This window comes from Aminobacter sp. NyZ550, from assembly GCF_025628925.2.
Classification (GTDB): Bacteria; Pseudomonadota; Alphaproteobacteria; order Rhizobiales; family Rhizobiaceae; genus Aminobacter; species Aminobacter ciceronei.
In genome coordinates, this window is the sequence record NZ_CP114190.1 from 959265 (window position 1) to 1012605 (window position 53341).

64 protein-coding genes (2 of these 64 only partly in view) are annotated in these 53341 nt (G+C 64.6%); 38 read left to right on the forward strand and 26 right to left on the reverse strand.

Annotated features, from left to right (window positions below; genetic code table 11):
• Positions 1 to 148: the final stretch of a GNAT family N-acetyltransferase gene (locus N7E70_RS04710; RefSeq protein ID WP_185910257.1), read on the forward strand. Its footprint begins 371 nt before the window's first position; 148 of the gene's 519 nt are visible here — the last part of the coding sequence; the start codon falls outside the window, past its left edge; its stop codon occupies positions 146 to 148.
• A gap of 157 nt (positions 149 to 305) precedes the next feature.
• On the forward strand, positions 306 to 1103 hold the full coding sequence (locus N7E70_RS04715) for a basic amino acid ABC transporter substrate-binding protein (protein WP_067956101.1): 798 nt from the start codon (positions 306 to 308) through the stop codon (positions 1101 to 1103).
• A gap of 51 nt (positions 1104 to 1154) precedes the next feature.
• Here N7E70_RS04715 and N7E70_RS04720 read toward each other — a convergent pair whose 3' ends face one another.
• A complete protein-coding gene (locus N7E70_RS04720) occupies positions 1155 to 1538 on the reverse strand; it encodes a YybH family protein (RefSeq protein WP_246340653.1) in 384 nt (127 codons plus the stop codon).
• Between the two features lie 76 nt (positions 1539 to 1614).
• Between N7E70_RS04720 and N7E70_RS04725 the strand changes: the two genes are divergently transcribed.
• From N7E70_RS04725 to N7E70_RS04750, 6 genes are all read left to right on the forward strand, one after another.
• Complete coding sequence (locus tag N7E70_RS04725) at positions 1615 to 1974, forward strand: winged helix-turn-helix transcriptional regulator (RefSeq protein ID WP_246340652.1); 360 nt, start codon at positions 1615 to 1617, stop codon at positions 1972 to 1974.
• The gene (locus tag N7E70_RS04730; protein WP_154386737.1) at positions 1971 to 2780 is read left to right on the forward strand and encodes an amino acid ABC transporter permease; all 810 of its coding nucleotides are present in this window, start codon (positions 1971 to 1973) and stop codon (positions 2778 to 2780) included. Before N7E70_RS04725 ends, N7E70_RS04730 begins: the two co-directional genes overlap by 4 nt.
• Positions 2777 to 3412: a class I SAM-dependent DNA methyltransferase gene (locus tag N7E70_RS04735; RefSeq protein WP_154386736.1), complete on the forward strand. Its 636-nt coding sequence runs from the start codon at positions 2777 to 2779 to the stop codon at positions 3410 to 3412. The genes N7E70_RS04730 and N7E70_RS04735 overlap by 4 nt, the downstream gene beginning before the upstream one ends.
• A gap of 75 nt (positions 3413 to 3487) precedes the next feature.
• Positions 3488 to 3817: a DUF3817 domain-containing protein gene (locus tag N7E70_RS04740; RefSeq protein ID WP_263005665.1), complete on the forward strand. Its 330-nt coding sequence runs from the start codon at positions 3488 to 3490 to the stop codon at positions 3815 to 3817.
• The gene (locus N7E70_RS04745) at positions 3814 to 4230 is read left to right on the forward strand and encodes a CopD family protein (RefSeq protein ID WP_067956108.1); all 417 of its coding nucleotides are present in this window, start codon (positions 3814 to 3816) and stop codon (positions 4228 to 4230) included. The genes N7E70_RS04740 and N7E70_RS04745 overlap by 4 nt, the downstream gene beginning before the upstream one ends.
• Before the next feature lie 75 nt (positions 4231 to 4305).
• Positions 4306 to 4851: an MgtC/SapB family protein gene (locus N7E70_RS04750; RefSeq protein ID WP_067956109.1), complete on the forward strand. Its 546-nt coding sequence runs from the start codon at positions 4306 to 4308 to the stop codon at positions 4849 to 4851.
• Here N7E70_RS04750 and N7E70_RS04755 read toward each other — a convergent pair.
• Positions 4848 to 5327 (reverse strand): MarR family winged helix-turn-helix transcriptional regulator, encoded by a 480-nt coding sequence (locus tag N7E70_RS04755; RefSeq protein ID WP_154386734.1) that lies wholly within the window; start codon positions 5325 to 5327, stop codon positions 4848 to 4850. The genes N7E70_RS04750 and N7E70_RS04755 overlap by 4 nt on opposite strands.
• A 71-nt stretch (positions 5328 to 5398) precedes the next feature.
• Here N7E70_RS04755 and N7E70_RS04760 point away from each other — a divergent pair, with 71 nt between their 5' ends.
• The 3 genes from N7E70_RS04760 (at position 5399) to N7E70_RS04770 (ending at position 9375) form a co-directional block, all read left to right on the forward strand.
• Complete coding sequence (locus N7E70_RS04760; RefSeq protein WP_067965941.1) at positions 5399 to 6292, forward strand: haloalkane dehalogenase; 894 nt, start codon at positions 5399 to 5401, stop codon at positions 6290 to 6292.
• Between the two features lie 290 nt (positions 6293 to 6582).
• Positions 6583 to 7992, forward strand: coding sequence for a 3-isopropylmalate dehydratase large subunit (leuC, locus tag N7E70_RS04765; protein WP_067956110.1), 1410 nt, complete (start codon positions 6583 to 6585; stop codon positions 7990 to 7992).
• A gap of 165 nt (positions 7993 to 8157) precedes the next feature.
• Positions 8158 to 9375, forward strand: coding sequence for a GGDEF domain-containing protein (locus tag N7E70_RS04770; RefSeq protein ID WP_154386773.1), 1218 nt, complete (start codon positions 8158 to 8160; stop codon positions 9373 to 9375).
• 10 nt (positions 9376 to 9385) lie between these two features.
• On the opposite strand, the gene N7E70_RS04775 is transcribed toward N7E70_RS04770, so the two are convergent.
• The gene (locus tag N7E70_RS04775; protein WP_067956114.1) at positions 9386 to 9736 is read right to left on the reverse strand and encodes a hypothetical protein; all 351 of its coding nucleotides are present in this window, start codon (positions 9734 to 9736) and stop codon (positions 9386 to 9388) included.
• A 413-nt stretch (positions 9737 to 10149) separates the two neighbouring features.
• Between N7E70_RS04775 and sdhC the strand changes: the two genes are divergently transcribed.
• From sdhC to N7E70_RS04810, 7 genes are all read left to right on the forward strand, one after another.
• Positions 10150 to 10566 (forward strand): succinate dehydrogenase, cytochrome b556 subunit, encoded by a 417-nt coding sequence (sdhC, locus tag N7E70_RS04780; RefSeq protein ID WP_067956116.1) that lies wholly within the window; start codon positions 10150 to 10152, stop codon positions 10564 to 10566.
• 1 nt (position 10567) lies between these two features.
• Positions 10568 to 10963: a succinate dehydrogenase, hydrophobic membrane anchor protein gene (sdhD, locus tag N7E70_RS04785; protein ID WP_067956118.1), complete on the forward strand. Its 396-nt coding sequence runs from the start codon at positions 10568 to 10570 to the stop codon at positions 10961 to 10963.
• Between the two features lie 4 nt (positions 10964 to 10967).
• The gene (gene sdhA, locus N7E70_RS04790; RefSeq protein WP_115733587.1) at positions 10968 to 12803 is read left to right on the forward strand and encodes a succinate dehydrogenase flavoprotein subunit; all 1836 of its coding nucleotides are present in this window, start codon (positions 10968 to 10970) and stop codon (positions 12801 to 12803) included.
• Positions 12804 to 12946: 143 nt separating this feature from the next.
• Positions 12947 to 13801 carry a glycosyltransferase family 25 protein gene (locus N7E70_RS04795; RefSeq protein ID WP_263005666.1) on the forward strand — a complete coding sequence of 285 codons (855 nt, stop codon included), beginning with the start codon at positions 12947 to 12949 and terminating at the stop codon, positions 13799 to 13801.
• Positions 13801 to 14250 carry a DUF3052 family protein gene (locus tag N7E70_RS04800; RefSeq protein ID WP_067956121.1) on the forward strand — a complete coding sequence of 150 codons (450 nt, stop codon included), beginning with the start codon at positions 13801 to 13803 and terminating at the stop codon, positions 14248 to 14250. The genes N7E70_RS04795 and N7E70_RS04800 overlap by 1 nt, the downstream gene beginning before the upstream one ends.
• Before the next feature lie 10 nt (positions 14251 to 14260).
• Positions 14261 to 15040 carry a succinate dehydrogenase iron-sulfur subunit gene (locus N7E70_RS04805; protein WP_067956123.1) on the forward strand — a complete coding sequence of 260 codons (780 nt, stop codon included), beginning with the start codon at positions 14261 to 14263 and terminating at the stop codon, positions 15038 to 15040.
• A 3-nt stretch (positions 15041 to 15043) separates the two neighbouring features.
• On the forward strand, positions 15044 to 15682 hold the full coding sequence (locus N7E70_RS04810; protein WP_263005667.1) for a YceH family protein: 639 nt from the start codon (positions 15044 to 15046) through the stop codon (positions 15680 to 15682).
• Positions 15683 to 15792: 110 nt separating this feature from the next.
• Here the strand turns inward: N7E70_RS04810 and N7E70_RS04815 are convergent, their stop codons facing one another.
• Together N7E70_RS04815 and N7E70_RS04820 are read right to left on the reverse strand one after the other, a co-directional pair.
• On the reverse strand, positions 15793 to 16911 hold the full coding sequence (locus N7E70_RS04815) for a Glu/Leu/Phe/Val family dehydrogenase (protein WP_263005668.1): 1119 nt from the start codon (positions 16909 to 16911) through the stop codon (positions 15793 to 15795).
• 282 nt (positions 16912 to 17193) lie between these two features.
• Complete coding sequence (locus N7E70_RS04820) at positions 17194 to 17346, reverse strand: hypothetical protein (protein WP_263005669.1); 153 nt, start codon at positions 17344 to 17346, stop codon at positions 17194 to 17196.
• A 185-nt stretch (positions 17347 to 17531) separates the two neighbouring features.
• On the opposite strand from N7E70_RS04820, the gene N7E70_RS04825 reads away from it, so the two are divergent.
• Positions 17532 to 18506, forward strand: coding sequence for an AraC family transcriptional regulator (locus N7E70_RS04825; RefSeq protein WP_263005670.1), 975 nt, complete (start codon positions 17532 to 17534; stop codon positions 18504 to 18506).
• Between the two features lie 42 nt (positions 18507 to 18548).
• On the opposite strand, the gene N7E70_RS04830 is transcribed toward N7E70_RS04825, so the two are convergent.
• Positions 18549 to 18974, reverse strand: coding sequence for an OsmC family protein (locus N7E70_RS04830; protein ID WP_067965946.1), 426 nt, complete (start codon positions 18972 to 18974; stop codon positions 18549 to 18551).
• 189 nt (positions 18975 to 19163) lie between these two features.
• Here N7E70_RS04830 and N7E70_RS04835 point away from each other — a divergent pair, with 189 nt between their 5' ends.
• Positions 19164 to 19520, forward strand: coding sequence for a YciI family protein (locus N7E70_RS04835; RefSeq protein ID WP_263005671.1), 357 nt, complete (start codon positions 19164 to 19166; stop codon positions 19518 to 19520).
• A gap of 33 nt (positions 19521 to 19553) precedes the next feature.
• On the opposite strand, the gene N7E70_RS04840 is transcribed toward N7E70_RS04835, so the two are convergent.
• Entirely contained in the window at positions 19554 to 20816 is a 1263-nt protein-coding gene (locus N7E70_RS04840) for a ubiquinone biosynthesis hydroxylase (RefSeq protein WP_263005672.1), read from the reverse strand.
• A 93-nt stretch (positions 20817 to 20909) separates the two neighbouring features.
• Here N7E70_RS04840 and tesB point away from each other — a divergent pair, with 93 nt between their 5' ends.
• The 3 genes from tesB (at position 20910) to N7E70_RS04855 (ending at position 23755) form a co-directional block, all read left to right on the forward strand.
• Complete coding sequence (tesB, locus tag N7E70_RS04845) at positions 20910 to 21782, forward strand: acyl-CoA thioesterase II (RefSeq protein WP_263005673.1); 873 nt, start codon at positions 20910 to 20912, stop codon at positions 21780 to 21782.
• Positions 21783 to 22003: 221 nt separating this feature from the next.
• Positions 22004 to 22342, forward strand: a complete 339-nt coding sequence (locus tag N7E70_RS04850) for a P-II family nitrogen regulator (protein ID WP_055975214.1) — start codon at positions 22004 to 22006, stop codon at positions 22340 to 22342.
• A gap of 30 nt (positions 22343 to 22372) precedes the next feature.
• Positions 22373 to 23755 carry an ammonium transporter gene (locus N7E70_RS04855; RefSeq protein ID WP_263005674.1) on the forward strand — a complete coding sequence of 461 codons (1383 nt, stop codon included), beginning with the start codon at positions 22373 to 22375 and terminating at the stop codon, positions 23753 to 23755.
• Positions 23756 to 23918: 163 nt separating this feature from the next.
• On the opposite strand, the gene N7E70_RS04860 is transcribed toward N7E70_RS04855, so the two are convergent.
• The 3 genes from N7E70_RS04860 to N7E70_RS04870 all read right to left on the reverse strand — a co-directional run bounded on the left by N7E70_RS04860 (position 23919) and on the right by N7E70_RS04870 (position 25717).
• A complete protein-coding gene (locus N7E70_RS04860) occupies positions 23919 to 24725 on the reverse strand; it encodes a sulfotransferase family protein (RefSeq protein ID WP_263005675.1) in 807 nt (268 codons plus the stop codon).
• 188 nt (positions 24726 to 24913) lie between these two features.
• Complete coding sequence (locus tag N7E70_RS04865) at positions 24914 to 25333, reverse strand: hypothetical protein (RefSeq protein WP_263005676.1); 420 nt, start codon at positions 25331 to 25333, stop codon at positions 24914 to 24916.
• 132 nt (positions 25334 to 25465) lie between these two features.
• Positions 25466 to 25717 carry a DUF1344 domain-containing protein gene (locus tag N7E70_RS04870; RefSeq protein WP_083948380.1) on the reverse strand — a complete coding sequence of 84 codons (252 nt, stop codon included), beginning with the start codon at positions 25715 to 25717 and terminating at the stop codon, positions 25466 to 25468.
• A gap of 253 nt (positions 25718 to 25970) precedes the next feature.
• Here N7E70_RS04870 and N7E70_RS04875 point away from each other — a divergent pair, with 253 nt between their 5' ends.
• The 3 genes from N7E70_RS04875 (at position 25971) to N7E70_RS04885 (ending at position 30398) form a co-directional block, all read left to right on the forward strand.
• The gene (locus N7E70_RS04875; RefSeq protein ID WP_263005677.1) at positions 25971 to 28631 is read left to right on the forward strand and encodes a DNA translocase FtsK; all 2661 of its coding nucleotides are present in this window, start codon (positions 25971 to 25973) and stop codon (positions 28629 to 28631) included.
• 118 nt (positions 28632 to 28749) lie between these two features.
• On the forward strand, positions 28750 to 29406 hold the full coding sequence (locus N7E70_RS04880) for an outer membrane lipoprotein carrier protein LolA (protein WP_263005678.1): 657 nt from the start codon (positions 28750 to 28752) through the stop codon (positions 29404 to 29406).
• Between the two features lie 185 nt (positions 29407 to 29591).
• On the forward strand, positions 29592 to 30398 hold the full coding sequence (locus tag N7E70_RS04885) for an exodeoxyribonuclease III (protein WP_263005679.1): 807 nt from the start codon (positions 29592 to 29594) through the stop codon (positions 30396 to 30398).
• A gap of 164 nt (positions 30399 to 30562) precedes the next feature.
• On the opposite strand, the gene N7E70_RS04890 is transcribed toward N7E70_RS04885, so the two are convergent.
• Both N7E70_RS04890 and N7E70_RS04895 read right to left on the reverse strand, forming a co-directional pair.
• A complete protein-coding gene (locus N7E70_RS04890; RefSeq protein WP_067956143.1) occupies positions 30563 to 31018 on the reverse strand; it encodes a cyclic nucleotide-binding domain-containing protein in 456 nt (151 codons plus the stop codon).
• 126 nt (positions 31019 to 31144) lie between these two features.
• Entirely contained in the window at positions 31145 to 31828 is a 684-nt protein-coding gene (locus N7E70_RS04895) for a response regulator transcription factor (RefSeq protein ID WP_067956144.1), read from the reverse strand.
• Between the two features lie 211 nt (positions 31829 to 32039).
• On the opposite strand from N7E70_RS04895, the gene N7E70_RS04900 reads away from it, so the two are divergent.
• Entirely contained in the window at positions 32040 to 32507 is a 468-nt protein-coding gene (locus tag N7E70_RS04900) for a L,D-transpeptidase family protein (protein WP_067965955.1), read from the forward strand.
• Between the two features lie 84 nt (positions 32508 to 32591).
• On the opposite strand, the gene N7E70_RS04905 is transcribed toward N7E70_RS04900, so the two are convergent.
• The gene (locus N7E70_RS04905) at positions 32592 to 32843 is read right to left on the reverse strand and encodes a hypothetical protein (protein ID WP_246670868.1); all 252 of its coding nucleotides are present in this window, start codon (positions 32841 to 32843) and stop codon (positions 32592 to 32594) included.
• Between the two features lie 134 nt (positions 32844 to 32977).
• Between N7E70_RS04905 and gcvA the strand changes: the two genes are divergently transcribed.
• Positions 32978 to 33895: a transcriptional regulator GcvA gene (gene gcvA / locus N7E70_RS04910; RefSeq protein ID WP_067956146.1), complete on the forward strand. Its 918-nt coding sequence runs from the start codon at positions 32978 to 32980 to the stop codon at positions 33893 to 33895.
• Positions 33896 to 33986: 91 nt separating this feature from the next.
• Here gcvA and N7E70_RS04915 read toward each other — a convergent pair whose 3' ends face one another.
• The 5 genes from N7E70_RS04915 to tsaD are packed head-to-tail and all read right to left on the reverse strand — an operon-like array spanning position 33987 to position 37497.
• Positions 33987 to 34700 carry a class I SAM-dependent methyltransferase gene (locus N7E70_RS04915; protein WP_442866494.1) on the reverse strand — a complete coding sequence of 238 codons (714 nt, stop codon included), beginning with the start codon at positions 34698 to 34700 and terminating at the stop codon, positions 33987 to 33989.
• Positions 34655 to 35089: an EVE domain-containing protein gene (locus tag N7E70_RS04920; RefSeq protein WP_067956147.1), complete on the reverse strand. Its 435-nt coding sequence runs from the start codon at positions 35087 to 35089 to the stop codon at positions 34655 to 34657. Before N7E70_RS04920 ends, N7E70_RS04915 begins: the two co-directional genes overlap by 46 nt.
• A gap of 22 nt (positions 35090 to 35111) precedes the next feature.
• Positions 35112 to 35408: a YciI-like protein gene (locus tag N7E70_RS04925; RefSeq protein WP_067956152.1), complete on the reverse strand. Its 297-nt coding sequence runs from the start codon at positions 35406 to 35408 to the stop codon at positions 35112 to 35114.
• Positions 35409 to 35431: 23 nt separating this feature from the next.
• Complete coding sequence (locus N7E70_RS04930; protein WP_154386723.1) at positions 35432 to 36415, reverse strand: NAD(P)H-dependent glycerol-3-phosphate dehydrogenase; 984 nt, start codon at positions 36413 to 36415, stop codon at positions 35432 to 35434.
• On the reverse strand, positions 36412 to 37497 hold the full coding sequence (tsaD, locus tag N7E70_RS04935; protein ID WP_263005732.1) for a tRNA (adenosine(37)-N6)-threonylcarbamoyltransferase complex transferase subunit TsaD: 1086 nt from the start codon (positions 37495 to 37497) through the stop codon (positions 36412 to 36414). The genes N7E70_RS04930 and tsaD overlap by 4 nt, the downstream gene beginning before the upstream one ends.
• A gap of 98 nt (positions 37498 to 37595) precedes the next feature.
• Between tsaD and hemC the strand changes: the two genes are divergently transcribed.
• The 6 genes from hemC (at position 37596) to N7E70_RS04965 (ending at position 43569) form a co-directional block, all read left to right on the forward strand.
• Positions 37596 to 38525: a hydroxymethylbilane synthase gene (gene hemC / locus N7E70_RS04940; protein WP_067956162.1), complete on the forward strand. Its 930-nt coding sequence runs from the start codon at positions 37596 to 37598 to the stop codon at positions 38523 to 38525.
• Entirely contained in the window at positions 38526 to 39242 is a 717-nt protein-coding gene (locus tag N7E70_RS04945; RefSeq protein WP_263005680.1) for a uroporphyrinogen-III synthase, read from the forward strand.
• A 121-nt stretch (positions 39243 to 39363) separates the two neighbouring features.
• Positions 39364 to 40734, forward strand: a complete 1371-nt coding sequence (locus N7E70_RS04950) for a COG4223 family protein (protein ID WP_067956166.1) — start codon at positions 39364 to 39366, stop codon at positions 40732 to 40734.
• Between the two features lie 10 nt (positions 40735 to 40744).
• The gene (locus N7E70_RS04955; protein WP_263005681.1) at positions 40745 to 42325 is read left to right on the forward strand and encodes a heme biosynthesis protein HemY; all 1581 of its coding nucleotides are present in this window, start codon (positions 40745 to 40747) and stop codon (positions 42323 to 42325) included.
• A 47-nt stretch (positions 42326 to 42372) separates the two neighbouring features.
• Positions 42373 to 42852, forward strand: coding sequence for a tellurite resistance TerB family protein (locus N7E70_RS04960; RefSeq protein WP_263005682.1), 480 nt, complete (start codon positions 42373 to 42375; stop codon positions 42850 to 42852).
• Positions 42853 to 42858: 6 nt separating this feature from the next.
• Positions 42859 to 43569 (forward strand): glutamine amidotransferase, encoded by a 711-nt coding sequence (locus N7E70_RS04965; protein WP_067956171.1) that lies wholly within the window; start codon positions 42859 to 42861, stop codon positions 43567 to 43569.
• A 3-nt stretch (positions 43570 to 43572) separates the two neighbouring features.
• On the opposite strand, the gene N7E70_RS04970 is transcribed toward N7E70_RS04965, so the two are convergent.
• From N7E70_RS04970 to N7E70_RS05005, 8 genes are all read right to left on the reverse strand, one after another.
• Positions 43573 to 44028 carry an SgcJ/EcaC family oxidoreductase gene (locus N7E70_RS04970; protein WP_210252529.1) on the reverse strand — a complete coding sequence of 152 codons (456 nt, stop codon included), beginning with the start codon at positions 44026 to 44028 and terminating at the stop codon, positions 43573 to 43575.
• A gap of 151 nt (positions 44029 to 44179) precedes the next feature.
• On the reverse strand, positions 44180 to 45421 hold the full coding sequence (locus tag N7E70_RS04975) for an MFS transporter (RefSeq protein ID WP_263005683.1): 1242 nt from the start codon (positions 45419 to 45421) through the stop codon (positions 44180 to 44182).
• 188 nt (positions 45422 to 45609) lie between these two features.
• A complete protein-coding gene (locus N7E70_RS04980) occupies positions 45610 to 46041 on the reverse strand; it encodes a hypothetical protein (protein WP_263005684.1) in 432 nt (143 codons plus the stop codon).
• 347 nt (positions 46042 to 46388) lie between these two features.
• Positions 46389 to 46595 carry a hypothetical protein gene (locus tag N7E70_RS04985; protein WP_067956179.1) on the reverse strand — a complete coding sequence of 69 codons (207 nt, stop codon included), beginning with the start codon at positions 46593 to 46595 and terminating at the stop codon, positions 46389 to 46391.
• A 45-nt stretch (positions 46596 to 46640) separates the two neighbouring features.
• A complete protein-coding gene (locus N7E70_RS04990) occupies positions 46641 to 47936 on the reverse strand; it encodes an O-antigen ligase family protein (protein ID WP_263005685.1) in 1296 nt (431 codons plus the stop codon).
• Positions 47937 to 47954: 18 nt separating this feature from the next.
• Complete coding sequence (locus tag N7E70_RS04995; RefSeq protein ID WP_331461883.1) at positions 47955 to 49205, reverse strand: polysaccharide biosynthesis/export family protein; 1251 nt, start codon at positions 49203 to 49205, stop codon at positions 47955 to 47957.
• A gap of 89 nt (positions 49206 to 49294) precedes the next feature.
• A complete protein-coding gene (locus N7E70_RS05000) occupies positions 49295 to 49969 on the reverse strand; it encodes a sugar transferase (protein WP_154386714.1) in 675 nt (224 codons plus the stop codon).
• A 180-nt stretch (positions 49970 to 50149) separates the two neighbouring features.
• Positions 50150 to 50362, reverse strand: a complete 213-nt coding sequence (locus N7E70_RS05005; RefSeq protein ID WP_263005686.1) for a hypothetical protein — start codon at positions 50360 to 50362, stop codon at positions 50150 to 50152.
• Between the two features lie 220 nt (positions 50363 to 50582).
• On the opposite strand from N7E70_RS05005, the gene N7E70_RS05010 reads away from it, so the two are divergent.
• The 4 genes from N7E70_RS05010 to N7E70_RS05025 form a co-directional block, all read left to right on the forward strand.
• The gene (locus N7E70_RS05010; protein ID WP_067956186.1) at positions 50583 to 50852 is read left to right on the forward strand and encodes an exopolysaccharide production repressor protein; all 270 of its coding nucleotides are present in this window, start codon (positions 50583 to 50585) and stop codon (positions 50850 to 50852) included.
• A 301-nt stretch (positions 50853 to 51153) separates the two neighbouring features.
• A complete protein-coding gene (locus N7E70_RS05015; RefSeq protein ID WP_269441443.1) occupies positions 51154 to 52164 on the forward strand; it encodes a glycosyltransferase family 2 protein in 1011 nt (336 codons plus the stop codon).
• 5 nt (positions 52165 to 52169) lie between these two features.
• A complete protein-coding gene (locus N7E70_RS05020) occupies positions 52170 to 52571 on the forward strand; it encodes a hypothetical protein (protein WP_263005687.1) in 402 nt (133 codons plus the stop codon).
• Between the two features lie 214 nt (positions 52572 to 52785).
• Positions 52786 to 53341: the 5' portion of a glycoside hydrolase family 16 protein gene (locus tag N7E70_RS05025; RefSeq protein WP_269441462.1), read on the forward strand. 173 nt of this gene lie beyond the right edge of the window; only the first 556 of its 729 coding nucleotides appear in the window; it begins with the start codon at positions 52786 to 52788; its stop codon lies off the right edge, out of view.

Consider the following 53341-nt stretch of genomic DNA (forward strand, 5'->3'; position numbering starts at 1 on the left):
GCATGCCCATGTGATCGCCGACAATCTGCCGGCACTCAGGCTCTATCTCGGTCTTGGATTCGTCAGCTACGGCGTCGAGCCGAGGGCGCTTCTCGTCGACGGCGTGTTTCATGACGAGCATCTGCTGATTTACCAGCCGGGTGGCTGAGGCCGGGGGTTGTTTCGCAAACGGGCCAAAAGCGAAACAGATACAGTGCATTCGGCTGTGCCAGCGCATCGTCCATGCTTGCAAGCACGCTTGGGACGGCTAAAGTCTGGCGCAAATCGACCGGCGCCGCCGGTCTTCTCGTTTCGGGGAACGCATCATGTCTAATTTCAAACTGTCGCTGGCCGGCGCGCTGGCTGTCGTGCTTCTGCCCTTGGCCGCCATGGCCCAGAGCCTGCCGGATCTTGGCGGCAAGTCGGTCGTCGTGGTGACCGAAAATGCCTATCCGCCGCTGCAGTTCATCGACCCCAAGACCGGCAAGCAGATCGGCTGGGAGTACGACGCCATGGACGAGATCGCCAAGCGTCTGAACGTCAAGATCGAGTACCAGAACACCTCGTGGGACGCCATGATCCAGGCGGTCTCGGACGGCCAGTACCAGATCGGCATGACCGGCATCACCATCAAGGACGAGCGCAAGGAGAAGGTCGACTTCTCCGACCCCTATATGCGGTCACAGCAGTTCATGCTGGTGCGATCAGACGAGAGCCGCTTCACCGACGCCAAGAGCTTCGGTGCGCTCAAGGACGGCCTGATCGCGGCGCAGCCGGGCACCTCGCCTTTCTACACCGCCGTCTACGAGATCCTCGACGGCAACGAGCAGAACCCGCGCATCAAGCTGTTCGAGACCTTCGGCGCTACCGTGCAGGCGCTCAAGGCCGGCGACGTCGACCTCGTGCTGACCGACAGCGTCGCCGCCCAGGGTTATGTCGACGCCTCGGAAGGCAAGCTCAAGGTGGTGGGCGAGCCGCTGGGCAGCGAGGATTTCGGCTTCATCTTCAAGAAGGGCTCGGACCTCGTCGCTCCGATCAACCAGGCGATCGCGGCGCTGAAGGCTGACGGCACCTTCGACAAGCTGAACAAGAAGTGGTTCCTCGACTACAAGATGGGGCAGTGATTGCGCTGCCGTCTCCTCCATCTGGCGGAGACGGCAAACTGTTGGTCGAGCCTAGGCTCGGTAGCGGCTGGCGCCGGCGTGGTCGACGACATAGAGCCACGTGCCGTCGGCCTGCCTGCGCACGATCTCGGCAGTGAAGCCGAAATAGAGGGGGCGGCCTTCGTCATCGACGATCGCGAAATCGGCGCGCAGCAGCGCCAGGTCGCCATGCTCGACGCAGAAGGTGTTTTGCGACCTCATCGTGCCGGGCATGCGCACGAGCCGCTCAAGTTCTTCGGCGATGGCGGCCTTGCCGGCAAAGCCCTCGCCGCCGGCATCGACCAGCAGGCGGGCATCTTCCTCGTAGAGCCCAAGCAGAGCCTCGACATCGCCGCTGTTGCGGATGGCGGCAAAAGTTTCGTTCATGTCGGCCGGCCGGTAGACTTTTGATGACATTGGCTTTCTCCTGTTTCGGCGACCAGAACACGCCCTTGCAGAGCTATCCAAACGGGTACCCCGAATGAGTGCAGAGATGACCGCGACCAGCGAGCGCGAGGTGCCGATGCCGCGACGGCCGGAGCTATGTCCGGTAGAAGACTGGCTCTCTTTTCTCGGCCATCGCTGGAACGCGCTGGTGTTGTGGCAGCTGTCGGTGGGCGCGAAGCGGCATGGCGACCTGATGGCACGGCTGCCCGGGGTCACCGCCAAGGTGCTGTCGGAGCGGTTGGACGGCCTGTTGAGACGCGGCCTTGTCGAGCGCGACGCAGTTTCAGCTTTCCCGCGCGGCGTCGTCTATTCGTTGACGGCGGGCGGTCGCCGGGTGGTCGCCTTGCTCGACCAGTTCGAGACGCTGCCGCATTCTTTTGCCGGGCCGCGGCAGGACGCAGCATGAGCCAGTACCGGGTCAAGAAGGACGATTTCCCGTGGTGGCTGGTGGCTGCCGTGGCGATCGGTGTGGTTTCGGCGGTGACCATCGCGGCCAGCGACGTCTACGGCCAGATCCTGTCGACCCTCGTCAAAGGGCTTTGGGTAACACTTTTCGTCACCATCGTCGCCTTCGCCATGGCCTCGGCGCTCGGGCTGCTCATCGCCCTGCTCGGGCTGTCGAATTCCAAGCTGCTGCGTCAGGTTTCGCGTTTCTATGTCGAGATCATTCGCGGCCTGCCGATCCTGGTGCTGCTGTTCTGGATCGCTTTCGTCGGCGCGCCGGCCTTCGTCGTGGCGTGGAACTGGGTGACGCTACCGCTGCAATCGGCGGGGCTGGTCGAGCCGATGCAGGTGCGCGACTTCTCGCTGCTGTGGCGGGCGATCATTGCACTCACGATCGCCTATTCGTCCTTCATCGCCGAAATTTTCCGCGCCGGCATCCAGGCCGTCGATGTCGGCCAGATCGAGGCGGCGAAGGCGCTGGGATTGTCGCGCACCCAGCGCTTTCGGCTGATTGTCTGGCCGCAGGCATTCAGGACCATCCTGCCGCCCTATGGCAACGACTTTATCGCCATGGTGAAGGATTCCTCGCTGGTGTCGGTGCTTGGCGTCGCCGACATCACCCAGATGGCCAAGGTCTATGCCTCGGGGTCATTCCGCTTCTTCGAGACCTACTCTATCGTAGCCTATGTCTACCTGCTCCTGACCGTCGGGCTGTCGCTCAGCCTGCGGGCGCTGGAGCGGCGGATGCGCAGGGATTTCACGCCATGACCGGAGGTGCCGACAAGACTGCGCTCGACATGGTCTATGCGGCAGAGACAGAAATGCAGTTGGCGGCGGCCTATGCGGCCTGGGCGAACGGCTACGACACCGAGACAGCGGCGCTGGGATACTGCCTGCCCTTCGTGATCGCGGCGTGGGTGGCGCGGCACGTGCCCAAGGGCGAAGGACCGCTGCTCGATGCCGGTTGCGGCACCGGACTGTCGGGGCCGTATCTCCAGGCGCTTGGATATGACGACATCGAAGGGCTCGACTTCTCCGAGGAAATGCTCGAACTGGCGCGGGCACGCGGCGGCCACAGCGCGCTGACGCAGGCCGCACTCGGCGGTCCGTTGCCTTGGGCCGACCGGCATTTCGCCGCCGTCTTCTCGACCGGCGTGTTCACGGCGGGCCATGCGCCGGCATCGAGCCTGGACGAATTGGTCCGGATCACGCGGCCGGGTGGCTTCGTCATCTTCACCGTCCGCGACGTGGTCCTGGAAGCGGGCGGTTTCCAGGATAAGTTCACTGAACTTGTGGCGACCGGAAGATGGCAGGCGGTCGAGGAGAGCCCTGCTTTCCGGGCCTTTGCCGTGGCCGAACCGGATGTGCTGGTCAAGGCGTATATATTCAGGGTTGTCTGAAATGTCGCGCGTCATTCGGCCTCTGCGACCGGATGGACGATTGCGAGCGGCACGGCCGCGGACAAATCTCGCGGCATGGAAACCATTCGCAAGATCCTCTCCAATCCACTCTCCCGCCTGCGCTTCGCGGGCCTGTTCGAGGGAAGCACGCTGCTTTTCCTCGTGCTGTTTGCTGTCCCGATGAAACATCTGGCCGGCTATCCCGCAATCGTCAGCGCGGCCGGGCCGGTCCACGGCCTCGCCTTCGTCTTCTACGTCGTGTGCCTGGTCGACAATTTCTCCGGCGGTGGTTGGTCGCCCAGGGAGATGCTGCGCACCGGCCTCGCCTGCCTCGTGCTCTTCGGCACCTTCATCAATGATCGCTTCCTCGCCGCCAGGGCGGCCAACCAGACGGCAGGGCAATGAGCTATCTCGTCATCAAGTCTCTGCATGTCGTGGCGATGGTGGTCTGGCTGTCAGGCATGATATCAGTGCCGCTGGCATTGTCGCACATGGCCCGGAATGGCGGCATCGATTCGCGGCAGGCGGCGCAGTTGCGCGCCGGCTTCTCGATGCTGTCGACGCCGGCGATGATGATCGTCTGGGCGCTGGGGCTCTATCTCGCTTATGACCTCGGCTCTTTCGGCGACGCCTGGCTGCACGCCAAGCTGGCGCTTGTCGTGGCGATGTCGGGCCTGCATGGCGTGCTGTCGGGTCAGTTGCGGCAGCTCGCAGGCGCCAGGCTGGCGAAGCCTGCCGGCATCGTGCTGAAGCTGCATTGGCTGGTCGGCCTGCTGTTGCTCGGCATTGTCGGGCTGGTGATCATCAAGCCGTTCTGAGCGAAGCGGGCTGTTCCGGGCGAGGAACCACCCTTGCCATGGCGCGTTGGGAGCCGAACCAATCATGAGGCCCCCATGGAACAGCTCGTCGAAGAATTCGGCCATCCGACCTACACCTCGTTTCCCGTCATCGTCGCGCGCATGCTGCTGGCTGCCGTCTTCGGCGCGGCCATCGGCTTCGAGCGTGAATGGCGCAACCGGCCGGCGGGTCTGAGGACACATATCCTCGTCTGTGTGGCGGCGGCAACCTTCGCGCTGCTGACCATCGAGATCGTGCATGCGCCGATGTTCGGACCGGAGGTGCTGAAGGACGGCGCCAAGGTCGATCCGATCCGCGTCGTCGAGGCGGTGACCGCCGGCGTCGCCTTCCTTGCCGCGGGCGTGGTGTTTTTCAGCAGGGGCGAGGTGCAGGGGCTGACGACGGGTGCCGGTATGTGGCTGGCGGGCGCCATCGGCCTCGCCGCAGGCCTTGGGCTCTGGCAGATCGCGGCCTTCGTCACCCTGCTCGCACTGTGCGTTCTCGGCTTGCTGCACCGCTTCGAGGTCAAGTTCGACCTCAGCGAGGACAAACGCGACGAAAAGCCGGGTGCGCATAGCCCGGGCAAGGGCAAGGCCGGCTAGTCAGCCTTCGTCTCATCGCCTGGGCGGGTCGTCACGTCGTCGCGCACCTTTTCGAACAGCAGCCGCAGCGCCTGCCGCAACGCCTCCATCTCTTGCGGGCTGGTCAGTTCGGCCCAGCGCTCGTCAACCTTGCGCCCTGTGGCGGCGGCGATGGGGCGCACGGCCTTGCCGCGTTCCGTGAGGAAGACCAGCCGGCCGCGGCGGTCGTTGGGATCGGGTCGGCGCTCGACATAACCAAGCTTCTCCAGCTCCTCCACCGCCTGGGCCATCGTCTGCTTGCGGACATGGGCGAGCTTGGTCAGTTCGCTGACCTGGATGCCTTGCGATGGGGTGAAGGTGAAGACGTTGGCGTGCGGCGGACGAATGTCGCCGAATCCGGCAGCGTCGAGGGCGGTGTCGACGGCCTGGGTCCAATGCTGGTGGACCAGGCGCAGCAACAGGCCGAGCGGCGGATTTTCCGGGATCGTCTCTTTCAAGATGGACAGGTGCCTGACTAATTGATATTAGACAGGCACCTTACTACTTGAGCGACGGGAAGGAAAGCCAGATGCCTGCAATCAGCGTACTCGACTCGACAATCTCCTATGTGGATGTGGGGCACGGCGTGCCGTTCGTGTTCCTGCACGGCAACCCGACATCGTCCTATCTGTGGCGCAACGTGCTTCCCGGCATGGGCGACGGCGTGCGCCGGCTTGCGCCCGACCTGATCGGCATGGGCGGTTCAGGCAAACCTGACATTGCCTACAGCTTCGACGATCACGCCCGCTATCTCGACGCCTGGTTCGAGGCGATGGGGCTGGAGGAGGTGGTGCTTGTCGGTCACGACTGGGGCGGGGCGCTGGCCTTCGACTGGGCCGCGCGCCATCCCGGGCGGGTGCGCGGCATCGCCGTGATGGAGACGATCGTGCGTCCGATGAGCTGGGCCGACTTCGCCGAAAGCGCCCGGCCACGCTATGAGGCACTTCGCGGCGCGGGCACCGGCGAGGCCAAGGTGCTGGACGAGAACTTCTTCATAGAGTTCGCCCTGCGCGCCACCGTGCTCAATGGGCTGAGCGACGGGGATCTCGACGTCTATCGCAAGCCCTATCCGACCCGCGAAAGCCGGCGGCCACTGCTCGCCTGGCCACGCGCCATGCCGATCGACGGCGAGCCAGCCGATGTGATTGCCCGCATCGAGGCCTATGACCGCTGGCTGGCGGCGAGCGGCGGCGTGCCGAAGCTGCTCTTAACCTTCGAAGGTTCGATGGAGACGTTGATGATCGGGGAGGAGATGATCCGGTGGTGCGCCGACAACATTGCCAGCCTCGAGATCGAGAACTGCGGTCCAGCCCGGCATGCGGCGCCGGAAGACCAGCCGGAAGCGATTGCTGCCGCTGTTTCAGGCTGGGCCGACCGGCATGGGCTGCGCCGCGGCGAGGCTGCGCTGGCGCGCATCGTATAGCTGCTTGCGGGCATCCGTGGACGCTCCGCCATCTTGCCGCTTGGGCCAGGCGGAGCTTGCGATTGCCGGAACGTCAAAAGATTGGTATTGAGCCGCTTATGGAAGCACTCTTTGGAGATCCGGCCTACAAGGGTTTCGTGCTGCAGGACCACAAGCGCCTGCCGTCGCGATTCTTTGCCCGGATTTCAGGCGCGTTGACCAGCCGACTTATCTAGTCGCCTGCGCCGAGCCGACGGGCCTTTGGCGCGCCCTTTAGCCTTCCCAAGTTTCATATCGACGGATCCAAAGCCATGAGCGCACCGCGTACCCTCTACGACAAGATCTTTGACGACCACGTCGTCGACCGCCAGGAAGACGGCACCTGCCTGCTCTACATCGACCGTCACCTCGTGCACGAAGTGACGAGCCCGCAGGCCTTCGAAGGCCTGCGCATGACCGGCCGCAAGGTCCGTCATCCCGAGAAGACGCTCGCCGTGGTCGACCACAACGTGCCGACCTCGCCGGACCGCAAGAACGGCATCAAGAACGAGGAAAGCCGCATCCAGGTCGAGGCGCTGGCCAAGAACTCGGCCGATTTCGGCGTCGAGTATTACTCCGAGAACGACAAGCGCCAGGGTATCGTCCATATCGTCGGTCCCGAGCAGGGCTTCACCCTGCCGGGCATGACCATCGTCTGCGGCGACAGCCACACCTCGACGCATGGTGCTTTTGGTGCATTGGCGCACGGCATCGGCACCTCGGAAGTGGAACACGTCCTGGCGACCCAGACGCTGATCCAGAAGAAGGCCAAGAACATGCTGGTACGTGTCGACGGCCAACTGCCGGAAGGCGTGACCGCCAAGGACATCGTGCTTGCCATCATCGGCGAAATCGGCACCGCCGGCGGCACCGGCTACGTCATCGAATATGCTGGCGAGGCGATCCGTGCCCTGTCGATGGAAGGCCGCATGACGATCTGCAACATGTCGATCGAAGGCGGCGCCCGCGCCGGCCTGATCGCGCCTGACGAGAAGACCTACGCCTACGTCAAGGACAAGCCGCGCGCGCCGAAGGGCAAGGCCTTCGAGATGGCGCTCGACTACTGGAAGACGCTGCATTCGGACGAAGGTGCGCATTTCGACAAGGTCATCGTGCTCGACGCAGCCAAGCTGCCGCCGATCGTTACCTGGGGCTCGTCGCCCGAGGACGTGGTCGCCGTAACCGGCGTGGTGCCGGATGCCGAGGCGATCGAGGACGAGACCAAGCGCAACTCCAAGAAGCGCGCGCTCGACTATATGGGCCTGACCGCCGGCACCAAGATCACCGACATTTCGGTCGACCGCGTCTTCATCGGCTCGTGCACCAATGGCCGCATCGAGGACCTGCGCGCCGTCGCCAAGGTCGTCGAAGGCCGCAAGGTCGCCTCGACGGTGAGCGCGATGATCGTGCCGGGCTCGGGCCTGGTCAAGGAACAGGCGGAAGCCGAAGGCCTCGACAAGATCTTCGTGGCGGCTGGCTTCGACTGGCGCGAGCCGGGCTGCTCGATGTGCCTCGCCATGAATGACGACCGCCTCAAGCCGCATGAGCGCTGCGCCTCGACCTCGAACCGCAACTTCGAGGGCCGCCAGGGCTTCAAGGGCCGCACCCATCTGGTGTCGCCGGCCATGGCTGCGGCCGCTGCCATCGCCGGCCACTTCGTCGACATCCGCGACTGGCACTGACGACGGCGGCCTCAGGGCCGCAGCAGAAACAGACAAGGCGGCGGAGCACATGCTTCGCCGCTTTTTTGTCTCAAGCCTCTGGGATGACCGGTATTTCGGCCCTTGCGTTAACGTCTTTTTCGCCGGGCTGTGGTGTCATCCGCGCGAAGGAGATTGCAGTCGACGATGACCGGCGCCGAGTTCATACTTGCGATCAACGTGTTTGTTGCCGGCCTCCTGGCCGGCGCTTTCATGTCGATCGCCATCTATGACGGGCGTCGCAACTCGGCGCGCTGGTTCGCGCTCTGTTACCTCGCCGGCATCGTCTATATCGGGACCGAGTTCGCGATCCCTATGTTCGAAGACACGCGGTTCATCGTCACCGCCAACTTCGTCGCCTTCCTGGCCACGCTGATGGTCATGAATGTCGGGCTGGCGACCCGCTACGAGTCGCAGCCTGCATGGGGCCCGATGGCGGCGTTTCTCGTCGTGACGACCTTGGCGGTGTTTGCCACGCAGGGCTTCGCCCGCGATTCGCTGCTGCGGATGATGACCTACCAGACGCCTTATGCGATCGCTCAAGCCGTCGGTGCCGCTACAATACTGCGCTCGCGCCGGCAGCTCAGCCAGTTCGACTACGTGCTGGCGGGCGTGCTCTTCGCCAGCGCGCTGCAGTTCTTCTCCAAGCCTTATCTAGCGCTCGCCGTCGGCGGCCCGGGCGCCGATCCGCATCACTATCTGCAGAGCACCTATGCGATGATCTCGCAGGCGCTGGGCACGGTGTTCGCGCTGTCGATCGCGCTGATGCTGCTGGTGATTTTGGTGCGCGACATCCTGCTCGACGCGACGCAGAAGTCGGAGACCGACGCGTTGTCGGGCCTGCTCAACCGCGGCGGCTTCCAGCGCCGAGCGGCCAGCGCGATGCGCGACGCGGTGCGCCAGGGCCTGCCGATCACGCTTGTCATCTCCGACCTCGATCACTTCAAGTCGATCAACGACAGTTACGGCCACGCCTCGGGCGATCGTGTCATCGAAGCATTTGCCCAGTTCATCCGCGAATCGATGGCCGGTCATCACGTCGCCGGCCGGATCGGCGGCGAGGAATTCGCGATCATCCTGCCGGGCGCGCATCTGGCCTCGGCGCGGCTGTTCGCCGAAGGCGCGCGCTCGGCATTCTCCGGCATGCCGATCGATGGCCTGCCGGACGACTGCCGCTTTACCGCAAGCTTCGGTGTCGCCGAACTGGTGGCCGGCGAAAGCATCGACCAGTTGATGGTGCGGGCCGACTCAGCGCTTTACGAAGCCAAGAAGGACGGGCGCGACTGCGTTCGGGTGTGGGGCGCGGTGCAGCTGTTTTCGGACTCGACCGTGGTGCCGTTCGGCCTCAAACCGCCGAGCCGGTAGCCGCGCAGTTTCAGCGGCAGACCAGGCCGGGCTGCGGGATTTCACCTTCGGAGAAACCATACATGTAGCTGCGGCCCTTGAGCAGCATGGGCGGGCGGTAGCAGTGGCGCTGCGCGCTGGGGCCGTCGAGATAGACGACCTTCGGTCCGGTCGAACCGGTGTAGGCTGCGAGCTTGCGGGCCGAAGCGCCCTCGCCGACGATGATGCGCTTGTAGCCGGTGGTGCTCTCGACGATCAGGTTGCCGAACGAATCGGCATAGACGCGGTCGTGGCTGCCTCCTGCGGCGGCCGGAGAGGTCAGCGCGACGCCGGCGGCAAGCATGAAAGACGCAAATGTGGTCAAAGCCAGTGCGGGACGCATCGGGCAAATCTCCCTGTTCGATCGAACCGGAGATTAACCGTTTCTTAATCATTGTTAAGGCTTGGCGTCTGCTTGGACGGAAAAGATTAACAAACATGGTTAATTTTCTGTTGCGCTGATATGCCTGCAGCATGTCCAAGCCAACGAACGGGTAGCCTGATATCGTCCCGATGGGGGATGCCGTCATTGCCTGTTTCATCGGCACGTCTGGTGACGACTCACCCACTGGGGTAGTGGCGGCATTTGTTCAATCGATTGAAGCCGTGATGCGACTAAATAGGTGCGCCAGAACGGTTTTCTGACTTTGACGCGGTGCAAAAAGAGCTTTAGAAAGCGCGCAGTCCGACGTCGCAAAACGGTGCGACGGCGCCGTATTCAAACATAGCCACGCTCGGATGCAGACCGGGGGAGCCATGAGCAAATCACAAGCCACCCAAGCCACATCGCGTGCGCGGCCTTTGTCGCCGCACCTGAGCATCTATCGTCCGCCGGTGACGATGACGACCTCGATCCTGCACCGCATCACCGGCTGCGCGCTCTATTTCGGCACGCTGCTGGTCGCCTGGTGGCTGATCGCGGCGGCGACGTCGCAGGAGTATTTCGACTTCGTCAGTTGGGTCTATGGCAGCTGGATCGGCCAGCTGGTGCTGCTCGGCTACACCTGGGCCCTGATGCTGCACATGCTGGGCGGCATCCGCCACCTGGTCTGGGACACCGGTGCCGCGCTCGAAAAGGAAACCGCCTCCAGGTTCGCCTGGGCGACGCTCGTCGGTTCGGTGGTGCTGACGGCGGCGGTCTGGATCGTCGGCTACATGGTGCGGGGAGCGTAGGATGAGCGGCTCGAACAACGACATGCGCACCGCGCTTGGCAAGGTCCGCGGCCTGGGTTCGGCCCGCGAGGGTACCGAACATTTCTGGCGCCAGCGCCTGACGGCGGTCGCCAACATTCCGTTGATGCTGTTCTTCGTCGGCCTCTTGATCGCGCTCAACGGTGCCGATTTCGCCACCGTGCGCGCCTCGTTCGCCAATCCTCTGGTGTCGCTTGTGCTGGCGCTGGTGCTGGTCTCGGGCCTCTACCACATGCGCCTCGGCATGCAGGTGGTGATCGAGGACTACGTGCATGGCGAACTGCTCAAGGTGACGCTCATCATGCTCAACACTTTCTTTACCGTAGCTGTCGGCGTCGCTTCGCTCTTCGCCCTGCTCAAACTTGCATTTGGAGGCTGAAACGGTGGCCAAGGACGGCAAGACCAGCGGAGCTTCCGCCTATACCTATGTCGATCACAAGTTCGACGTCGTCGTCGTCGGTGCCGGCGGTGCCGGCCTGCGTGCCACGCTCGGCATGGCTGAGCAGGGGCTGAAGACCGCCTGCATCACCAAGGTGTTCCCGACCCGCTCGCACACGGTTGCGGCTCAGGGCGGTATCGCCGCCTCGCTGCAGAACATGGGCCCCGACTCCTGGCAGTGGCACATGTACGACACCGTCAAGGGTTCCGACTGGCTCGGCGATGTCGACGCGATGGAGTATCTGGTGCGCGAAGCGCCGGCTGCGGTCTATGAGCTCGAGCACTATGGCGTGCCGTTCTCGCGTACTGAAGAGGGCAAGATCTACCAGCGGCCGTTCGGCGGCCACATGATGAATTATGGCGACGGCCCGCCCGTGCAGCGCACCTGCGCTGCCGCCGACCGCACCGGCCACGCCATCCTGCACACGCTCTACGGCCAGTCGCTGAAGAACAACGCGCAGTTCTTCATCGAGTATTTCGCCCTTGACCTGATCATGGAGCCGGATGGCACCTGCACCGGTGTCGTGGCCTGGAATCTCGACGACGGCACAATCCACCGCTTCTCGGCCAAGATGGTGGTGCTGGCGACCGGAGGCTACGGCCGCGCCTATTTCTCGGCGACCTCGGCCCATACCTGCACCGGCGACGGCGGCGGCATGGCCGCGCGTGCCGGCCTGCCTTTGCAGGACATGGAGTTCGTTCAGTTCCACCCGACCGGCATTTACGGCTCGGGCTGCCTGATCACCGAAGGCGCGCGCGGCGAAGGCGGTTATCTCGTCAACTCCGAAGGCGAGCGCTTCATGGAGCGCTACGCCCCGTCGGCCAAGGACCTGGCATCGCGCGACGTGGTTTCGCGCTGCATGACGCTGGAGATCCGCGACGGTCGCGGCGTCGGCAAGAACAAGGACCACATCTTCCTGCATCTCGACCACCTCGATCCGGCGGTCCTGCATGAACGCCTGCCCGGCATTTCCGAGTCGGCGAAGATCTTCGCCGGTGTCGACGTGACCCGCGAGCCGATCCCGGTGCTGCCGACGGTGCACTACAACATGGGCGGCATCCCGACCAACTATTGGGGCGAGGTGCTGAATCCGACCAAGGCGAACCCGGACCGCGTGTCGCCCGGCCTGATGGCCGTCGGCGAGGCCGGTTGTGCTTCGGTGCATGGCGCCAACCGTCTCGGCTCCAACTCGCTGATCGACCTCGTGGTGTTCGGTCGCGCCGCCGCCATCCGCGCCGGCCAGGTCGTCGACCGCAACGCGCCGATCCCGTCGCCCAACGCCGCTTCGGTCGAGAAGATCATGGATCGTTTCGACCGCCTGCGCCACGCCAATGGCGGCACGCCGACGGCAGTGCTGCGCGAGAAGATGCAGAAGGCGATGCAGGAGGACGCTGCCGTGTTCCGCACCCAGGAATCGCTGGAGCAGGGCTGCAAGCGCATCTCCGAGATCTGGGGCGAGATGAAGGACATCAAGGTCTTCGACCGCTCGATGATCTGGAACTCGGACTTGGTGGAGACGCTGGAGCTCGAAAACCTGATGTCGAACGCCATCGCCACCGTCTATGGCGCGGAAGCACGCAAGGAAAGCCGTGGCGCGCATGCCCGCGAGGACTTCTCGGCCCGTGACGACGAGAACTGGCGTCAGCACACGCTGGCCCACGTCGCCGAGGACGGCAAGGTGACGCTGACCTACCGGCCGGTGCACACCGAGCCGCTGCTCAAGGAAGAAGACGGCGGCATCTCCCTGGCCAAGATCGCACCCAAGGCGCGGGTGTACTGAGCCATGGTCGAGACGCGGCGCTGCGCAAGACAAGCTGGAGGGCCTGAAACGGCCGTCCTCGCTTGCGCGCGCGCCGACAAGCGCTTGGAGAATTGGCGCTGGGAGAACTGGCGCTGGGAGAACTGGCGCCGGGAGTGCCGGCGATGAGCGAACTCGCTTTCTTCGCCATCAATCTCGACCGATCGCCGCATCGCTGGGCGGAAATCCAGCGGCTGTTCGGCGCGATGCCTTGGCCGCTCGAACGTGTCGCCGCAGTCGATGTGCGCAACCCCGACGAGGTGCTGGCGGTGCGCGGCCAGAAGCTTGATATGCCGCCCAACGGCATCGGCTGGAATCCGCTGCGCAACCGCATGTTTGCGCTGGTCGAGGAAGCATGTTTTGCCAGCCACATGCTGGCGCTGAAGGCGTTCTTGGAATCCGGCCACGACCACGCGGTGATCCTGGAAGACGACGCGGTACCGCTCGACGGTTTCGCCGAGACGATGCGCCGGCTCCTTGCCAGCGGCATCGCCTTCGACATCGTCAAGATGGAAGGCATCGTCCGCAGCGGCGGCAGGCTGTCCGTGCCGGTGTCCGACCTGGGGGCTGCGAAGCTGGTGCGTTCGCTGCGCCCGTCTTCGGGTGGCGCCGGTTATATGGTGACGCGCAAGGCTGCCGGGCAACTGCTTGCCAGGGCCGGCAAGCTGGCCGTGCCGGTCGACGATTTCATTTCCAATGCCGGGCTGCATGGCTGCGACGTGATGCACACTTCGCCTTGGCTGATCGCACAGGCCGGTGCCGACACGACGATGGGCGAGCTCAGGACGCCGCACCGCCACGTCAAACGGCGTGACCCGTTCCATTTCCTTCAGCAGGGGCTGGTGCGAGGGAGGCTCAGGATCCAGCTCTGGCTCAACGCCATGCATGGTTCGCCGCTGTCGCTGTTCGGGCTCTACATGGCGCCATGGTCGCCCGTCGATGTCGGCCAGCAGATGCGTCGGCTGGCGGTGCAGGCATGATGGCCGCGACCTTGCCCGATGCAGGTTATTCGGCTGTGCCGCTTGCGGCCAAGCTCGGCCTCAAGGACGGCCAGAGCGTGGTCTTCGTGAACCTGCCTGGCGATCTCCGGGGGCTGGCAACTGCCTGCGACTTCGCGGCTGTGGCGCAGACCGACTGGGCAGCCCTTGGCGCAACGGGCGAGCGGCACGACATCGTTCATGCCTTCACCGGCAAGCGCGCCGATCTCGAAGGTCATGTCGAGACATTCAAGAAGATGATCGCGCCCGACGGCGCTGTCTGGATCTCCTGGCCCAAGAAGGCAGCGAAGATCGCCACCGACATCACCGAGGATGTCATTCGCGACGTCGTGCTGCCGACTGGGCTGGTGGACGTAAAGGTCTGTGCCGTGGATGCCGTGTGGAGCGGGCTCAAGCTCGTCATCCGCAAGGAACTGCGTGCCAAGCTGTGAGGAACCGATCGTGGTCGAACTAACACTCCCCAAGAACTCGCAGATCAAGCAGGGCAAGACCTGGCCGAAGCCGGAGGGTGCGACCAATCTGCGCGAGTACCGGATCTACCGCTGGTCGCCCGACGACGGCGAGAACCCGAGCATCGATACCTATTTCGTCGATGTCGACGATTGCGGCCCGATGGTGCTGGACGCGCTGCTTTACATCAAGAACAAGATCGACCCGACGCTGACGCTGCGCCGTTCCTGCCGCGAAGGCATTTGCGGCTCCTGCGCGATGAACATCGACGGTTCGAACACGCTGGCCTGCACCAAGGGCTGCGACGACATTTCGGGCGCGGTGAAGATCTACCCGCTGCCGCACATGCCTGTGGTCAAGGATCTTGTGCCCGACCTCACCAATTTCTACGCCCAGCACCGCTCGATCGAGCCGTGGCTGAAGACGGTGTCGCCGGAGCCGGCCAAGGAATGGCTGCAGAGCCATGAGGATCGCCAGAAGCTCGACGGCCTCTATGAATGCATCCTGTGTGCCTGCTGCTCGACCTCGTGCCCGAGCTACTGGTGGAACGGCGACCGCTATCTCGGCCCGGCCGTGCTGCTGCAAGCCTATCGCTGGCTGATCGACTCCAGAGACGAAGCCAAGGGCGAGCGCCTCGACAATCTCGAGGATCCGTTCCGGCTCTATCGCTGCCACACGATCATGAACTGCGCCCAGACCTGCCCGAAAGGCTTGAATCCGGCAAAGGCGATCGCCGAAATCAAGAAGATGATGGTGGAGCGGCGGGTCTAAGTCGTGACGGATACGGAGCTTCCTCATCTCACGCCGGTCGAAGCACGCGTGCTCGGCTGCCTGATCGAGAAGAAGGAACTGACGCCTGACGTCTATCCAATGACGTCGAATGCGCTGGTTGCCGCTGCCAACCAGAAGACGTCGCGCGAGCCGGTCATGGCCCTGGAGATGGTCGACATCACCAGGGCGCTAGCGTCGCTGCAGGCGAAGGGGCTGGCGAAGCAGCAATTCGCCTCGCGCGTCGAGCGCTACGAACACCAAATGGCGCAGAAATTCTCGCTGACGCGCAACCAGAGCGCGCTGATCGGCCTGCTTCTGCTGCGCGGACCGCAGACCGTCTACGAATTGCAGGCCCGCGCCGAGCGCATGGCGAACTTCGCCGATGCCGACGCGGTGCGCAGCGAGCTCGACATGCTGATCGGCCGCCGACCGGCGCTGGTCAAGGAGATCGGCCGCGCCCCCGGTCAGCGCGAAGATCGTTTTGCGCATCTTCTGTCAGGCGATGTCGACATTGCCGCTGCCACGACAAGCAGGGCACCGAGCGCTGCCTCCTCGGCTGTTTCGGAGCTAGAGGAACGCGTCCGCCTGCTGGAAGAGGAAGTCGCTGCGCTGAAGGCGCGGCTCGACGCGGTCGGCGGATAGGTGATCGCAGAGCAACTGAAAACGGCCCGGTTGCAGACGCAGCCGGGCCGTTTTGTGTCAGGTGGTTACCCCCGGAGAACGCTGCGCTGCCTCCATCCGGCTGCTGGGCCTTACTTCCTTGCCGCCTCGATGATCTCGCGGGCCATGGTCTCGGCAACCGCATCGGTGGTGCGGCCTTCGTGGTCGGCGCGCTGGAAGATGGCGGCAAGCGTGTCGGCGATGCGGGCGACGCGCGGGGTGACGGCTGCGACGTCGTAGCCGCAGTCGGCCATCTCGGCGGCGACGTTGATGACGCCGCCGGCATTGATGACGTAGTCGGGGGCGTAGAGGATGCCGCGTTCGACGAGGCGCTGGCCGTCTTCGGCCGTCGCCAACTGGTTGTTGGCGGCGCCGGCAACGATTTTGGCCTTGAGCAGTGGAATGGTCTCTGTGGAGAGCATGCCGCCCAGCGCGCAGGGCGCGAAGATGTCGACATCGGCGGCGATGATCGCATCGCCTGACACGACGGTGGCGCCGAAGGTCTCGACGGCACGATCGGTGCGGGCAGCGTCGAGATCGCAGACGGTCAGCACGGCACCTTCGGCATGGAGCTTCTGGCACAGCGACCAGCCGACGGAGCCGAGGCCCTGGACGGCGACACGGACACCTTTGAGATCGTCGCTGCCGGTGCGGTGGCGCAGGGCTGCCTTGAGGCCGACGAAGGTGCCTTCGGCAGTGAAGGGCGAGGGATTGCCGCTGCCGCCCTTGGTGGTGCCGCTGACGTTCGAAGCGCGCTCGGCGAGGAAATCGGCGTCCGCCAGCGTCATGCCGACGTCTTCGGCGGTGATGTACTGGCCCTTGAGCGTGTTGAGCGTCTCGGCATAGGCCTCGAGCATGGCGGGCGTCTTTTCGGTCTTCGCGTCAGCGATGATGACCGCCTTGCCGCCGCCAAGCGGCAGGCCGGCGATGGCCGACTTGAAGGTCATGCCGCGCGACAGGCGCAGTGCGTCGATGACGCCGGCTTCGAAGCTTGTGTGCGGCCAGATGCGCGTGCCGCCGAGGGCGGGTCCGAGAACGGTGGTGTGCACCGAGACGATTGCGGTGAGCCCGCGCGCCGTGTCGCGGCCGAGCCAGACCTGCTCGTGATTGTCGAAGCCCTGGAGATGGCGGACGTCCGACGTGATGTCGGTGACTTCGAGCGTCGTCGCGGCCGAAACTTGCGGATGACGCGGTTCAAGGACGTTCAGCATGAGGGTTCCTCCCGGGTGCGCTGGTCCCCTCGAAAGCTAAACATTTCCGGCGATTTTTGGTTTCGAAGTCGGGGCGCAGCGCGACCACGCATTGCGCCCTGCTGCTTCGTTGCGCAACAAACGCAAAAATGGAGGGCGAGCCAGGGGTGGCCGGACGCGGGTCTGCCCCCACGCGCCCGGCCTGCCGGCTGGTCGGAATGCCACTGCCCTGGCACTCCTTGCAGCCAGACTCCGTCAGCCGCCGGCGTTGAGCGCCGGCGTTTCAGGACCTGTCCTTGCGGATCAGGCCTCCGGTTCGCTGTTCTCCTTCGGCTGCCGCTTGTCAGCCGCTTCGGGGAGCTTGCCGCCGAGCGCCATGGGGGCGAGGAAAGCGCGCGGGTTGAAGCCGGCCGCGGCAAGAGCCGCGAGCGTCTTCCAGACTTGCAGGCGGTACATGTCCGTTACCTCGTTCGCTGGACTGACCACTTCGATTCGCGAGCGCAAACTAGACGGGCGAGCAGTGCCGTTCTTGGACTGCGCGGCCCATTCTCAGGGTTTCGGCGGTACGGGCTTGACCTATTCATCCGCGCGAAATAGAAAGAGCATCTGCCCGCCTTGGTTGTGTATCGTTGAGTAGACCAATGACGAATCCTGACGGGCAGAATGCCTCCTTTCGCGTGCTGACAGACGACCTCCCCGCGCCGGAGCGGCTTGCCGTTCTGCGCGAGGTCTATGGCCGCACCATCCTCAATGCCGATCTCGAGCCGTTGGAAGGTGCGCCCGTCCACATGGACATGCGGGTGCGGCTGCTGCCGGGCGTCGGCATCGCCACCGGCTCGGCGTCGCCGATCAAGGTCGGCATCGGCAAGGAGATGATCGACAATGACGATGTGATCCTGCTCGCCGCTCTGTCGGGCGGCAGCCACATGCAGGTCGGCGGCCAGGACGAGAGCATCCGTCCGGGTTGCGCGATGTTCGTGCCCGGTGGGCGGGTCGGCGCCAATATCACGCGGCCGGGCTTTACCTATGTCAACCTGCGCTTCGACAGGAAGGCACTGCAGCCGCTGCTCGGCGACGTCTCCGCAATGATGATGCGGCCGATTCCGATCAGCCAAGGGCCGATGCAGTTGTTGATCACCTATGCCACGGCGCTGCAGAAGCTGGACGAGCCGCTGCCGGGCAACATGGCGCGCATGGTGGCGAGCCATCTGCTCGACCTGACCGCGCTGACGCTTGGAGCCGAGCGCGACGCCGAACAGGTGGCGCTGGGGCGTGGGCTGCGAGCCGCCAGGCTGGCGGCAATCAAGTCGGACATTTCGGCGCGCGGCGACCTGCGCGGACTGTCGGCCGAGGCGATCGCGGCCGAGCACAAGCTGTCGCCGCGCTATGTCAGGAAGCTGTTCGAGAGCGAGGGGCTGTCCTTCACCGAATTCGCGCTCGGCCAGAAGCTGAAGCGAGCGCACCGCATGCTGGCCGACCCGCTGTGGGCGCAGCGCAGCATCACCGACATCGCCTATGAGGCGGGCTTCAACGATTTGTCGTACTTCAACCGGGTGTTTCGCCGCCGCTTCGACGCGACGCCGTCCGAGGTGCGGGCGGATGGACTGGCCGCCTGAGGCGGCGAGGGCGCCGATGCCTGACCGGCGCCCAGAGTGCCGTTAGGCGAGGCTGGCGGTCAGCGAAACCTTGATCGCACCGAGCGCCTTGGAAACTGGGCAGTTCTCCTTGGCCTTGGTGGCAAGTTCCTGGAACTTGGCATTGTCGATGCCGGGCACGGTGCCGACAAGCGTCAGCGCGCTTTCGGTAATGCCGGTGCCGGGGATCAGTGTCACCACCGCCTTGGCGTCGAGCCTGTCGGCGGGCGTGCCGTTTTCGGCGAGGAAGTGCGACAGCTGCATGGCGAAGCAGCCGGCGTGGGCGGCGGCGATCAGCTCCTCGGGGTTGGTACCGGACTTGCCGGTTTCGTCCTCGAAGCGGGCCTTGAACGAATAGGGTTGGCCCTTGATCGCGCCGCTCTGGGTGTCGAGCGTTCCCGAGCCTTCCTTCAGATTGCCTTTCCAGACGGCGTTGGCGCTGTGGTTCATGACGTTCTCCATGATTTCTGACGGGGCCAGATGCGGCAACCAGGTGAGACTATAGCGCCGGCTGGCGCGCCCGCCAGCGTCCCATTGCCGGGAAAGCCGCACCTTGCGAAAAAAGTCTTGCGCTAAAATGTCTGCTTGTCGTCGGTAACCGCGTCCTTGTGGCGTAGGGTCAACCCAAGGAGATCATCCGTGAAATATGTCTGCCTGGTCTATCTCGAGGAAGGCCTGTTCGGCACGCTGTCGCCCGAACAGAAAGAGAAGCTCGACACAGACTCGCTGGCCTATGACCGGCAGTTGGAAGCCAAAGGCAAGCTGATCGCCGCCGAGGCGCTGCAGTCGGTGAGGGCGGCGAAGACGGTCACGCGACGCGCCGGCAAGCGGCTGGTGACCGACGGGCCGTTCGCAGAGACCAAGGAACAGCTGATCGGCTTCGTGATGATCGAGGCGACCGACCAGGACGAGGCCCTGGAGATCGCCTCGAACATCCCGCTGGCGGCGATGGGCAAGGTCGAGGTCAGGCCGATCTACGACATTCCCGGTGCTTGATGCTGTAGCTGGCTGGATGGCGAACTGCCGCCGTCAGATCGCCTCGCCCTTGAGCAGGCGCGGGGTTTCGCCTGTCAGGCCTGAGGCCTGGCGGATGAAATAGTCCTTGAGCCGGGGCACGCGGTCGACGAGGCCGAGGCCGATGTCGCGGATGGCACGGACGGGCGCGATGTCATTGGAGAACAGCCGGTTGAGCACGTCGGTGGTGATGCCCATGCGCACGGTGTCGAAGCGGCGCCATTGCTCGTAGCGCTCGAGCACGTCGATGGCGCCGATGTCCTGTCCCAGGCGATCGGCCTCGACGATGGTTTCGGCAAGCGCTGCGGCATCCTTGAAGCCGAGATTGAGGCCTTGGCCGGCGATCGGGTGGATTCCGTGGGCGGCGTCGCCGGCAAGCGCGAAGCGGGAAGCGACGAAGGCGCGCGCCAGGGTCAGGCCGAGCGGCCAGGCACGCGGCTTGCCCTCGACGCGGATCTCGCCGAGCTTCAGGCCGAAACGCTGTTCGAGCTCTATCTCGAAGACGAACGGGTCGCCCGCAACCAGCTTGTCGGCGTCCTCGGTGCGTTCGGTCCAGACGATGGAGGAGCGGTTGGTGCCGTCCTTGGTCGGCTTGAGCGGCAGCGTGGCGAAGGGGCCGGCCGGCAGGAAATGCTCCTCGGCGCGGCCGCCATGCGGGCGCTCGTGGATTACGGTGCAGACGATGCCGGACTGGCCGTATTCCCAGCGCACGGTCTTGATGCCGGCCATGTCGCGCAGCCTGGAGTTGACGCCGTCGGCAGCGATGAGAAGGCGCGTGTCGATGCTGATACCGTCGGCGAGATGGACCTTGGCCCCGGCGGTGCCGGCCTCGAAGGCCTGGACGGCGACGCCTTCGATGATGTCGATACCGAGCTCGGCGGCGCGGCGGCGCAGGGCGCCGTTGAGCAGCCGGTTCTCGATCATGTGGGCGAAGGGCTCGCCGGCGCCGATCTCGCCGTCGAAGGTGAGGAGCACCGGGCGGACCGGATCGGCACTCTTCGAATCGGTGATGATCATGTCGGTGATCGCCTGTGCCTCGGGTGCGATCTCTTCCCAGCAGCCGAGCTGGTCGAGCATGCGGCAGGCAGCAGCCGCGATGGCCGAGGCGCGGCCGTCCTTGCGCCAGACCTCGGCGGGAGCCGCGTCGACGATGGCGATGTGCAGATTGGGTCGTGCCTGCTTGATCGAGACGGCGGTGGCGAGGCCGACATAACCGGCGCCGGCGACGAGCACGTCGAGCTGTGTCGATTTCTTGTCGTCAGATTCGCGCGTGACCATGGCGGCATCCTTTACGGCTAGGCTTCCCGCCTTGACTCGACGGGGGCTTCCTGCTGGAAACCGGAAATACTTCGTCCCGAAAAGGGGAAAAGCATGCCGGCCGGAATACAAGAGCTTCTCAGCATTCTCAATCTCGAGAAGCTGGAACACAACCTGTTCCGTGGTCGCAGCCCGCAGGTTCAGTGGCAGCGCGTGTTTGGCGGCCAGACCATCGCCCAGGCGCTGGTGGCGGCACAGCGCACCGTCGAGCCGGACCGGCACGTGCATTCGCTGCACGGCTACTTCATGCGCCCCGGCGACATCACGGTGCCGATCATCTACGAGGTCGACCGCATCCGCGACGGCTCAAGCTTCACCACGCGGCGCGTGGTGGCGATCCAGCATGGCCACGCGATCTTTTCGCTCGAAGCGTCGTTCCAGGTCGAGGAGCAGGGCCTGGAGTACCAGATGCCGATGCCGCTCGACGTGCCGCCGCCGGAAGAGCTCAAGTCGCAGCGCGAGCTGCTGGCCGAGGCCACCCATGTGCCCGAGCAGATCAGGCTGTTCTGGGCCAAGGAACGGCCGCTGGAGCTGAGGCCGGTCTATGCCGAGCATTATTCCAGCCGTGACAAGCTGCCGCCGCTGCAGAAGGTGTGGATCCGCCTGACCGGCCCGGTGCCGAACGACCGGGCACTGCGCTGTGCGGTGCTTGCCTATCTTTCCGACATGACGCTGCTCGATACGGCAACCTTTGCCCATGGCCGTGGCATCTTCGATCCCGACATCCAGGCGGCGAGTATCGACCACGCGATGTGGTTCCATCGCGAGCATGCGCTCGACGGCTGGCTGCTTTACACCCAGGACAGCCCCTCGACCTCGGGTTCGCGCGGCTTCACGCGCGGCGCGCTCTATGCCCAGGACGGCACGCTGGTCGCTTCGGTGGCACAAGAGGGGCTGATCCGCCTGCGGACAAAGCCTACGAAATAGGCATTTTGGCTATTTTGCACATTTTGTGAGCAGGTGCTTTGCTGCACCTGCGAAGGATGTTGTCTGCGCGCAGCGCATTTTCATTAAATTTCAAATGGTTGGCTTGTGCTGGGGCAAACTGGCACGGAGCTTGAATAGCCTTGGTCACTCACCGGTGGTCTTCGGGTCCGCTGGCGACGTCTGCAACGCGGGGGACCCGCATCAGAAAGGGGTGAAACCTGATGAAAATCGTGATGGCCATCATCAAGCCGTTCAAGCTCGACGAGGTGCGCGAAGCGCTCACCAATGTCGGCATCCAGGGCCTGACCGTCACCGAAGTAAAAGGCTATGGGCGGCAAAAGGGACATACCGAGATCTACCGCGGCGCCGAATATGCCGTGAGCTTCCTGCCCAAGATCAAGATCGAAGTCGCCGTCTCGACCGACCTCGTCGACAAGGCCGTGGAGGCGATCACCGGGGCCGCCAAGACCGGCCAGATCGGCGACGGCAAGATTTTCGTCTTCGGCATCGACCAGGCCGTGCGCATCCGTACCGGCGAAACCGACACCGACGCGCTCTGAGCAGGCCAACCAATTCTCATGGAGACCTCAATGCAAATTCCAACCTCATTGAAGACGGGGGCGCGGACGGCCCTTGTCGGCACGCTCGCACTGACCGCCCTGGGAACGGTCGCAGCCTTCGCCCAGGAAGCCGCACCTGCGGCGGCAGATGCCGCGGCGGCCGCGCCGGCGCCCGCCGACGTCATGGAAAAGGGCGACGTCGCCTGGATGCTGACCTCGTCACTCTTGGTGCTGTTCATGGCACTGCCGGGCCTGGCGCTGTTCTATGGCGGCCTGGTGCGCGCCAAGAACATGCTGTCGGTGCTGATGCAGTGCACGATGATCGTGGCGCTGGTGATCGTGATCTGGACGTTCTGGGGCTACTCGATGGCCTTCGGCGACGCGCCGAGCCCGTATTGGGGCGGCCTCGGCAAGGCATTTTTGGCCGGCGTGACGCCCGAGAGCATGGCGGCGACCTTCACCAAGGGCATCGTCATCCCCGAATATGTCTTCATCGTCTTCCAGATGACCTTTGCCTGCATCACGCCGGCGCTGATCGTCGGCGCCTTTGCCGAACGCATCAAGTTCTCGGCGGTGCTGCTGTTCGTCGCGCTGTGGGTGACGGTCGTCTATTTCCCGATCGCCCACATGGTCTGGGATTCGGATGGCCTGATCTATGGCTGGGGCGCACTTGATTTCGCCGGCGGTACCGTCGTGCACATCAATGCGGGCATCGCGGCCCTGGTCGGCGCCCTGGTGATCGGCAAGCGCACCGGCTACGGCAAGGACAACATGGCGCCGCACTCGATGACGCTGACCATGGTCGGCGCCTCGATCCTGTGGGTCGGCTGGTTCGGCTTCAATGCCGGCTCCAACCTTGAAGCCAATGGCGGCGCAGCCCTTGCGATGATCAACACCTTCACCGCCACCGCCGGCGCCATCCTCGCCTGGGTGATCATCGAAGTCGTTGCCCGCGGCAAGGCGTCGATGCTGGGTGCGGCTTCCGGCATGGTCGCCGGCCTCGTCGCGGTGACGCCTGCCGCCGGCTTCGTCGGTCCGGTCGGCGCCATCGCACTCGGCGCCATCGCCTCGGTGATCTGCTACTTCTTCGTGGCGGTGGTGAAGATCAAGCTTGGCTATGACGACTCGCTCGACGTGTTCGGCATCCACGGCGTCGGCGGCATCGTTGGCGCCATCGGCACCGGCATCTTCAATGCCAAGGCGCTCGGCGGCATCGGCTACGGCGAAATGTCGATCAGCGGCCAGGTCTGGACGCAGTTCCTCGCCGTCTCGGTGACCGTCATCTGGTGCGGCATCGGCTCGCTGGTGCTCTACAAGCTGGTCGACCTGCTCGTCGGCCTGCGCCCAACCGTCGAAGCCGAACGCCAGGGCCTCGACCTGACCTCGCACGGCGAAGTGGCTTACCACTCGTAATCCCTGTTGGAGCGTGGTCCTTCCCCTAGGGATCGCGGTCCGGCGCCGCGCGGCCGCTGCCCTGGCCGCGCAACATCCTCCCAAATCCCGTCGTGGCCGCCCGCAAGGCAGCTGCGCTTTGAGGCCCGGAGCAATCCGGGCCTCCTTTTTGTCTGGAATAGCGTCAGTCCGTCTTGGGCAATGCCGGATCGAGCGGGCGTTTGCTCAGGAAGTTGCGCAGGTTGCGCGGCGTTCGCGGATAGCTGTCGCCCTCATATTTCGCTGGATCGCGATAGACGCTCAGTGTCGATGGATCGCGGCGCGTGCCGCGCGGAATGGCGCCCCAGCGGCCGGCGTCATAGAGGTCGACGAGGAAGGCGTAGTCGTAGCGGCAGAAGCGCAGTGCCTTGGCGAGTGCTGTCGGCGACAGGTCGGATGGGCTGGCCTGGCCGCTGGAGACGTGGATGTGCGGCATCGACACGTCCTGACCGACGATCTCGCTGATATAGGCCGCGACCTGGTCGACCTTCTCCAGCTTGAACACCCTGTCGAACAGGAAAAGGTTGCTGCCGAGAAAGTAGCGCGGCGAGGCAACATGAAAGCGGACGTCGGCGCAGATGCGGCAATAGTCCTCGACCCTGAGGATGAAGGTTTCAAGATCCGGTTCGAGCGACAGGCCGAGCTCGCGGGCCAACTCGCTGTCGGCTTCGTCTGACGTCAGCAGGCCGGCTTTGACGACGCGGTCGGAATAGGCCGACAGCAACCGCTCGACCGGGTCCCTGACGATGGTGAAGGGCTTGGCGTCGGCATTGTGCATCGGGCGAAATGGATCGACCAGATTGGTGCCGAGGTGGTGATGGACGTCGTCGTCGGGATTGTCGAGCGCCTGATCGGCGCCGGCCACCTGCATGAGCAGGTATTTGACGCTGCTGCTGCCGCTCTTGGGCACGGGATAGTAGGTCGCGTCGAAGAATCTCAATCCTGTCGGCATCTGGCTCCTGGCTCGATTCCGAGGGGGCAAAGCGACGCAGATGCGCCGCGCTATCCGGGCCTTGGCCCGGTCGGTCGATTATATGTGTGCATCCTAATGTGTCTACCCGGTGGCAGACCGGCACAGTGTCTGCCGGGGCCCGATCCAGCCGGGCCCTTGCCTGGATTCCGGCTGTACTCTCTGCGCCTTCAGGCGAAGAAGGCCCGGATGCGCGTCCACATGCTGATCGCTGCGCGGACACGGCGGGCAGCACTCGCACCCCTGACCGCGTCGCCGAAATGACAGTAGCAAACGATGTTGTGCAACTGCCGGTCGGACAGGTCGAAGAAGCGCTTGGCGGCGCCGTAGCTGTCGTCTTCGAGGCCGGCTGCCCGGAAGGCAGGATCCTCGAATGCCACTGTGATGGGCGAGCCCGCCACACGCATGGCGAGCCGTTCGGCGCGCGGGGCGTATTCGGTGCCGGACAGTGTGCCGAGGCGCCGTTCGGGCTGATCCTCGAGCAGTTGCGCCCAGCGTTCGAGACGCTCGGTGCGCGTCATCGGCAGATAGGGGCTGAGCGGCTGGATGTCTGCGAAGGCCTGCAGTTGCTCGATGCTATGGTGCTTCATCGCTGCCTCCATTAGATTTTCCTAATATGGAAAACTATGGCGCTGCGGTCTCTGCGGCAAGCCTGTTTTGGACCGGAAATGCAAAAACCCCGTCCTGTCGGGACGGGGTTTCTGCGAGCCAGGTCGGGGTCGTTACATCGCCGACGTCATGACGGCGGTCACCTTGGTGGCATCGTCATCGGCAACGGTAATCGACACCTTCATGCCTGCCGCCAGATCGGCGGGAAGTGCCACGTCAGCCGGGACGGTGTAAGTCTTGCCGTCCTCGAGCGTGATCACGCGGGTGTCCTTGTTGAACTCCTTGACCACGCCGTCGGCCGAAGCTGCCCAAGCGGCGCCAGCCATCAAGGCTGCCGCACCCAAAGCCAAAATGAGCTTTCTCATTTTCTTCTCCTCGTTTCTGGTCCCTTCCGGCAGACCCAACGCCACGGAGACAGGATGGTTGCATCAAAAATGCCTATGCCGGGGAGGAGTGACGCGTTGTTTGCCGCCGCTCGCGGAAGCGTCCAAGGGGCTGTTGCGTGAACAATGGCTTAACCTTAATGCCGCCTTAACCTTCGCCCCGATAGTCTGGCAAACGAATCTGCCCGCCATGCGTCCGCATGCGGGCCACGGCATCAATGGACGGGGACGAGGCATGCGTTCTGGGGTTTCCTCACCGCTCGCGCTGACCGAGACGGGGCACGGCATTCAGGCATTCGCGCGACGGCAGGCAGGCCGGGCGGCGGGTCTGGGCCTGTTTGCCTTCGTGGCCTTCGGGCTGGCGGCGCTCGGCACCTGGAATGTCGCCGACCCGAGCTTCAGCCATGCCACCGACAATCCCGTCACCAACGCCATGGGGTATGGGGGTGCGGTGTTCGCCGATCTCGCGATGCAGTTCTTCGGCCTTGCCTCGGTCGCTGCCCTGATGCCGGCGGTGATCTGGGGCGTGCTGTTCGTCACCGCGCGCGGCGTCGACCGCATGCCCAAGCGCGGCCTGGTCTGGTTCGGCTCGGCACTTCTTGGCGCGGCCATTGCCGGCTGTGTCGGCGCACCGCCGACCTGGCCGCTGCCGACCGGCCTCGGTGGCGTGTTCGGCGACATGGTGCTCAAGGTGCCGGGGCTGTTCATCGGCGGCTATCCAACCGGGCTGATCGCCACCGTCATTGGCGTGTTGCTGATTGCGCCGGCGATCTGGCTGTTTGCCTTCGGCGCCGGCCTGCTCAACCGCGAGAACGGCTTTGCAGTGGTCAATCCCAAGCCCAAGCCCGACATGCGCGAGCAGGACTTCGCCAGCTTCGACGACGAGGACGAGGACGAAAACGAGGGCGTGCTGGCGCTTGGCGCCATCGCCCACTGGTGGTTGTCGGCCAGGGCCTGGATGCGCCGCCGCGCCGCCAAGCGGCGCGAGCTGGAAGGCTACGACCTGCCGCCGGTCAAGCGCGAGAGCGCCTGGCGGCAGGCGGCCGAGCGCGTCGAATCGGCCGAGCGCGCCGAGCAGCGCGTTACGACAGGCGGCCGCGCCCGCGTCGAACCCGAATTCTTTGCCCAGATGGTGTCGGAACGCTCGGTTTCGATCGACCCCAACGACCAGGATGTCTTCGGTGACGACGACGACATGGACATGCCGCCGGTGTCATCCGAGCGCCGGGGCGCCAATGCCCAGGTGCAGAATTTCCGCTCGCCGGAGGCTGGATCTCCCGCCGCGCGTGTCGCCGCACCGGCCCCCCGGCCGGCACCAGGAGCCCGTGTCCAACGCGAGGCCCAGACCACGCTGATCGGCACCGAGACATTCGAGATGCCGTCGCTGCATTTCCTGGCCGAGCCCAAGAACGTCGTGCGTGACGCCTCGCTTTCCAAGGATGCGCTGGAACAGAATGCGCGGCTGCTGGAAGGCGTGCTCGAAGATTTCGGCGTCAAGGGCGAGATCATCCATGTCCGTCCCGGCCCCGTCGTCACGCTCTACGAACTGGAGCCGGCGCCCGGTATCAAGTCGAGTCGCGTCATCGGCCTCGCCGACGACATCGCCCGCTCGATGAGCGCGATTGCCGCCCGCGTCGCGGTGGTGCCGGGGCGCAATGCGATCGGCATCGAACTGCCGAACGCCAAGCGCGAAACCGTCTATCTCCGCGAGATTCTGGCGAGCCGCGACTTCGAGACGACCAAGTCGAAGCTGGCGCTGGCACTTGGCAAGACGATCAATGGCGAGGCCGTCATCGTCGACATCGCCAAGATGCCGCACGTGCTGGTCGCCGGTACCACCGGCTCGGGCAAGTCGGTCGCCATCAACACCATGATCCTGTCCTTGCTCTATCGGATGACGCCGCAGGAATGCCGCCTGATCATGATCGATCCGAAGATGCTGGAACTGTCCGTCTATGACGGCATCCCACATCTTCTGACCCCTGTCGTCACCGATCCAAAGAAGGCCGTGGTGGCGCTGAAATGGACGGTGCGGGAGATGGAAGACCGCTACCGCAAGATGTCCAAGGTCGGCGTGCGCAACATCGACGGCTTCAACGCGCGCGTCAGCCAGGCGGAAAAGAAGGGCGAGCAGATCTCGCGCACGGTGCAGACCGGCTTCGACCGTCAGACCGGCGAGGCGATCTACGAAACCGAAAATCTCGATCTGGCGCCGCTGCCCTACATCGTCGTCATCATCGACGAAATGGCCGACCTGATGATGGTCGCCGGCAAGGACATCGAAGGTGCGGTCCAGCGCCTGGCGCAGATGGCGCGCGCGGCCGGCATCCACGTGATCATGGCGACCCAGCGTCCGTCGGTCGACGTCATCACCGGCACCATCAAGGCCAACTTCCCGACCCGCATATCGTTCCAGGTGACGTCGAAGATCGACAGTCGCACCATTCTCGGCGAGCAGGGCGCCGAACAGCTGCTCGGCATGGGCGACATGCTCTATATGGCCGGCGGCGGCCGCATCCAGCGCGTCCATGGCCCTTTCGTCGCCGACGACGAGGTCGAGAAGGTCGTTGCCCATCTCAAGCTGCAGGGCGTGCCGGAATATCTCGACGCCATCACCGAGGATGACGGCGAGGACGAGGACGAGTCGTCGGGCAAGGGCGGCGGTAATGGCGGTGGCGGCAATTTCGAGGATTCGGACGATCCCTACGACCAGGCGGTATCGGTGGTGCTGCGTGACGGCAAGGCATCGACCAGCTACATCCAGCGCCGCCTCGGCATCGGCTACAACCGCGCGGCGTCGATCATCGAGCGGATGGAGCAGGAGGGCATCGTCGGTCCGGCAAATCATGCCGGCAAGCGCGAGATTCTGGTGCCGACGGAAGACGACAAGATGTAGGATCGGGGAACTGGCGATCACGTTTTCGCGTTCAGTGCGCGAGGCCGTGAACCATGTCAAACTTCAGCCCTACTAAGTGCCGATACAACCGTCGAACTTGAATGAGAGAGTAACCGGCATGAACCATATCCGCACTCCGACCCGCCGACGCCTGCTCGGCTTCGCGGCCGCGATCGCGCTGACCGCGACGCCGCTGGTGGCCTTCAACGGCCCGGTACAGGCACAAGGCTCCGATGCCGCCCAGCGCATCGCCGATCATTTCTCGAGCGTGCGCTCGATGTCGGGCGAGTTCGTGCAGTTTGGTCCGCGCGGCGAACAGACCGGCGGCAAGTTCTTCCTGCAGCGTCCGGGAAAGATCCGATTCAACTACGAGGCACCGTCGAACTTCAAGGTGATTTCCGACGGCCAGTCGGTGGTCATCCTCAACTCGAAGATGCGCACCTCCGACCTCTATCCGCTGTCGAAAACGCCGCTGAAGCTGTTGCTCGACGAGCGCATCGACCTCAGCGGCAACAAGGTCAAGAGCGTCACCGAAGAGGACGACCTGACCACCATCAAGCTGTCGGACAAGCAGGTCTTCGGCAATTCGACCATCACCATGATGTTCGACCCCAAGACCTACGAACTGCGCCAGTGGACGATTACCGACGCCCAGGGCAAGGACACCACCGTCATGGTGTTCAACGTCAAGCAGGGCGGTTCCTTCCCGGGCGATACGTTCAAGATCGACTACAAGCTCAATCGCGAGCTGAACGCGCAGAAGAAGGGCGACTAACAGGCTGCCCGCCAACTCTACCTTGCCGGCCATCTGGCGCGGCAAGCTAGGGGCGCGGCCTCATTCGCTGGACTGCCCGGCTTAGTTGTGGACATCGGCGGCACGGGCGCCGCATCGGGCATCGTGCCTTGTCATCGCAGGTCCGTGCTGGCAGGTTCCGCCGCAACCTGTTGCCGGAACCTGCCATGCCCTTTTCCATCGCCACCTGGAACATCAACTCCGTGCGCCTGCGCATGCCGCTGGTCGAGCGGCTGCTGAGCGAGCAGGCGCCCGACGTTTTGTGCCTTCAGGAAACCAAGTGTCCCGACGACCAGTTTCCGTCGGCGGCGTTCCGCAAGGCCGGCTACGAGCACATCGCCTTCCATGGCCAGAAGGGCTATCACGGCGTCGCCACCGTGGCGCGGCGGCCACTGGAGGTCGTGGAGAAGCGGCGCTTCTGCGAAATCGATGACAGCCGGCATCTGTCGGTGCGTTTCGAGGCCGGCGGCAAGAAGGTGACGCTGCACAATTTCTACGTTCCAGCTGGCGGCGACGAGCCCGATGTCGAGATCAACCCGAAGTTCCGTCACAAGCTCGGCTTCGTTTCGGAGATGAACGCGATCCGCGCCGACCATGACGAAGGTTCGGCTTCGGTGCTGGTCGGCGACCTCAACATCGCCCCACTGGAGCACGACGTCTGGTCGCACAAGCAACTGCTCAACGTCGTCAGCCACACGCCCGTCGAGACCGAAAGCTTCGAAGCGATGCGCAAGGCCGGCGAGTGGGTCGACCTGATGCGGCTCAACGTGCCCGACGACCAGAAGATCTACACTTGGTGGAGCTACCGGGCGAAGGACTGGGAAATCTCCAACCGCGGCCGACGGCTCGATCACGTCTGGTCCTCGGCCAACCTCGCGCCGAAGCTTGCCGGCATCGATATCCTGAGCGCCGCCCGCGGCTGGGAACGGCCGTCGGATCATGTGCCAGTCATAGCGCGCTTCGACCTCGACTGAGGGATTCTGGCGAGGCCGGCCTGCAAATGGCGGCTTTCTGCGCTTCCGGTGCTCACGGACCTGAATGTCCGCTCCGCTCCGGTACTCGGAATCCATCATTTTCGGCTCGGCCTGGCCCGATCCGGCCGTGCCCAGCTGGCCGAATTGAATTGACGGCTGGCCGACTACTTCCCGAATCTCGGTGCCATGCTCTCGATGCGGGCGATCATGTCCTGGAGGTCTTCGAGGATGTGCTGGTGCAGCCGCTCCGCGAGTTCGGGGTATTCCTCGAGGATGCGGTGGAACATCTTGCGATTCAGTCGGATGATTTCCGAATCAATGGCGGCGGCAGCACTGGTCAGGCGCCTGGTATCGGCGATGAGGGCGAGTTCGCCGAGCATCGAGCCGGGGCCGGCGGAGCCGAGATCGGCGCGCACGCCGTCGGTCTCGCGGTAAAGCGCAATACGTCCCGATATCACGACATAGGCCGAATCGGCCTCGTCGTCCTCGCGGTAGAGCTTGCGATCGGCGGGGAGGTTCACATTCTCCGCGCCGAAAGCCAGCAAACGCAGCTGTTCTTGTGTGAAGCCCTCAAACAGCCTCACGCCGGACAGGATGCGGATGTCGTCATCCAGCGCCATTATGTCCCCGACTTCTCAGACTGGCTCCCCTCCCGTTGTTAGCCGGTTCCCCGTTCCAAACTAACAACATATTCCGCTTATCCCCCCGAAAACCAAAGCTGATTTTGGGGCGATTCAGCAAACCAGTCAGGGGACCAGCTTGTATCCGCCGCTTTCTGTCACAAGAATTTCAGCATTGGAAGGATCGCGCTCGATCTTCTGGCGCAGCCGGTAGACATGGGTTTCCAGCGTGTGGGTCGTGACCCCCGAATTATAGCCCCAGACTTCCTCGAGAAGGACGTCGCGGGTGACCACTTTCTGGTCGGCGCGGTAGAGATACTTGATGATCGAGGCTTCCTTTTCGGTCAGCCTGACCTTGCCGCCGCGGGCGTCGATGAGAAGCTTCTGGCTCGGCTTGAACGTATAGGGCCCGACCGAGAAGGTGGCGTCCTCACTCTGCTCGTGCTGGCGCAGCTGGGCGCGGATGCGGGCGAGCAGGACGGCGAAGCGGAACGGCTTGGTGACATAGTCGTTGGCGCCGGCTTCGAGGCCGAGGATGGTGTCGGAATCGGTGTCGTGGCCGGTCAGCATGATGATCGGCGCCTTGTAGCCGCCCTTGCGCAGGATCTTGACCGCCTCGCGCCCATCCATGTCGGGCAGGCCGACATCCATGATCAGCAGGTCTATGAGGCCGGCGCGCGCCGCGTTGACGCCCTTGGCCGCCGTCGCTTCCTCAAGGACTTCGAACTCCTCGTAGAGCGCCAGCTGTTCGACCAATGTGCTGCGCAGATCGTCGTCATCGTCGACGATGAGGATAGTGCGTGAGGTCATGGATCAATCCGTTGTTTCAAAATCAGTATTCAGTTGACCGCGGCAATCGAATGCGGAAGCTGATCGCCACAACTTTCAGCGGTAGTGATTTGTTCCGCAAGGCGATCATACAAGAAAAATCAAAGGCGTAATTGGGGCGGGTGCATTTTTGCGCAATGGCATTTCGACAATCGTCGTGCGGGCCAAGCCCGGCGACCCGACCAAGGGGCTGATGCAGGTCGGCGGGCTGGTGTTTCCCTGCGCGCTGGGGCGCGGCGGCATCACCGCGAGCAAGCGCGAGGGCGACGGCGGCACGCCGCTGGCGTCGATGCGGCTGTTGTCGGGCTATTTCCGCCGCGACCAGTTCGTGGCGGGGCAGAGCCGCCTGCCTATGAGCCCGATCGGCGCCGATCTCGGCTGGTGCGAGGTGCCGGACGACCGCAACTACAACAGGCCGGTGAAGATACCTTACGGCGCCAGCCATGAGCGGATGAAGCGCGACGACAACCTCTACGATGCTTGCCTGGTGCTCGACTGGAACATCCGGCCCCGCCGGCGCGGGCGCGGGAGCGCTATCTTCTTCCACCTGGCGCGGCCGGGTTTCACGCCGACGCAAGGCTGCGTCGCGGTCACGGCGCAGGTGATGGCGCGGCTTCTGCCGCAACTGTCGCGCCGGACCGTGCTGAAGGTGGTGCGCTAGTCACTGCACAGAAAGCGGCCCGAAGATCGGGAGACATGATCCTCGGGCCGAGCGTGCTCCCAGAGTGAGCTTGGGAGATGGGAATCAGTGACGGTTCAGGCGACGGGGCTGCTGCCAGCCGATGTCGAGCAGGCCGAGACGGCCGAGATCCGCATCGACGGCCCTGGCGATATCCTTTTGGGCGATACCGGTGTCGCGGCGATAATGGTCCGACAGCTCGGCCGCATCCTGCGGCGCCGGCACGTTGAGTGCTGCCCGCATCTGGCGAAGCCAGTCGAAAACCGGCTGCAGCCGCGACGGCTGGACAAAGGTGGTTCTCAAGACAGCGGTGGACATGGTCATTTCCGTTTCGTCCGGACATCAAATCCGGTTTGACATTGGTTGAACTGGGCTCATGATGCAGTGCTGAAAGGCAAAAGAGAAACGAGTAGTTCTTTCTCGACCATCAAACCAAATTTGAAGATCCGGCAATGCGCTTCGTACCTGGGACACGTGCTTTGCGAACGCTGGCGGCCGCAGGCAAGCATCTGAATTTCACCCGCGCCGCCGACGAGCTCGGCCTGACGCCGGCTGCGGTCAGCCACCAGATCAAGGAAATCGAGGACCAGCTCGGCGTCACCCTGTTCACCCGCACCAGTCGGAGCATCAGGCTGACCGAGGCAGGATCGGCGCTGGTCGACGCTTCGGTCGATGCGCTCGACGTGCTCAACCGCGCGGTGTCGCGGGCGCGCAAGCTCAGCCGCGGCACGGCGCTGCTCAAGGTGACGCTCGATGCGCAATTCGCCTCGAAATGGCTGATGCGACGCATCGACGGGTTCCGCAAGCTGCATGCCGACATCGAGCTGCGTTTCGACATCAGCTACGAGGTGCGCGACTTCGACCTCGACGATGTCGATGTGGCGATCCGCTTCGGCATGGGCAAGTATCCCGGCCTGCGCGCCGACCGGCTGTTCGACAACATGATCATCCCGGTGTGCAGCCCGCGGCTCCTGGCATCCGGGCCGCCGCTCAAGGTGCCGCGCGACCTGTTCCACCACACACTGGTGCATATCGAGTGGTCGCAGCAGGGCGTGACCTGGCCGAACTGGCGGATGTGGATGGCAGCTGCCGGCGTCGACGATTTCGACGACAGCCGCGCCATCGTCTTCACCACCTCGTCGGACGCGGTACAGGCGGCGATCGACGGCAGCGTCGTGGCGCTTGCCGATTTCGCCATGGTCGCCAACGACCTGTCGGAGGGGCGGCTGGTCCGGCCATTCGACCTGGGCATCCGGGTGTCGCGTGAGTTCGCCTATTTCCTGGTCTATCCCAAGACGTCGGAGGGCGACCCGCGCATCGGGGCGTTCCGAGACTGGATCATCGAGGAGGCGGCGAAGACGGAGATTTGAGTGCGTCGATTCACGTCATCCCGGAAACCGGAGCGCAGCGTAGGGTTATCCGGACCCGATCGCCCGGGATGACGATCGCAGGGAGCTCGGTTCAGGCAAATCGCCAGACGATGGTGCGCTTGACCTCGGCGTCCTCGAGGGCGCGGGTGACCGGCACCTCGTAGGTGGCGAGCTTTTGCAGCCGGTCCTTGGGCAGGTAGGAGCGGCCGGGGTCGCCGACGAGCACGTCGGCGCCGCGGGACCGAAGCGCTTCGAACCACGGCACGAGCCGGTCGGCGAAAGGCTTTTCGTAAAAGACGTCGCCGGCGAGGACGACATCCCAGCCGTCGTCGCGCCCGACCTGGTCGGCGCCGAGGAAGCCGACCTCAACGGCATTGGCCTCGGCATTCAGCCGGATCGCCGTCTCGCAGAACGGGTCGATGTCGGCGCCTGTAAGGTTTGCAGCCCCCGCCTTCATCGCAGCGATGGCGACGAGACCCGAGCCGGAGGCAAAGTCGAGCACACGCTTGCCGGCCACGGTTTCGGGATGATCGAGTACGTAGCGCGCCAGACCCTGGCCGCCGGCCCAGGCGAAGGCCCAGAAGGGCGGCGGCAGGCCGATCTCGGACAGCTCTTCCTCGGTGCGATGCCAGAGGTCGTGCGCTTCGTCGGCGAGATGGAGTGCGACCTCGGGCACATGCGGCGGCCGCATCAGCGCCGTGTTGGCGCGGATGAAGCTTGCCGCCCCCTCTGATGTCAGCCGTGTCGGGGAAACCGTGGTCACGGCGCCCTGTCGAGGCCTGCCATGCGGCAGACCTCCTGCCATTCGTCAGGCGTCACCGGCTGGACGGACAGGCGCATCGAGGTGACGAGCGCCATCTTTTCGAGCTTCGGATTGGCCTTGACGTCGGCAAGGGTCACCGGCTTGGGGACCGGGCTGTGGTAGCGGATGTCGACGCACTCCCAACGCGGGTCTTCAGTCGTTGTGTCATGATGGGCGAGCGCGCAAACCTCGGCGATGCCGACGACTTCGAGCCCCTCATTGGAGTGGTAGAAAAAGCCGAGGTCACCGATCTGCATGGCGCGCATGTTGTTGCGGGCGAGGTAGTTGCGCACGCCGTCCCACTGCGTGCCTTCCTTGCCCTTGGCCTTCAACATCTCGAAGGAGAATTTGAACGGCTCGGATTTGAACAGCCAGTATTTCTTCTCGCTCATCTCGTCCCCTCTTGGCTTGTGGTCAGGCGCTGGCCGGGTTGTTGAAGACCCAGTTCCACGGCCGGATCTGGACGCTCTCGAACAGGCCGGCCTTGGCGTAGGGGTCGGTGCCGGCGACTGCCTGGGCAGCCTCCGCGTCAGCGGCATCGATGACGACGAGCGAACCATCCGGCTTGCCGTCGGCATCGAGGAAGGGGCCGGCGAATTTCAGCGCGCCCTTGGCGTTGAGGTCGTTGAGGAAGGCGACATGGTCGGGCCGTGCGTCGAGGCGGACCTGGAGATGGTTCGGCTTGTCCTTGCAGATCAGTGCGAAAAGCATGTTGTCCCTCTCGATTTGGACGTTCAGTCGGCTTCGGCGCGCAGCGGGCGGGTCATCAGCCCGGCGACGGCCTCGTTGATGGTAATGGCATTGTCGAGCAGGGCCGCGACTGCCTCGATGATCGGCGCGTCGAGGCCACGTTCACGGGCGATGCGGGCGGCGATGTGGGCAGTGGCGACACCTTCGGCGAGCGGGCGGCCGGCAAGCTCTTCGCCTTTGCCGAGTGCCACGCCATAAGCGAAATTGCGCGATTGCACCGACGAGCAGGTCAGCATCAGGTCGCCGAGGCCGGACAGGCCCATCAGCGTTTCGGGGCGGGCGCCGAAGGCGGCGCCGATGCGGCGCAGTTCGACGAAGCCACGGGTGACAAGCGCTGCCTGGGCCGAGGCGCCGAGACCGGCCCCGGTGACGGCACCGGCGGCGATGGCAAAGACGTTTTTCAGCGCACCGCCGATTTCGACACCGATCAGGTCGTCGCTGGAATAGCAGCGCAGGTTGGCTGCCGAGAAGCGCACCGCCAGAGCCGAGGCCAGCGCCTCGTCTTCGGCAGCGACGACGACGGCGGTGGGGAGTCCACGCGAGACGTCGGTGGCGAAACTCGGGCCGGACAGTGCCGCCACGGGATTGTCGGGCAAGATTGCGCTGGAGATGTCGGACAGCAGGCGGCCGGTGTCGCGCTCGATACCCTTGGCGCAGAGCACCAGCGGAACATCGTCGGCGATATGCGGCTTGACCTCGGTCAGCACGCTGCGCAGGGCCTGTGCCGGGGTGACGACCAGCACGCAATCGGTGCCGGCAAGCGCCTGGGCAAGGTCGGTTGTGGCGGCGATGCCTGTCTCGAAGACGATGCCGGCGAGATAGCGTGGGTTGGTGCCCTTGGCGATCGCCGTGACGCTGTCTGTGTCGCGGGCCCAGAGCGTGACGGCATGGCCGGCGCGCAGCATGGCGAGCGCAAGTGCCGTGCCCCAGGCGCCGCCGCCGAGAACCGTGACCTTGTATGCGCTCATGCCTTGGCTCCCCGCCTGCCGGAACCGACGACCGGGGCTGACACGCTGTCCAGCGGCCAGCGCGAGCGCGGTACAAAATCGAATGCGTTGGGTTCGACGAGATCGGCGCGCAGGCGCTCGATGCCGGCCCAGGCGATCATTGCGGCATTGTCGGTGCACAGCGCCATCGGTGGCGCGATGAAGTCAAAACCGTTTTTGGCGCAGAGCTTTTCCAGCATGGCGCGGATCTGTTTGTTGGCGGCGACCCCGCCGGCGACGACGAGGGCCGGGGCTGCGGTGTCGGGGAACTCGTCACGGAAGCGGGCCAGCGCGCGCTTGACGCGGTCGCCGAGCGTATCAGTGACGGCTGCCTGAAACGAGGCGCAGATGTCGGCGACGTCCTGGTCGCTGAGGGGTGCCACCGATGTTGCTGCCTGGCGCACCGAGGTCTTGAGGCCGGAGAAGGAGAAATCAGGCTGGGCCGAACCCTTCATCGGGCGCGGGAAGACAAAGCGCGAAGCGTCGCCCGACTGGGCTGCCTTTTCTACATTGGGGCCACCTGGATAAGGCAGGGCCAGCATCTTGGCGGTCTTGTCGAAGGCTTCGCCGAGCGCGTCGTCGATGGTGGTCGCCCAGCGCTGATAGTCGCCGACGCCCTTTACCAGGACGATCTGGGTGTGGCCGCCGGAGACGAGCAGCAAGAGGTAGGGAAATGCGAGGCCGTCGGTGAGCCGCGCCGTCAGCGCGTGGCCTTCGAGATGGTTGATGGCGATCAGCGGCTTGCCCACTGAAGCGGCAATCGCCTTGGCCGTCATCAGCCCGACGATCAGCCCGCCGACGAGGCCGGGACCGGCCGTGGCGGCAATGGCGTCGATGTCTTCAAGGGCAACGCCGGAATCCTCGAGCGCCGCCTCGACGATGCCGTCGAGAGCCTCGACATGGGCGCGCGCGGCGATCTCCGGCACGACGCCGCCAAAGGCCGCGTGCTCGTCGATCTGGCTGAATACCGTGTTCGACAGGATGCGCGGCGGCTGCCCGGATTCGAGCGCAACGACGCTGGCCGCGGTTTCGTCGCAGCTTGTCTCGATGCCAAGAACACGGATCAATTGGTCGCTACCCTGCATGATTGCCCGGTGGTAATTTCCTAGATAGGAGGTACGGGACCGCCCCGCCAGCGCGGGGTTATCACGGACCAAGCGCTATGCAAACTAGAGCCTTGAGAATCGGAACCCGCGGCAGCCTGCTGGCGCTCGCCCAGGCGCACGAGACGCGTGCGCGGCTGATGGCAGCGCACGGCCTGCCGGAAGAGGCATTCGAGATCGTGACGATTTCGACCAGCGGCGACCGCATCCAGGACCGGCCACTGTCGCTCGCCGGCGGCAAGGGGCTGTTCACCAAGGAACTGGAAGAGGCGATGTATGCCGGCGAGATCGACATCGCCGTGCATTCGTCCAAGGACATGCCGACGCAGCTGCCCGACGGGCTCGAATTGTCGGCGTTCCTGCCGCGCGAGGACCCAAGGGATGCGTTCATCGGCCGCGCGGCACCCAGCATCATGGAACTGCCGCAAGGTGCCGTCGTCGGCTCCTCGTCGCTCAGGCGGCAGGCGCTGATCCGACGCATGCGGCCCGACCTCGACGTGGTGATGTTCCGCGGCAACGTGCAGACCCGCCTGAGGAAGCTTGACGAGGGGGTGGCCGAGGGCACGATCCTCGCCAATGCCGGTCTGCGCCGGCTTGGGCTCGAGGAGGTCATCACCGATCTGATGGCGCTCGACGCCTTCCCGCCGGCCCCCGGGCAGGGTGCCATCTGCATCGAGAGCCGCATTGGCGATACTGCTGTCACCAACATGCTCGAGGCGATTGATCACAAGCCGACCGGGCAGGCTCTGGCCTGCGAAAGGGCGTTTCTGGCCGCACTCGACGGCTCTTGCCGCACGCCGATCGCCGGATATGCCGAGATCGACGGCGACAGGCTGTCTTTCGCCGGGCTTATCCTGACCCCGGATGGTACGCTGTGGCACGAGGCCAAGGCCGACGGCCGGGCGGCGGATGCCGCCGAGATCGGCCGGAATGCCGGCGACGAGGTGCGGGCACGGGCCGGCACCACATTCTTCGAGGGATGGAGCTAGATGGCACAGCGGGTGCTGGTGACGAGGCCGGAACCCGGCGCAACCCGCACCGCGCGGCGCCTCGATGCGCTCGGCTTCGAGCCTGTAATTTTGCCACTTTCCGAAACGCGACCGCTGCCGGTGGCGCGTGAAAGCGTCCCGTCCGGCGCGACGGCGATCGCGGTGACAAGCGCCAACGCATTGCGACACGCGCCGAGCGGGCTTGTCGAGCGACTGCGGGGCCTGCCCTGTCACGCCGTTGGCGCAAAGACCGCGGAAAGCGCGCGCAAAGCCGGCTTCTACTCCGTCAACGAAGGTCCTGGCGACGCTGCCGCGCTCGCCGACATGATAGCAATCGAACTCGGCAAGGCGACGGTTGCCTATCTGTGCGGCCGGGTACGGATGCCGGACTTCGAACGTCGCCTCGGCGTCAACGGGGTGCGGGTGGTGCCGATCGAAACTTATGACACTGTCGCGCTCACTCCGGCCCCTTCCTTCGTGCGCCAGCAGCTTGGCGGGCAACCAATCGACGCCGTGCTCGTTTACTCGGCGCGTGCCGCAGCCGCCTTCGGTTCGCTGATGGAAATGCACGCCGAGGCGGATTTCCTGATGCGCAACGCGCGTTGCCTTTGCCTGTCCGGCCGCATCGCTTCGGCGCTGGTCGGCGGTATCAGGGTCGAGGTCGCGCGCGATCCCAATGAGGATGCGCTGCTGGCGCTTCTCGGCGATCCCGACTGACGGAAAGGCTACTTGCCATCAACCGGCCTTTTTTCGCGGGACGGTGGGTGTTACTGGTTTTTGATCTTCGAACCCGCATCTGCCGCGGGATTTATGCCAACGAAATCGCGGAGCCCCCAGCATGGTCAAGACGCCGAAGACGCGCCATTCGAAGACGCATCGCGATCCGGTGACGATCGAACTGGAGTCGGGCGCGGTGTCGCGCGTCGAAGAGGCCGCCAAGCCTGACGCTGAGACGGAGGCGGTCGCGGCGACGGCCGGCGAAGAAGCCCTGACCTCGGCAGAGACGCCGCCAGAGGAGACGGCGGCGAAGGCAGACAGCGCCTATGCCTCCTATGACTACAGCTTCGAAAACGACAAGCCGGCCGAAACGCCCAAGGCCGAGGCGTTGTCGCGTGCTGCTTCGTCGAGTTCGGCTGGGTCGCGGGCAACAAGTGCTGCAGCCTCGGCTGCATCATCGAATCGTCAATCAGCATCCGGACTGCTGCCGGGCCTGGCCGGCGGCGTGATCGCGCTGTTGGTGGCCGGTGGGCTGCAATATGCCGGCGTGCTGGGTGCCCCCGGTACCGGAACCGGTGACAATGGACAGATGCAGGCCGAAATCGCCTCGTTGAAGTCGCAGCTGGCCGATCTCGGTGCTGCCGCCAATGGCGGTGCGGCGCTGAAGGGTGACGTCGACGGCCTCGCCGCTGCCGTCCAGCAGGTGAAGTCGGACATCGAGGCGCTGAAAGCGACGGCCGGCCAGGCCGGGTCGAATGAGGCCCTTGCCACGCTCGACGGCCGCATCGCGCAGGTTGAAACTGCCGTGGCCTCGCTCAGCCAGAACAACGGCGCTTCGAGCGAGATCGCAGCACTCACCGAGCGCGTCAGCGGCCTTGACGCGGCGCTGAAGTCGGCGGGCGAGGCGGCGACGGTCGATGACGGCAAGATCGCGACGCTGGAGCAGTCCATCTCCGCGCTCACTTCGAAGGTCGACGCACAGGCGTCGCAGCCCAAGATCGCGCTGGCGATCGCCGCTTCGGCGTTGAAGGCGGCTGTCGACCGGGGCGCGGGCTTCGGCGCCGAGCTCGAAACTTTCGCCGCGATTTCCCCGGAGGCGCCGGAACTGGCGGCCCTGAGGGCTCATGCCGAAAAGGGCGTGCCGACACGCGCCGATATCGTGACCGAAACCGATGCGGCGGCGAATGCGATGATCGCTGCAGCCAAGCCGGTCAACGAGGATGCCGGCATCCTCGAACGGCTGGTGTCGAGCGCCGAGCAACTGGTTCAGGTGCGGCCGATCGGGGCGGTCGAGGGCACCGGCGTGCCGGAGACGGTGGCGCGCATGGAGGTGGCGGTCAACCAGGGCGATTTCGCCAAGGCGCTGGCCGAATATGACACGCTGCCCGAGACGGCGAAGGCTGCGGGCGCCGACTTCGTTGCCAAGCTTAAGGCGCGGCTAGATGTCGAAACGCTGGTCGACAAGCTTGTCGCCGGCGCGATGAAGGCATGAGGGACGCCAGATGATCCGTATCCTGTTCTATCTGGCCATCGTTTTTGCGCTCGGGCTGGGCTTTGCCTGGCTGGCCGACCGTCCCGGCGACATGGTCGTGACCTTCAGCGGCTACCAGTACAAGGTCAGCCTGATGGTGGCAGCGGTGGCGATCACCGCGATCGTTGCGGCAACGATGTTGACCTGGTGGCTCACCAAGGCGGTTTGGAATAGCCCTTTCACCATCGCCCGGCATTTTCGCGCCCGCCGGCGCGACCGCGGCTATCAGGCGCTGTCGACCGGCATGATCGCCGCCGGAGCGGGCGACGCCGCACTTGCGCGCAAGAAGAACAAGGAAGCCGCCAAGCTGATCAACTCCGACCAGGAGCCGCTGATCCTGCTGCTTGATGCCCAGGCGTCGCTGCTGGAGGGCGACCACGACACGGCGCGGCAGAAGTTCGAGGCGATGCTGGACGATCCCGAGATGCGGCTGCTCGGCCTGCGCGGGCTCTATCTCGAAGCCGAACGGCTCGGCGACCGGGCCGCTGCACGCCACTATGCCGGCCGCGCCGCCGGCCTTGCGCCGCAGCTCGGCTGGGCGGCGGATTCGACGCTCGAGGAAAAGTGCGAACGCGGCGACTGGGACGGCGCGCTGGCGCTGATCGACGCGCAGAAGTCGACGCGCCAGATCGAGCGCGACGTTGCCAACAACAAGCGCGCGGTGCTTTTGACCGCCAAGGCGATGTCGCTGTTCGAAGGCGATTTCAATGCGGCGCGGACCGCAGCGCTTGAGGCCAATCGGCTGCGGCCCGGTTTCGGTCCGGCGGCTGCAATTGCCGCAAAGGCGCTGTTCCGCCAGAACGACGTGCGCAAGGGCTCGAAGGTGCTGGAGACGGCGTGGAAGGCGGAACCGCTGCCCGACATCGCCGAGCTCTACGTCCATGGTCGCCCAGGCGATGCCGTGCTCGACCGGCTGGCGCGGGCAAAGAAATTGCAATCGCTGAAGCAGAACCATCCGGAATCCTCGCTCGCCGTGGCGCGGGCGGCACTGGAAGCACAGGATTACAAGCTGGCGCGCTCCGAGGCCGAGGCCGCCGCACGGATGCAGCCGCGCGAGGGTGCCTATCTTTTGCTCGCCGACATCGAGGAAGCCCAAGGTGGCGATCAGGGCAAGGTGCGACAGTGGCTGTCGCGGGCCGTGCGCGCGCCGCGCGACCCGGCCTGGGTGGCGGACGGCGTGGTCTCCGAACGCTGGGCGCCGTTCTCACCCGTCACCGGCCGGCTCGATGCTTTCGAATGGAAGGCGCCGGAAGAGCGGCTCGGCCACCTGATCGAGCAGGACGACGAGCCGAACGAGCGGGTGTCGATCCCCAGCATTCCGGCAGCGCAGCCCGCCGGCGACGACATCGTCGACGTGATCGTCGAGGACGAGGTGGCGCAGGAGGCTGCGGCAGTGCAGCCCGTGCCCCCGCGCGCGGTGCCGCCGGCGACCGACGGCGCGATCCTGACCGACGAGGATGACATGGCCGAACCGATCCGCTTGCCCGACGACCCCGGCGTCGATCCGGAAGTGGAGCGGGAAAACGCCCAGAAGCGGTTCCGTTTGTTTTGATTTCAGCTCGACCCTAGATCTAGGCTTGGCCCAAACAGGAACCGACGATGTTCGAACGCATGATTTCGTTTCTGAAGGACCTGCCGGCGGCAGGGTCCAAGGCGAGCCGCGAGGACGATCCGCGCGTTGCCGCGGCGGCGCTGATGTACCATGTCATGGACGCCGACGGCGACCGGCAGGACGTCGAATGGGAGCGGGTCAAGCAGTTGCTGAGCCAGAGCTACGGCATTTCGGGCGCCGAGCTCGACCGGCTGGTCAAGGCCGGCGAACAGGCCGACAACGAAGCGATCGATCTCTATGCCTTCACCAGCGTGCTCAAGCGCAGCCTCGACGACCAGGCGCGCAAGGACTTCATCGGCATGATGTGGGAAATCGTCTATGCCGACGGCGAGCTGCATGAGATGGAGGACAACACCATCTGGCGCATCGCCGAACTGATCGGCGTGGAAAGCCGCGACCGCGTCGAGGCCAAGCGCAAGGAGGCTCAGAAGGCGCAGCGCCAGATCGGACCCGAAGCGGACGAGTAGCTGTAAATGCCGGGCAAGGCGCGACCCAAGATCCTGGTGGTGCTGCATCAGGAGCATTCGAGTGCCGGCCGCGTCGGCCATGTGCTGATCGAGAACGGCTTCGAACTCGACATCCGCCGGCCGCCGCTCGGCGATCCCTTGCCCGACACGCTCGACGGGCATGCCGGCGCCGTGGTCTTCGGCGGCCCGATGAGCGCCAACGACCAGGATGAGTTCGTTCGACGCGAGACCGACTGGCTGGCGGTGCCGCTCAAGGAAAACCGTCCGTTCCTCGGCATCTGCCTCGGCGCCCAGATGCTGGTCAATCACCTCGGCGGCAAGGTCGAAGGGCATGGCGAGGGGCTTGTCGAGATCGGCTGGTATCCGATCAAGGCGACCGAGGAAGGCCGCAAGCTGATGCACTGGCCCGAGATGGTCTACCAGTTCCACCGCGAGGGCTTTTCGCTGCCTGGGGATGCCGTGCTGCTGGCGTCGTCGGAGAGTTATCCCAATCAGGCCTTCCGTTATGGCGACAATGCCTGGGGCATCCAGTTCCATGCCGAACTGACGCGCGTGATGATGCAGCGCTGGGTCGTGCGCGGCGCCGAACGCTTCGTCTTGCCAGGCGCCCAGCCCGGCCGCGACCATCTCGGCGGCCGGCTGATCTGGGACATGCATCTCAAGCGCTGGCTCGACGAATTCCTGGTCAGGATCTTCGGCGAACCGGCCAAGGGCTGAGGCTTACTTCTTGCCCTCGCGGGCGTCGATTTCGCTCTGCTGGGTGTCGATTGCCGCTGCCTGCACCTTGGTGTTCTGTCCGGCGCCGACCATCCAGCGTCCGTTCTCCTTGACCAGCACATAGAGCGGCGAACCTTCGAGTTCGCCTTCGATAGGCGTGCCGTCCTTGTGGATCGGGCGCTGGCGGACATTCACCGCGGCCACGTCGGGGCTCAGCATCGTGACATGAGCGACGTCGTAGCGGGCATACTGGTCGCCCAGGTCAGGGGTCAACACCTTGCGGGCGAAGTCGGAGATCTCGGCCTTGTTGCTGAACCGCCGACCAAAGGCGGTGACCCAGACGGCGTCGGGACGGAACAGAGCGAGGAAATCGTCCGCCGAGCGTTCGTTCTGCGAGCGCTCGACTTCGGTGATCAGCTTGTTGATCAAGGCGAGGTCGTTGTCATTCACATTGGACATGGTCATTCCGAATTATTCTGAGGGCTCGCGCAGTGTTCTTCTTGCGGTGATCAGGCGGGGCAAGCATCGCGATCCCCTGACCGATGTAGAAGAATGTATGAATACGTTGCGACGTTTGCAACGCCGGCAAAGCAACCGGGCAATGGAAAGGTCAGACGTGCCGGTCGAGGTGCCTGACCTTGCGCAAGGCAGGGAACGTCCAGGCCCAGATGCCGGCAACGGCAATGGCGCCGATGCCGCCGAAGACGACGGCGGGCGCGGTGCCGATCAGAGCGGCCATGGTGCCGGCGCGGAATTCGCCGAGTTCGTTGGAGGCGCCGACGAAGACGCCGTTGACCGCGTTGACGCGACCACGGACATGGTCGGGCGTCCACAGCTGGATCAGCGTTTCCCTGATGTAGACGCTGACCATGTCGGTGGCGCCGAGCAGCGCAAGTGCCGATATGGAGACCCAGGGGATCGTCGAGATGCCGAAGACCGCCGTGGCGACGCCGAACAGCGCCACGAAGACGAACATGACCTTGCCGGCATGGTCGCGGATCGGGTGCCCGGCGAGCCAGACGGCGACGATGATGGCGCCGACGCCGGGGGCGGCGCGGAGCAGGCCGAGGCCCCACGGCCCGAGGTCGAGAATGTCGCGCGCATAGACCGGCAGCAACGCCACGGCGCCGGACAGGAGCACGGCGAAGAGGTCGAGCGAGATGGCGCCGAGCACGACCTTTTCGCCCCAGATATAGCGGAAGCCGGCGAACAGCGTCTCGACCGACGGCTTGTCGGTCTCGCTGCGCTGGACCGGCCTGGGGATGGAGAAGATCAGCGCCGTCGATGCCAGCATCAGGACGGCGGCGGCACCATAGGCGATGTCGGGCGACAGACCGTAGAGCAGGCCGCCGGCGACCGGGCCGACGATCGTCGCGGTCTGCCAGGCCGACGAGTTCCAGGCGACCGCGTTGGCGAAGTCCTCTGATGGCACGAGGTTGGCGACCAACGAAGCCGAGGCCGGACCGAAGAAGGCACGCGCAATGCCGAAAACGACGAGCACGGCGAAGATCGGCAACGGGCTTGCAAGGCCATGGTAGGTCAGCGCCAGCAGGGCCGCCGCACAGGCGGCCTCGACTAGGGCGGACAGGCCCATGATCAGCCTGCGGCCGAAACGGTCGGCCACGACGCCGGTGACAAGGACGAGCAGCAACGCTGGGGCAAACTGGATGATGCCGACGAGGCCGAGGTCGAAAGGGTCGCGTGTCAGGTCATAGACCTGCCAGCCGACGCCGACCGAGATGATCTGCGTCGAAAAGGTACCCAGGAAGCGTGCCACCCAGTAGCGCGAGAACGCGCCATGGCGGAAGGCGGCGAAACGCTGTTCAGGTGCCGTGGCGGTCTGGGATGTCATCGGGGCGGGCGAATGCACCTGTTGCGGCGGCGGTCCGGATCGCGCCAGCCGACACGCGCTGCATAGCGCAGTTTGCGGACGGGCGGGCGGACAAAATCAGCTGGATCAAGATTTTCCGGGTCGGCTGGCCAGCGTGGCCCGGCACATCACGCCACCGGGCCAACGCCGCATGGTCCCGGCCAGCTTTGCTACCTGACGAAGACCGTCACCACGCCATCTTCGGCGATTCTGGCGGCCAAGATGGCCGAGGTGTCGACCGTGTTGGCGTCGATCTGCTTTTTCAGCGCGCTGTTGGCCATGATCGCGGCCTGCACGCCGGTGATATCGGCCTCGTTGTCCGACACGGCCTTGTCCAGTGCCTGCTTGTCGCCGGGGCTGACGATGTCGGAAACCTTGACGACACGGACGCTGCCGACGGTCGTCATGGCCTGGATCGCGGTTGCAGTGCTCCGGCTGGCTTCGATGGCCGACATGACGGTTGCGAGATCGGCCATTGCGCCGGTACTGGCCGTCGTGGACCTATCCAGCTGCGCAGCCGGCTTGGCGGCGTCCTCGGCGGCGGCGGGTACCGCCAGCGTTGCCGACGCGATCAGGATCGCGATAGCGTGTGCATGTTTCATCTCTTTCCTCTCGAATTCCTGGCCTCTCAAATTTCTGGCCGCCGCCCAGGTGACAAACCGACCGGGCCGGTTTCGGTTCCGCGAAAATGCCGTTTCGGGTGACGTCGGACGGCAGGTGCGGGCAGAGAGTAAAGCCGAGTGTCGCCGATCAGGCGCCCATCATCCAAAGCACTGCGCTCGACGCCCCGAACACCACGGCAAGATAGAACCAGTCTGTCCAATCCATCGATGACTCCTGAGATCAGGGCGTGCCACGCAACGACCGCGTCCGCCGATACTGCCTGTTGGGCGGCAGTTGCATTGCAAGGCCGGTTCGGTGCCTGGACGCCGACAACTGGCGACGCTGGTCACTGCAACAGATGCAGCACCAGGACAAAAGCAGTGGCGTTGGTGTGGAGCATCGTTGTTGCCATCGCCAGCATCGTGGCCGCGACGAAATAAAGTTCTATGCGCTGTTCGCCTTTTTCGGGGCGTTGCGGTTGAAGTGGTGTCGGCATGATGTCGGCTCCAGCGATATCAGCTGATTCAATTCCCGAAACGACCGACAGTTCCATGACGTCGACCAGGATTTGACAGAAGGCTGGTGCGGGCAGGCTGCGTTACGCCTGGATGCCTGGACCGATGCCGTTCGACGGTATCGAAGGCGACGGCGGGCGCCAGTCCGCTGCCGAACCGGGCCGTCGCAGCGCCGCCGGTTCCTTGGCGCGGGCCCAGCAGTAGTAGAGCAGGAACGAGCCGATGACATAGGGCTGGAGGATATCCACCTCGAAGAACGAGCGAATGACCAAGAGCGCGAGCAGGCCGGTCTGCAGCAGGGCTTCGGTCCAGTCGCCGTCGGACAAAAAGCGCGCGATGCAGAGCCTGAGGATGGCGAGCAGCGGCAGCACGATCATGACCGCGCCAACATAGCCTGTTTCTACCAGCGCCTCGATATAGGTGTTGTGGAAGTGGAAGCCGGTGCGGGCGGGGATGTAGAACTCGTTCCACAGCCGCTCGGCCTCGGAAAAGCCCTGCACCCAGTAGGCGGCATAGCCGACGCCGAGCAGCGGCGTGTTGGCCGCCGCATCGATGCCCTGCTGCCAGAGATAGGTGCGGCCAGTCAGCGTCGAATCCTTGCCGAAGGCGCCGAGCACCATGTCGGCCGCGCCGAAATTGAGGGCGGCCAGCACTGCCGTGCCGGCAAGCGCGAGGCCGGCGGCGAAGAAGATCCGGCGATGTGTCGGCGAGAATGCCTCCAGTCCGGCGATGGCGACGACCATGGCAATGGCCGCGGGCGTGGCGAGCATCGATGTCGCCGATTGCGACAGCACCAGCGACGCGGCCGAAAGGGCGACGACGCCGAGCGCAAGGAGGCGAGCGATGCGGCTGCGTGTCAGGAACAGCGCGAAATAGCAGCCCAGCAGCACGCCCAGCGAGGCGTAGAAGCCGAGCTGGTTCTTGGAACCGAAGGCGCCGACGAAGCTGTAGCTGCCGTCGAGCGCGTCGTAGACATAGCCGCCCTGCAGCATCGAATAACCGAGAATGACGGCGATGCCTGCGATGGCGCCGATGCACAAGGTGCGCGCATCGATGACACGGGCGGCGATAACGGCGCAGACGACATGTGTGAGGTACTGGAGGGCTGCGCGCAAGGTGACGTCAGGCGCGTCTGACCAAAAATAGGACAGGCATGCCAAGAACGCGAAAGCCAGGAGTTGCGGCGACCGGGCAAGGCGGCCGAGCGTGCAACGGTAGTCGACCAGCACCAGCGGCAGCCACACCGCGTAGTACATCAGGATCGAGATCTGGCCGATGCGGAAGGAATAGGCGAAGACGAAGAACGAGACGGCGACCGCGAACGCGCCGTAGAGCGTGTTGCGGCCGGGTTCGACCAGTGACGACTTCCTGATCCGCATCGTGTCTGACCCGATCAGCTACTGGACGAGCGGGCTACCCGACCGCACGACCTTGATCACGTCGCCGGGCAGGATGGACGTGTCCTCGGCAGCCGTGATTTCCGTGCTCTTGCCATCGCTGCCCTTGCGGACGAGGACAAAGGACGTCGGCTGCTCGATGCCGGCTGCCGCGGACGCCGTGCCGCCGGCTTCGGCGATCAGTCCCTTCTGCATGCCGAGCTTGAGCGTCACCGCATTGAGCTCGCCGACAGTCTTCTGGCGCTCGACGGCGAGTTCGGATTCGGCGTTGTTCCTGAGATCGATCGCTTCCTGCTCGGCCTTGCTGACGTCCTGCTTGGCACGCAGCGTGGCGGTCTCGAGGTCGAGGATCTTGCCTTCCATCTCGGCGATCGAACGTTCGGTCGACAGCACGCGTGTGTTCACGACGAGCCCCTTCTGCGCCAGCGTGTCGATGCCACTGAGTTCCTTTCTGGCGAGTTCGACCTGGCGTTTCTGCGTCTCGGCCTTCTGGCCGAGCGAGACGATCTCGCTCTCGAGCAGGCCCTTGAGGTTGTCGAGCGCCTGCAGCCGGAGCGTGAGCTTCTTCTGGCGCGAGGCCATGATGGCGGTCTCGTTGGCGACCATGCCGTCCACCCCAGGCAAGGAGGCGATGTCCTTTGGGGCGGCGAATTCGGTCTTGCCGGTGAGTTCGGCGTCGATGCGCGCCTGCGTCACCATCAGGCGGAGCTGCTCGTCGGACAGCACGGCGTGGCTGCCTTCGGCGTTGATGAGGTCGCGCTCGGTGCGGGCGCCGTCGGCGCCGCGACGCATGCCGCCGGCGATGCTGACCGCCTTGAGCACGGTGAGGTCGGGCGCATAGGCATATTGACCGGGGCTCTGGATGTCGCCGGAGATGTAGAACGGGCGGAACTGCGCGACCTCGACCGAAGCCTCGGGGCGATCGGACAGGCCGAACTTGTCCTGCAGGGTCTTGCCGATGGTCTCGGCGATCTCGGCCGTCGTCTTGCCCGCGGCTTCGGTCTCACCGACGAACGGCAGCGACAGCTTGCCGGAGGGGCCGACCGTGTAGTCGCCGCTGACCGAGGACCAGTCGCGGAAGGCGCCTTCGACGGTCTGCCATTCGACGACGCGGATTGTCAGCTTGTCCTGGGTGCCGAGCTTGTAGTCCTCGGCTGCGGCCAGGGTTGTCGCGAAAGCGAGGGCAAGACAGAGCGCGGCGCCCATGCCGAGCAGGCGCTTTGCGCGCTTGGGAGTGCTGATGGTGTTCAACGGTATCGTCCATTCCTGTGCCGCGACATCTCCGGGGATGCGCGGCTGGGAGTGGCCGCGCGCGTCGGCGCAGCCCGATTGCGGCAGGATCAGTAGCTGCCGCGCGACATGCAGACGGCCGGAACCGTCTTCAGGATGATGCGGATATCTTCGACGAGCGACCAGTTCTCGACATAGTGACGATCGAAGGCCACGCGGCTGTCGTAAGAGACGTCGTTGCGGCCGCTGACCTGCCACAGTCCTGTGAGACCCGGCCGGGACTTGAGGTAGAAGACGACGGCCTTGCCGTAGTATTCGAGCTCGTCGCGGACCACCGGGCGCGGGCCGACGATGCTCATGTCGCCGAGCAGGATGTTGATGATCTGCGGCAGCTCGTCGAGGCTGAGCTTGCGCAGCACGGTGCCGACGCGGGTCACGCGCGGATCGTCCTTGAGTTTGCGCGTTGCCTCCCACTCGGCCCGCGCCTCAGGATCGTTGCGCAGATGAGCGGCCAGAACTGCATCGCCGTCTCGAACCATGGTGCGAAACTTGAGGCACTGGAAGATACGGCCGCCGCGGCCGATGCGGCGATGGCCGTAGAAGACCGAGCCGCCGTCGGAGACTTTCACCAGTAGTGCGATGAGCAGGAACAACGGGCTCAGCGCGACGATGCCGAGACCGGCACCGACGATGTCGAATCCGCGCTTGGCCACGCCACCGAGCGGAGGAAGGTCGGCGGCCATATGTGGAAACTCCAAGCTGCTCGACTTGGCTAGATCCCTCATGCTGCAACTCCAATTGGTCGATAGATCGCCCCAGAATCGCCCCGTGTCAGGATAGGATTGGTATGCTGCGCCGCAACACACGTTTTTTTGACGCGTGAAATATTTGCGCCAGTAGATGTCCAAGAACCGTGCATGGCCTGCACAAAAAGAGTCCATTGCGACAGTTTTGTGTCCTCAAGATTAATGCGTATGCAGAATCAATCCAGTCCATAAGGTGGAAATGCCTGAAATTATATCTTCGTCATGCTGCTGTTTAGTCGAACAAAGTGCGTCACGAGGTACGAGCATATTGTTGCAGGCGGCTGATATCGCAAAAATTTCTGAAATAACGCCATCAAAGGCAAAAATCGTTTCGACTTGGGGCATCGCCGGACGGTGCAATGCAGCATTCATCTTTGCCGTCTAGACTCGCTCTCCAAGAGGCTCCGCTTGCTGACAGTTGGGCGGGTCAATATAGTGGAATGACGTTCTTCGCGCCGACCGGCTGGGGCCGCGCAGGCATCAAGATAAAACGAAGGAACGGACACGGGCGGAAGCTTTCAGGGCAAGGGGAGTTGCAAGCAACATGGCGACGAAATCAGTGCCGATGCCTCCGGCCTGACGATCAGCTGACATGACTTTACCCAAATTCGTGTTCGGCATGGCGATGGTCATCGCTGTCGTGGCGTTGTGGTCCTACATGGATGCTGCCGGCTGGGGCACGATCTTGCTGCGCGCGGTGATATGCGCGGTTGTTCTTCAGGTCGGATACTTTCTCGTCGTGCTGGCAATGGTGGCGCGCGCCGGGCCGAAACCGGTGGAAACCGGCAAGTCGAAGACCGCGGCTGAAGGTACCGCCACTGTTCCAGCCGACGACCTGACCCCGAAAGGCAGCGCTCACTAGACCGACAAGATCGGCGTGAGCGGCCGCCTGTTCCGGCAGAATCGCTGCCGTCCTGCCCGTATATGTAAGCAAGACGCGACGCTGCCAATCCGAAGGCGGCCTTGGCGGCCTCGGTGTGATGAAACCGTCATATGTGATCGGACGAAGCTGCCTGCAGCCCTTGGAAAGCCGCGGCTTGCCGATGGCGGTTGCCGGTGCCCTTAGCGCCTCCCGTGAATCGCCGTAACAAAAGTTGGGGTTCCCTTGTTAGCAGGTGCAATATAGCTCTTGCGTCGGCGGGCTATGACGAAAGGCAACCGACGTGAGCGGAACCGACGTCTGTGTCATCATTGCTGCGCGCAACGCAGCCGAAACGATCACGACGGCCATTGCCTCCGCTCTGCTGGAGCCGGAGGTGGCCGAGGTGGTCGTCGTGGACGACGCTTCGACCGATGCGACCGAGGCGGTGGCGCGCGCCGCCGATGACGGCAGCGGCAGGCTTCTGGTGCTGCGGCTCGACGTCAATCGCGGCCCGTCCTTTGCCCGTAACATGGCAATACGCCACTCCAGGGCGCCGCTGATCAGCATTCTCGACGCCGACGACTTCTTCCTGCCGGGACGGTTCGCGAAGCTCGTGGACGGCGATGACTGGGATCTCGTCGCCGACAACATCGTCTTTGCCGAACACGCCTCGGTGCGCGACGTGCTGTCGGGCAGCATCGAGCAGTTCGCAGCCGATCCGACCGAGCTCGACCTTGTCGGCTTCGTCGCCGGCAACATTTCCCGGCGCGGCGCCCGGCGCGGCGAGCTGGGTTTTCTCAAGCCGGTGATGCGGCGCGCCATGCTCACAGAGCACGGCCTGCATTATGACGAGCAGCTGCGCCTCGGCGAGGATTATGCGCTCTATGCCCGGGCCCTGGCTTTCGGTGCCTGCTTCAAGCTGATCCACTCCTGCGGCTATTGCGCGGTGGTCCGGTCCAATTCGCTGAGCGGCCAGCATCGTACCGAGGACCTGAGGCGGCTGGCCGATGCCGATCTCGATCTTCTGGCGCTTGCCGGTCTGACAGCCGGACAGCGACGTGTCCTGCGCCGCCATGAGCGGCATGTGCGCGACAAATATCGGCTGCGACATTTCCTCGATCTCAAGGCCAGTGGCGGGCTTTCCGGTGCCATGGGCTTTGCCTTCGCCTCGCCGACGAACCTGTCGGCCGTGACCAAAGGGGCGGCATTCGACAAGCTCGAGCTGCTGCGCCGTCGCAATCCGTCGGCGATGGAAAGTGGCGCTGCACGTCCACGCTACCTGATGGCCGGCTCGGCCGCGAAGGCGGGGTAGGGCGCATGGCATCGATCTTTGCATTCCGCACCCGCAGCCCCGACCGCGACCGGCAGACCGACGAGGCGCGCTTCGGCCAGCTGTCGCGGGCGCTGGACGAACTCGCCGCCGGCATCGAGGCGGAACGAACCGGCATCCGCAACCGCTACGAGGCGGTCTCGGCCAATGCTGCTTTCCTTGTCGAAGCCATGGAAAATTCAGCGGTTTCCGTGCTGCGGGCGCGTGAGATGGACCAGATGACAGAATCGCTCAAGGCCTGTCTGAGACGGATCGAGGCGCTCGGACGGCAAAAGGATTTCGTCGCTGGGCTTCGTCATTCGCTGGACATTTTTGCCGATGAAGGTCGCGAGACCGACGAGGAATCATCGGCACGTTTGGCGCAAGCGGAGGCCCTGCGCCAGTTCTAGGCCCGAGGCGACAGGGCCTGACATCAGGGAGGATGGGAGGATTTCGTCCGGCTGGGGGCATCTCCGGCCGGTGTGGCAATGCGGTTTCCGGGCGGGAGGCGCGAAGACACAAGGATGACCTATGAATGCGAACGTTAGGGATTACAGCGCGTGCCGACCTCTCGGCAGTACCGCTGCGTTGGCAGTGTCGGTCACACTTGCCGGCCTGCTGGGTATGTCGGGTGGTGCCGTGGCTCAGGAGGCCACCGGCAAATCCTTCGTCGAGACCTTCGATACGCTGAGCGCTTCGCGCTGGTTCATCTCGGACGGCTGGGACAACGGCAAGCACCAGAACTGCACCTGGTCGAAGGAGCAGGTCAAGGTCGCCGACGGCAACCTCGTGCTCAGCTTCGAGAAGAAGCCGCTGAAGAACCGCGACTATTCCTGCGGCGAAGTGCAGACCAAGGAACGCTTCGGCTACGGCACCTACGAAGCGCGGATGAAGACCGGCACCGGCTCGGGTCTGAACGCCGCCTTCTTCACCTATATCGGCCCGGTGCACAAAAAGCCGCATGACGAAATCGACTTCGAGGTCCTGACCAAGGATCCCTCGAAGGTGCAGGTCAACGCCTATGTCGGCGGCAAGTCCAATGCCGAGAAGCTTGTCGACGTGCCCGGCGGCGCCGACCAGGGCTTCAACGACTATGCCTTCGTCTGGGAAAAGGAACGGCTGCGCTGGTTCGTCAACGGCCAGCTCGTGCATCAGGTGACCGACCCGGCGCAACTGCCAA

What these genes read in the sequence shown, in the direction of transcription:
- N7E70_RS04715 (WP_067956101.1), top strand. Translation starts at nt 306, where the DNA reads ATGTCTAATTTCAAACTGTCGCTGGCCGGCGCGCTGGCTGTCGTGCTT.
- N7E70_RS04720 (WP_246340653.1), bottom strand. Translation starts at nt 1,538, where the DNA reads ATGTCATCAAAAGTCTACCGGCCGGCCGACATGAACGAAACTTTTGCC.
- N7E70_RS04725 (WP_246340652.1), top strand. Translation starts at nt 1,615, where the DNA reads ATGACCGCGACCAGCGAGCGCGAGGTGCCGATGCCGCGACGGCCGGAG.
- N7E70_RS04730 (WP_154386737.1), top strand. Translation starts at nt 1,971, where the DNA reads ATGAGCCAGTACCGGGTCAAGAAGGACGATTTCCCGTGGTGGCTGGTG.
- N7E70_RS04735 (WP_154386736.1), top strand. Translation starts at nt 2,777, where the DNA reads ATGACCGGAGGTGCCGACAAGACTGCGCTCGACATGGTCTATGCGGCA.
- N7E70_RS04740 (WP_263005665.1), top strand. Translation starts at nt 3,488, where the DNA reads ATGGAAACCATTCGCAAGATCCTCTCCAATCCACTCTCCCGCCTGCGC.
- N7E70_RS04745 (WP_067956108.1), top strand. Translation starts at nt 3,814, where the DNA reads ATGAGCTATCTCGTCATCAAGTCTCTGCATGTCGTGGCGATGGTGGTC.
- N7E70_RS04750 (WP_067956109.1), top strand. Translation starts at nt 4,306, where the DNA reads ATGGAACAGCTCGTCGAAGAATTCGGCCATCCGACCTACACCTCGTTT.
- N7E70_RS04760 (WP_067965941.1), top strand. Translation starts at nt 5,399, where the DNA reads ATGCCTGCAATCAGCGTACTCGACTCGACAATCTCCTATGTGGATGTG.
- leuC (WP_067956110.1), top strand. Translation starts at nt 6,583, where the DNA reads ATGAGCGCACCGCGTACCCTCTACGACAAGATCTTTGACGACCACGTC.
- N7E70_RS04770 (WP_154386773.1), top strand. Translation starts at nt 8,158, where the DNA reads ATGACCGGCGCCGAGTTCATACTTGCGATCAACGTGTTTGTTGCCGGC.
- N7E70_RS04775 (WP_067956114.1), bottom strand. Translation starts at nt 9,736, where the DNA reads ATGCGTCCCGCACTGGCTTTGACCACATTTGCGTCTTTCATGCTTGCC.
- sdhC (WP_067956116.1), top strand. Translation starts at nt 10,150, where the DNA reads ATGAGCAAATCACAAGCCACCCAAGCCACATCGCGTGCGCGGCCTTTG.
- sdhD (WP_067956118.1), top strand. Translation starts at nt 10,568, where the DNA reads ATGAGCGGCTCGAACAACGACATGCGCACCGCGCTTGGCAAGGTCCGC.
- N7E70_RS04795 (WP_263005666.1), top strand. Translation starts at nt 12,947, where the DNA reads ATGAGCGAACTCGCTTTCTTCGCCATCAATCTCGACCGATCGCCGCAT.
- N7E70_RS04800 (WP_067956121.1), top strand. Translation starts at nt 13,801, where the DNA reads ATGGCCGCGACCTTGCCCGATGCAGGTTATTCGGCTGTGCCGCTTGCG.
- N7E70_RS04815 (WP_263005668.1), bottom strand. Translation starts at nt 16,911, where the DNA reads ATGCTGAACGTCCTTGAACCGCGTCATCCGCAAGTTTCGGCCGCGACG.
- N7E70_RS04820 (WP_263005669.1), bottom strand. Translation starts at nt 17,346, where the DNA reads ATGTACCGCCTGCAAGTCTGGAAGACGCTCGCGGCTCTTGCCGCGGCC.
- N7E70_RS04825 (WP_263005670.1), top strand. Translation starts at nt 17,532, where the DNA reads ATGACGAATCCTGACGGGCAGAATGCCTCCTTTCGCGTGCTGACAGAC.
- N7E70_RS04830 (WP_067965946.1), bottom strand. Translation starts at nt 18,974, where the DNA reads ATGAACCACAGCGCCAACGCCGTCTGGAAAGGCAATCTGAAGGAAGGC.
- N7E70_RS04840 (WP_263005672.1), bottom strand. Translation starts at nt 20,816, where the DNA reads ATGGTCACGCGCGAATCTGACGACAAGAAATCGACACAGCTCGACGTG.
- tesB (WP_263005673.1), top strand. Translation starts at nt 20,910, where the DNA reads ATGCCGGCCGGAATACAAGAGCTTCTCAGCATTCTCAATCTCGAGAAG.
- N7E70_RS04850 (WP_055975214.1), top strand. Translation starts at nt 22,004, where the DNA reads ATGAAAATCGTGATGGCCATCATCAAGCCGTTCAAGCTCGACGAGGTG.
- N7E70_RS04855 (WP_263005674.1), top strand. Translation starts at nt 22,373, where the DNA reads ATGCAAATTCCAACCTCATTGAAGACGGGGGCGCGGACGGCCCTTGTC.
- N7E70_RS04860 (WP_263005675.1), bottom strand. Translation starts at nt 24,725, where the DNA reads ATGCCGACAGGATTGAGATTCTTCGACGCGACCTACTATCCCGTGCCC.
- N7E70_RS04865 (WP_263005676.1), bottom strand. Translation starts at nt 25,333, where the DNA reads ATGAAGCACCATAGCATCGAGCAACTGCAGGCCTTCGCAGACATCCAG.
- N7E70_RS04870 (WP_083948380.1), bottom strand. Translation starts at nt 25,717, where the DNA reads ATGAGAAAGCTCATTTTGGCTTTGGGTGCGGCAGCCTTGATGGCTGGC.
- N7E70_RS04875 (WP_263005677.1), top strand. Translation starts at nt 25,971, where the DNA reads ATGCGTTCTGGGGTTTCCTCACCGCTCGCGCTGACCGAGACGGGGCAC.
- N7E70_RS04880 (WP_263005678.1), top strand. Translation starts at nt 28,750, where the DNA reads ATGAACCATATCCGCACTCCGACCCGCCGACGCCTGCTCGGCTTCGCG.
- N7E70_RS04885 (WP_263005679.1), top strand. Translation starts at nt 29,592, where the DNA reads ATGCCCTTTTCCATCGCCACCTGGAACATCAACTCCGTGCGCCTGCGC.
- N7E70_RS04890 (WP_067956143.1), bottom strand. Translation starts at nt 31,018, where the DNA reads ATGGCGCTGGATGACGACATCCGCATCCTGTCCGGCGTGAGGCTGTTT.
- N7E70_RS04895 (WP_067956144.1), bottom strand. Translation starts at nt 31,828, where the DNA reads ATGACCTCACGCACTATCCTCATCGTCGACGATGACGACGATCTGCGC.
- N7E70_RS04900 (WP_067965955.1), top strand. Translation starts at nt 32,040, where the DNA reads ATGCAGGTCGGCGGGCTGGTGTTTCCCTGCGCGCTGGGGCGCGGCGGC.
- N7E70_RS04905 (WP_246670868.1), bottom strand. Translation starts at nt 32,843, where the DNA reads ATGTCCACCGCTGTCTTGAGAACCACCTTTGTCCAGCCGTCGCGGCTG.
- gcvA (WP_067956146.1), top strand. Translation starts at nt 32,978, where the DNA reads ATGCGCTTCGTACCTGGGACACGTGCTTTGCGAACGCTGGCGGCCGCA.
- N7E70_RS04915 (WP_442866494.1), bottom strand. Translation starts at nt 34,700, where the DNA reads ATGGCAGGAGGTCTGCCGCATGGCAGGCCTCGACAGGGCGCCGTGACC.
- N7E70_RS04920 (WP_067956147.1), bottom strand. Translation starts at nt 35,089, where the DNA reads ATGAGCGAGAAGAAATACTGGCTGTTCAAATCCGAGCCGTTCAAATTC.
- N7E70_RS04925 (WP_067956152.1), bottom strand. Translation starts at nt 35,408, where the DNA reads ATGCTTTTCGCACTGATCTGCAAGGACAAGCCGAACCATCTCCAGGTC.
- N7E70_RS04930 (WP_154386723.1), bottom strand. Translation starts at nt 36,415, where the DNA reads ATGAGCGCATACAAGGTCACGGTTCTCGGCGGCGGCGCCTGGGGCACG.
- hemC (WP_067956162.1), top strand. Translation starts at nt 37,596, where the DNA reads ATGCAAACTAGAGCCTTGAGAATCGGAACCCGCGGCAGCCTGCTGGCG.
- N7E70_RS04945 (WP_263005680.1), top strand. Translation starts at nt 38,526, where the DNA reads ATGGCACAGCGGGTGCTGGTGACGAGGCCGGAACCCGGCGCAACCCGC.
- N7E70_RS04950 (WP_067956166.1), top strand. Translation starts at nt 39,364, where the DNA reads ATGGTCAAGACGCCGAAGACGCGCCATTCGAAGACGCATCGCGATCCG.
- N7E70_RS04955 (WP_263005681.1), top strand. Translation starts at nt 40,745, where the DNA reads ATGATCCGTATCCTGTTCTATCTGGCCATCGTTTTTGCGCTCGGGCTG.
- N7E70_RS04960 (WP_263005682.1), top strand. Translation starts at nt 42,373, where the DNA reads ATGTTCGAACGCATGATTTCGTTTCTGAAGGACCTGCCGGCGGCAGGG.
- N7E70_RS04965 (WP_067956171.1), top strand. Translation starts at nt 42,859, where the DNA reads ATGCCGGGCAAGGCGCGACCCAAGATCCTGGTGGTGCTGCATCAGGAG.
- N7E70_RS04970 (WP_210252529.1), bottom strand. Translation starts at nt 44,028, where the DNA reads ATGTCCAATGTGAATGACAACGACCTCGCCTTGATCAACAAGCTGATC.
- N7E70_RS04975 (WP_263005683.1), bottom strand. Translation starts at nt 45,421, where the DNA reads ATGACATCCCAGACCGCCACGGCACCTGAACAGCGTTTCGCCGCCTTC.
- N7E70_RS04980 (WP_263005684.1), bottom strand. Translation starts at nt 46,041, where the DNA reads ATGAAACATGCACACGCTATCGCGATCCTGATCGCGTCGGCAACGCTG.
- N7E70_RS04985 (WP_067956179.1), bottom strand. Translation starts at nt 46,595, where the DNA reads ATGGAACTGTCGGTCGTTTCGGGAATTGAATCAGCTGATATCGCTGGA.
- N7E70_RS04990 (WP_263005685.1), bottom strand. Translation starts at nt 47,936, where the DNA reads ATGCGGATCAGGAAGTCGTCACTGGTCGAACCCGGCCGCAACACGCTC.
- N7E70_RS05000 (WP_154386714.1), bottom strand. Translation starts at nt 49,969, where the DNA reads ATGAGGGATCTAGCCAAGTCGAGCAGCTTGGAGTTTCCACATATGGCC.
- N7E70_RS05005 (WP_263005686.1), bottom strand. Translation starts at nt 50,362, where the DNA reads ATGAATGCTGCATTGCACCGTCCGGCGATGCCCCAAGTCGAAACGATT.
- N7E70_RS05010 (WP_067956186.1), top strand. Translation starts at nt 50,583, where the DNA reads ATGACTTTACCCAAATTCGTGTTCGGCATGGCGATGGTCATCGCTGTC.
- N7E70_RS05020 (WP_263005687.1), top strand. Translation starts at nt 52,170, where the DNA reads ATGGCATCGATCTTTGCATTCCGCACCCGCAGCCCCGACCGCGACCGG.